Here is a 56033-nt window from a genome sequence, read left to right on the forward strand (position 1 = left end):
ACTGCCGGAGCAGGAAGATCGAGAACGCGTCGCCGAGCAGGTTCGGCAGGATCAGCGGCCAGAGCGTGCCGGTCAGGTTGAGCTGCGACCACATCACGTAGATCGGGATGGCCGTGACCTGCGGGGGGAGCAGCATCGCGATGATGATCACCGTGAACAGCGCACCCGAGCCGCGGAACTTGATCTTGGCGAGCGCGTACGCGGCCGGGACGCTCGACACGAGCATGAAGGCCGTGGCGAGGATCGCGTACAGCGCCGAGTTGCCGAACCACTGCAGCAGCGGCACGGTCGTGAACACCTTCACGTAGTTGTCCCACTGGAACGGCTGCGGCCAGAGCGACGCCGTCAGCGTCTGCTCGCTCGACATCAGCGACGTGAGGAACACGAACACGATCGGTGCGGCGAACAGGATGCCGAGCGCGACGAGCACGATGTGCTCGGCGATCCAGGCCAGCACGCGCCTGCTGCGGAGCGACCGCGGGGTCGGGATGCGTCCCTGCGGCTGGGCGGGGGGCGCCGGCGGCTTGGTCAGGGTTGCGGAGGTCATTGTGCGCCTTCCGGGGTGAACGCCTTGAAGCGGCGCAGCAGGAGGATGAGGATGACGGCGGCGACGACGAACAGCAGCACGGCGAGCGCGGACGCGTATCCGAGCTGGTATGTGCCGAAGCCGCGCACGTAGAGCCACTGCGTGTACGTCAGCAGCGAGCCGTCCGGATAGCCGAGGTTGTTGCTGATGCCCTCGCCGATCACCGCCTTGCCGGAGGCGACCCCGGAGGCGACGGCCGCCTCCGTGAAGTACTGGATGGCCGCGATCACACCGGTGACCACCGAGAACAGCAGCACGGGGGCGATGCTCGGCAGCGTGACGTATCGCACCTTCTGCACGCCGTTCGCGCCGTCGAGGGATGCTGCTTCGTACTGCTCCTTGGAGACGTCGAGCAGGGCGGCGAGGAAGATGATCATGATGTCGCCCATCACCCACACGCCGAGGAGCACGAGCGACGGCTTCGACCACGCAGGGTCGTTGAACCAGAGCGGTCCCTGGATGCCGAAGATCTTGAGCACCTGGTTCACCGGTCCCGTTCCCGGGTTGAACAGGAACACGAACGCCACGACGCTCGCGACCGGCGGCACGAGGGCCGGCAGGTAGAACAGCGTCCGCCAGAATCCGGATGCGCGCTTCGCCCGGGCGAGCAGCCCGGCGATCAGCAGCGCGAACGCCACCTTCACCGGCACCCAGATCACGACGAACCAGAGCGTGTTGAGGGTGGCCTGCCAGACGTTCGGGTCCTGGGTGAACAGGTACTGGTAGTTGCGCAGGCCTATCCACTGCGGAGACGACACGAGGTCGAACCGGGTGAACGAGTAGTAGACGGATGCGATCAGCGGGTACACGAAGAAGATCGCGAGACCGAGCAGGGCCGGCGCGAGCAGCGCCAGCGTGACGAGCTTCCGCTTGGTGCGGGCCCGCGAGGGGCGGACGCGTGCCGCCCGCCCCTCCCGGAGTGCCGTTGTCGTCATCGTCACGGACCGGTCGTCAGCGCGAGCGCGTCATTGATCTGCTTGTCGACGTTCTTGAGCCCTGCCTGCAGGTCTCCGCCCTGGCTCTGGTACTTGTTCCAGAAGTCCTGGAACGACTGCTGGTATCCGGCGCCGAGCGGGCTGGCCGGAGTGGTGGCGACATTCTTGTCCGACGCGATGTCGAGGAAGGTCTTGTACTGCTCGGAGACCTCGAGCTTCGGCGAGTTCAGCGCGTCCGTGGTGGTCGGCACGTTCTTAAGGCCGTTGGCGAGCTTGACGACGGCATCCGTGTCCGTGGTCAGGTACTTCAGCAGCGCCCAGGCGAGCTCCGGGTTCTTGGAGCCCTTCGAGATGCCGATGATGTTGCCCGTCATGTATCCGCCGCCGTACAGCTCGGTGTGGTCGTCCGCCGTCGGGAACGGCGCTGTGCCGTAGTCGAGGTTCTTCGCCTGGTCGGCGATGAAGGCGGTGCGGTACTCGCCGTCCATGTTCATGGCGACCTGGCCGGTCTGGAACGCGTTGTCGGCGGAGAACTCCTGGCCGAGGCCGGAGGTGTACGTGTTCAGCTTGTCCCAGCCGATCTTGTCGACGTAGGCCTTCTGCCACTCCATCAGCTCGGTCCAGCCCTGGCTGGAAGAGATCGCGCTCTTTCCGTCCGGCTTCAGCCACTCGGCTCCCGCCGCTGGGCCGTAGTGCGCTGCCGCGTTCTCGTACCAGCCCATCGTCGGGTTGAACCCGAGGGTCTTGATCGAGCCGTCCGGGTTGAACGTGGTCAGCTTCTCCGCCATCGACTCCAGCTCGGACAGCGTCTTGGGCGGTGCGGTGAACCCGGCCGCGGACAGCAGCGCCTTGTTGTAGTAGAGGCCGTAGACGTCGGCCAGCATGGGCATCGCGCAGCGGGTGCCCTTGAACTCGGTGTACGACTTCACGGTGGGCGAGAACTGGCTCATGTCCACCCCGTCGCGCTTGATCACCGTGTTGAGGCTGCGGAACGCGCCGTTCGAGCAGAAGTTGCCGACGATGTCGGTCGAGTACGAGAGTCCGACGTCCACCTTGCTCCCGGTGGCGATGGCCTTCTGCAGCTTCTCGTCGTCCTGGCCGGAGTGCACCTCGACCTTGACCTTCGGGTTCTTCTTCTCGAAGTCGTCGACCACCGACTGGATGACCTTCGCCTCTCTGTCGGAGAAGAAGTGCCAGAACGAGACGGTGCCGGACAGCTCCTTCGGGGTGCTCGCGTCGAAGGAGGCGCTGCTGCCGCCGCCGGAGCATCCGGCGAGGGTCAGAGCCGCCGCCGCGGCGACCGCGACGGTGGCGATGATGTGATGTTGACGGTGTTTCACGGGTGGTTCCTCACTGATTCCAGTTCGTGATGCGTGCAATGGACGGGTGGTGCTGTTTTACGCGGAGATCCTCGTTACGCGGAGATCCTCGAGACTTCGGCGAAGAGGGCGTTGCGCACCTCGGCGAGCAGGTGCTCTCGCGCGCCTCTGAGCACGGGATGGGCGGGGACGCCGGTCGCGACGACGGTGGACGACCCCCAGGATGCGCGGAGCTCTGCGCTCACGAGCTCGGCGAGCCTGTCGCCGCCCGCGCGTCCTGTCGGCCCGCCGAGCACGACCAGTTCCGGGTCGAGCAGGGCGAGGACGGGGACCACCCCGACGGCGATGCGCGGCGCGAGTTCGGCGAGCAGCGCATCCCGGGCCGGCGAGCCGGGGATGGCCTCGACGGCGGCGGTGTACTCGGCGGCGTGGATGCCGTGGCGCTCGGCCAGACGCGCGACGGTAGGGCCGCCGATCAGGTCTTGCAGGTCGTGGGCGTCCTGGTCGAGTTCGGCGGCGCTGCGGGGGATCGGCAGATAGCCGATCTCGCCTGCGCCTCCGGAAGCCCCCCGGTGCACAGAGCCGCCCTGGTCGACGGAGAGGCCGAGGCCGTCTCCCATCCAGAGCAGCGCGAAGCCGCCGGTGTCGCGCCCGACGCCGTCGGTGCGCTCGGCGATGGCGGCGAGGTTGACGTCGTTGTCGATGTGCACGGAGATGCCGAGCGCGTCTTCGAGGTGCGCGGTGATGCCCTGCATCGGCCAGCCGGGGAGCGTCTCGATGAACGTGAGCTCGTCGGTGCGGGGGTCGAGGGCGCCCTGCACGCCGACGCAGACGGCGCTGACCCTGTCGCTCGCGACGCCCGCCGCCTCGCACGCGCCGTCGATCGCGGCGCGCACGTCGGACTCCGGCGTGCGGTCAGGATCGGTCACCCGCAGGGGAGTGGCGGCGATGGGATGCTCCGTGCCGCTCGCGTCGACGACGGTGGAGCGGATCGTGGTCGCGTCGATGTCGACGGCGACGCCGAGCACCCGGTCGGTGCGCACGGCGTAGCTGGCCGCGTTCGGGCCGCGGCCACCTGACACCTCGCCCACCGCGTGGATGAGCCCGGCGGTTTCGAGCCGGGAGACCATCTGGGCCGCAGTCGGCTTGGAGAGGCCGGAGAGCTCGCCGATCCTGTTGCGGGTGAGCACCCCGTGCTCGAGCAGCAGGGACAGGGCTGTGCGGTCATTGGTCTCGCGGAGCCAGGAGGGGGTTCCCGGTACTGGTCTGGTGGCCATCGCGCACATCCCTTCGTTCGAACAATCGTGCGTGGTGAATGTATCAGGAAAGTTTCTTAATAGTAAAGAGGCTGTTTCGATGTCGGGGGATGCGGGCACAATCGGACGCACGTATCGCGACGAGGGGAGCACGCCATGACCGCACGACCGACGCCCGTCGACCCGCCGGGCCTGCACGCCAGTCCGGCCTTCGCCCAGGGGATGCTCGTGGAGCAGGGGCGCACGCTCTACGTCGGCGGGCAGAACGGCACGAACGCAGAGGGAGCACTGCTCGACGGCCTGCAGGCGCAGACCGAGCAGGCGCTACGGAACGTCCTCGCCGTGCTCGCCGAGGCAGGCAGCGGCCCCGAGTACGTGGCCAAGCTCACCATTTACCTCGCGGTGGGCGTCGATCCCGGCGAGGCGTACGCGGCCACCGGCGCCGTGTGGGGTACGCACCGCACAGCGGTGACAGTGCTCTCCGTCACCCCGGCACGCGCGGGCGCGCTCGTCGAGATCGAAGCGGTGGCCGCCGTCCCGGACTGATCCGGCTCTACCCGAAGGCGCGCGCGTGCTCCACCAGCCGGTCGAACGCGGTGTCGAGGTCCGGATCGAGACGTTGACGGGACGGATCGGCGAGGAACCATTCGACGATCTCGCCTGCACCCTTCGCAAACGGCACCCGTGCGTGGAACTCCGGCACGAGCGCCTTCACCTTGCTGTTGTCGAACACCATCGAGTTGGCCTTGTCGCCGATCAGACCGGGGCCGAGCTCCGGCACCACGGCCGCGATGGACTCGCTGGCGACGTGCACCAGCTCCGCCTCGACCCCCAGGCCCTCCGCGAGGTAGGCGTAGATCTCGTTCCAGGTCGGCGCCTCGTCCGAGGTGATGTGGAACGCCTCTCCGACCGCTTCCGGGCGGCCGAGCAGACCCACGTACGCGACGGCGAAGTCGGTGTTGTGCGTGATGGTCCAGAGGCTCGACCCGTCGCCGTGCACCACGACGGGGGCGCCGCGGCGCATCCTGGCCAGGTCGGTCCAGTGCCCGCTCGTCGGGATCATCGTGCGGTCGTAGGTGTGCGACGGGCGCACGATCGTGATCGGGAACGCCCGCTCGCGGTACGCCTCGACGAGCAGGTCCTCGCAGGCGATCTTGTCGCGGGAGTACTGCCAGAACGGGTTGCGCAGGGGCGTCGACTCCGTCACCGGCAGGCGGGACGGCGGCGTCTGGTACGCCGAGGCCGAGCTGATGAACACGTACTGCCCGACCCGGCCCTCGAACAGCCGGAAATCGGTCTGGATGTGCTCAGGCGTGAAGGCCAGGAACTCCGACACCACGTCGAAGCTGCGCTCGCCGAGCACCGCGTGCACGCTCTCCGGCTCCCGGATGTCCGCGTGCAGCACCTCCACCCCGTCCGGCAGCGGCCGGATACTCGAATTGCCGCGATTAATGACGGTCACCTCGTGTCCCGCCTCGAGAGCTCTGGCGACGCAGGCCGAGCTGATGACCCCCGTGCCGCCGATGAAAAGTGACCGTGTCGCTGCCATGCGTACTCCTTCGTCGTCGACTTCCCCCGATGCATCAGCGTAGCCCGCGCGTACACTCCGGGGCACACCCGATCCCCGATAAGGAGCCCCCGTGTTCGTCCTGCGTTCCTGGCCAGGTCTCGCTGTCGCCTGCGTGGTGGCCGTCCTGGCCGCCATCGTGATCACCGCCATCGTCGGCGCCGTCTTCCGCGCCATCGCGCGGCGCAGGGCGTGGGCGGCCCTGCTGATCACTCGGGCGCGCATCCCGTTCCGGATCCTGCTGATGGTGATCGTGCTCTGGATCGCCGTCGCGATCACCCTGCCACGGGATGTGCCGCTCGGATGGCGTGACGCCGTCCAGCACACCTTCCTCATCCTCACCATCGCCGCCGGCGTCTGGTTCGCCGCTGCCCTCGCCGTCTACGTGGAGGATCTCGGCCTCGCCCGCTACCGGCTGGATGTGCCGGACAACCGCTACGCGCGCAAGGTGCGCACGCAGGTGCTCATCGTGCGGCGGCTGACCATCGTCGCGGCGGTCGTGATCGGCCTCGGCGCGATCCTGCTGACCTTCCCGGCTCTGCAGGCCGCCGGTGCGAGCATCCTGGCCTCCGCCGGTGTCATCGGCATCATCGCCGGTGTCGCGGCCCAGTCGACGCTCGGCAATCTGTTCGCCGGGCTCCAGCTGGCGTTCAGCGACGCCATCCGGATCGACGACGTGGTGGTGGTGGAGCAGCAGTGGGGCACGATCGAGGAGATCACCCTCACCTACGTGGTCGTGCACATCTGGGACGACCGCCGCCTCGTGCTTCCGTCCAGCTACTTCACCACCAAGCCGTTCGAGAACTGGACGAGGCAGCACAGCGAACTGCTCGGCTCCGTCGAGTTCGACCTCGACTGGCGGGTCTCGCCGGGAGGGATGCGCTCGGAGCTCAACCGCGTGCTCGCCTCGACGGACCTCTGGGACGGCCGCACCGGCGTGCTGCAGGTGACGGATGCGGTCTCCGGCTGGGTGCGCGTGCGCGTGTTGGTGACGGCACGGGATGCCCCCACCCTGTTCGACCTGCGCTGCCTGGTGCGCGAACGCCTGATCGACTGGATGCAGCGGTACAGCACCGCATCCCTCCCGCGCACGCGGGTGGAGATGGTGGAGGCGCCCGACCAGCTGACGCCGCCTCCGCGCGCCAGAGCGCAGCAGGAGGCCGGACTGTTCAGCGGCACCCCGGAGGGCGAGCAGAGGGCCGCGCAGTTCACCGAGTCCATCCCGATCGTCCGTGACGACGAACCGGATGGGGTCGAAGAGCCCGACCCCCGGTGACGGCGCGGCCCCGCCGCGCGACTTCGCTGCTCAGCTCACCGCATCCACTGCCGCCAGGATCGCGTCGATCGCGGCCTGGGGATGCGACACCATCGAGACGTGCGACGCCGCGACCTCGGTGATCGTGGAGCCCGCCCGCTCCGCCATGCTGCGCTGCGTCGCAGGCGGGATCACCTTGTCCTCCGTGCCGATGACCGTCCAGGAGGGCAGGGTGCGCCAGGCGGGGGCGCCCATCGGCGTGGTGTTCGCCGCGAACGTGATCGGGCGCTGGCCGGCGGCGATGAGCAGCCGGTCGGCCTCCGGAAGGTCCTGTGCGAACGCCGTGTGCACGGTCGCCGGCTTCAGGAACGCCTCCGCGTCGCCCTCCGGCGCTCCCGGGTAGCCGGCGACGTCGAACACCGTCGACGGGTCCGGAACGTCGAACGCCGATCCGGAGCCGCCCAGGATCGAGAACACCGTCTCGCCCTCCTCCGGGATGAAGGCGTCCACGTAGACGAGCGCCTTGACGTCCCCGCCGCCGAGCCCGGCCCCGCTGATCACGGCGCCTCCGTACGAGTGGCCGACGAGCACGACGGGACCGCTGGTGCGCTGCGCCACGAACGAGGCGACGTACGCCGAATCGCTGATGGGGTTGCGGAGCAGGTTGGTGGGGGCGAGCACCTCGAAGCCCTGCTGCTGCAGGGCACTGGCGACGGCGTTCCAGCTGGAGGCGTCTGCCCAGGCTCCGTGGACGAGGACGATGGTGGGTTTCGCGGACATGGAGGTTCCTTCGTTCGTGCCGGTCCGCGGCCGCTCCCATCGGGGTACCGCGTGCTCAGCGGTGGGTGTGGTGGTGATGGAACGTGCACAGACTAGATCGGCCGGGTGAACGAGCGGAAGAGCGCGTCAGCGGGGGAGAGACTCCTGGTCAGGCTCTGGGTCAGGCTCCGCGTCTCCCTCGACGTCGCCGCCGCGCAGGGAGGCGATCATGCTCTGCAGGCTGCGGAACGCGTCAGCCTGCTCCGTCGCCGTCATGCCGCCCAGCATCCTGAGCTCGACGGAGCGGACGGCCGCCGTCGCCTTCTCCAGCTCGCGGCGCCCGAGCGCGGTGAGCCGCGCGGGGAGGGCCTTGCCGACGGGCGCCTCGGCGGGCCGGGTGACGACGCCGTCGCGTTCCAGGGACTGGAGCAGCACGTTCATCGTCTGCCTGGTGACGAACGCGCCACGGGCCAGCTCGGAGTTCGACAGCCCCGGCCGCTGCGCGAGCAGTTCCAGGCAGGAGTAGTGCGTCACGCTCATCCCGAGGGGACGAAGCACGTCCTCCATCGCGGATCGCAGCGCGCTCGACGCCTCTTTCAGCAGATAGCCCAGTGACGTCTCCAGGTCGACGCCGACACCGTCTTGACTCATGTCAGTAGTCTGACATAGAGTCAGCCATGTCAGAAAACTGACACGAAAAGAAGGAACACATCATGCCAGCCATCGGCCCAGACTTCATCTCCATCCAGGTGCGCGACCTCGACGCATCCCAGGCGTTCTACGAGCAGTACCTCGGGCTCGTCCGCTCCCCGGCCGGCCCTCCGCACGCCGTCGTCTTCGACACGAAGCCGATCGCGTTCGCGCTCAGGGACATCGTCGAAGGCACCGACCTGGCCTCCGTCTCGCAGCCGGGCATCGGCGTCGCGCTCTGGCTCCACGCCACCGACGTCCAGGATATCCACGACACCCTGGTCGCGGACGGCCGCACGATCGTCTCCGCGCCCATCGACGGCCCGTTCGGCCGCACCTTCACCTTCGCCGACCCGGACGGCTACCAGGTCACCCTGCACGACCGCGCCTGATCGGTCATTGCCAGGGAACACACAGTTTCAGCGGGACCAACCATCCGCCTCGCCGTGTTCTATCCACTGACGGCCCAGCAGCCAGCTGCGCCGGAACCCCGTCGAGGAGGATCACGTGTCACACGATTACCGCAAGACCCAGGATGCAGTCTCCCGCCTGACCCCCGAGCAGTACGCCGTCACGCAGCGCGAGGCCACGGAGCCGGCGTTCCGTAACGAGTTCTGGGACAACAAGGAGGCGGGTCTCTACGTCGACATCGTCTCCGGAGAGCCGCTGTTCGCCTCGGTGAACAAGTACGACAGCCGGTCGGGCTGGCCGAGCTTCACCGTGCCCGTCGACCCGGCCAACATCGTCGAGAAGCGCGACAGGACGTTCGGGATGGTGCGCACCGAGGCCCGTTCGGCCCACGGGGACAGCCACCTCGGCCACCTGTTCGACGACGGCCCCGCCGAGGCGGGAGGGATGCGATACTGCATCAACTCCGCCGCCCTCCGTTTCATCCCGCTCGCCGACCTCGACACCGAGGGCTACGGCGACTATCGTCACCTGTTCGAGAATGAGGAGGTCACCCGATGACCGACGCAACACCCACCACCCCCGCCACTCCTGCCACGGAGAAGGCCATCCTCGCCGGTGGCTGTTTCTGGGGCATGGAGGACCTGATCCGCAAGCGCCCCGGCGTGCTCGACACCCGTGTCGGCTACACGGGAGGCGACGTGCCGAACGCCACGTACCGCAACCACGGCAGCCACGCCGAGGCGATCGAGATCGTCTTCGACCCGTCGAAGGTCAGCTACCGCGACCTGCTGGAGTTCTTCTTCCAGATCCACGACCCGTCGACCAAGAACCGCCAGGGCAACGACGTGGGCACCAGCTACCGCTCGGCGATCTTCTACGAGACCGACGAGCAGCGCCGAGTGGCAGAGGACACCATCGCCGACGTCGACGCCTCCGGACTCTGGCCGGGCCCCGTCGTCACCGAGCTGTCGCCCGCCGGTCCGTTCTGGGAGGCGGAGCCCGAGCACCAGGATTACCTGGAGCGCATCCCGTGGGGCTACACCTGCCACTACGTGCGTCCAGGCTGGAAGCTCCCGCGCCGCGAGGAGGTCGCTTCCTAGCGGCACCCGTTCCTGAAACACACGAGAGGCCGTCCCGTTTGGGGCGGCCTCTCGTCGTATGTGCCCCCAGTAGGATTTGAACCTACGGCCTTCTGCTCCGGAGGCAGACGCTCTATCCCCTGAGCTATGGGGGCCAGGGTGCATCCAGGCTAGCATCCCGCGGGACGCACCTTTCGCACCTTCCGGTGGGCGCTACTTCGGCAGGTTGGCGAGCACCGATTCCATCAGGGGGGCTGCGTCGCCCGGCTCGAAGAAGGCGGCCGAGTCGGAGACGATCCAGTATGCGCCGCGGAAGACCTGCACCTGACCGGGGGTTCCCTGCTTGAAGTACCCCTCGACCTCCGGGGGAACGCCGTAGGTGGGTACGGGGGTCGCTGCGGTGACCGCCGCGTTCTTCAGGCCTTCGAGGGCGCTCGCCGGCGGCTGGGCGACCGCGATCTCGATCACGTCTCCGCTGGTCTGGTTGAGCCAGGCGCAGGTGACGCCTTTCCAGTCGGCGACCTGCTTCTCCAGGCTGCCGTCCTTGGGCTGGTATCCGGGGTCCGTGCCGAAGTTGGGGTTGTATGCGTAGGCCTGGTCCGGTGTGACGATCTGGTCGCAGGTGAGGGTGACGGGGGTGGGCGGGTCCGTCGGCGTCGGGGTGGGGGTCGGCGTCGGCGCCTTCGTGCCTCCCGCGTTCGCAGACGCGGAGGGGGACGATGAGCCTCCCGCGCTCTTCGAGGGGCCGGCGCACGCGGTCATGGCCAGGGTGCAGGCGAGGATCGCCGTGACGGCAGCCGCTGCTCGGGCGGCGGTTCTGGTGGGGTTGGCCATGCGTGTTCGTTCTCCGTCGGATGGTCGGGCTTCACTGCGAGAGGATGCGCGGCGGCGCACATCGCGATGACCCTATCAAGCCGGGCGGAGAGGACCGGCCGTCGCGGGCCGTTCGTTAGGCAATCGATGCAGCGCGTGCCCGGTAGAATCGTTGATCGTGACTCCTGCTGACCTCTCTGCTGCCCTGCTCGACATCGTGACCTCCGTTGTCGAGCGGCGACGCGGGGACGGCGCGGAGGAGGGTGCAGGGGATGCGGTCGTCGTCACGATCGACGACGTCCCCCTCGAGCGCCCCAAGAACCGCGAGCACGGCGACTGGGCGTCCAACGTCGCCATGCGCCTGGCGAAGAAGGTCGGCGCCAACCCGCGGGAGCTGGCCACCGAGATCGCCGAGGCCGCCGCATCCATCGACGGCGTCGCCTCCGCAGAGGTCGCCGGTCCTGGCTTCATCAACTTCCGGCTGGACGCTGCTGCGGCCGGCCAGCTGGCGAAGACCATCGTCGAGGCGGGCGACGACTACGGCAACGGCCACCTCTACGACGGCCTCACGGTCAACCTGGAGTTCGTCTCCGCCAACCCGACCGGCCCCATCCACATGGGCGGCGTGCGCTGGGCGGCCGTCGGCGACAGCCTCGCGCGCATCCTCAAGGCCGAGGGCGCCGACGTCACGCGCGAGTACTACTTCAACGATCACGGCTCGCAGATCGACCGCTTCGCCAGGAGCCTCCTCGCCGCATACCTGGGGGAGCCGACGCCGGAGGACGGCTACGGCGGAGCGTACATCTCCGACATCGCGGCCCAGGTGGTCGAGCGCTACGACGGCGACATCTCCTCCCTGTCGCGCGACGAGCAGCAGGAGGTGTTCCGTTCGGTCGGCACCGAGCTGATGTTCGCCGAGATCAAAGAGAAGCTGCACGGTTTCGGCGTCGACTTCGACGTGTACTTCCACGAGGACTCGCTGCACGAGTCCGGGGCCGTCGAGCGCGCCATCGAGCGACTGCGCGAGCAGGGCCACATCTTCGAGGAGGACGGAGCCGTCTGGCTCCGCACCACCACGTTCGGCGACGACCGCGACCGCGTCGTCATCCGCTCGAACGGAGAGCCGGCGTACATCTCCGGCGACCTCGGCTACTACCTGAACAAGCGCGAGCGCGGCTTCGAGCAGAACCTCATCATGCTCGGCGCCGACCACCACGGCTACGTCGCGCGGCTCCAGGCCGCCGTCGAGGCGTTCGGCGACGTCCCGAACGTCAACCTGCAGATCCTGATCGGCCAGATGGTCAACCTGGTCCGCGACGGTGAGCCCGTCAAGATGTCGAAGCGCGCCGGAACCATCGTCACGCTCGACGACCTGGTGGATGCGGTAGGCGTCGACGCGGGCCGCTACGCCCTGGTGCGCTCGTCCAGCGACTCGCAGCTCGACATCGACCTCGACCTGCTGAGCAAGCGCAGCAACGAGAACCCCGTCTTCTACGTGCAGTACGCCCACGCCCGCACCCGGTCCGTCGCCGCCAACGCAGCGGCCGCCGGTGTCGACCGCAGCGCGTTCGCGCCGGAACTGCTCACGCACGAGAGCGAGTCCGCTCTGCTCGGCGGGCTGCAGGAGTTCCCGCGGATCGTCGCGCAGGCGGCCGAACTGCGCGAGCCGCACAGGGTCGCCCGCTACATCGAGGAGCTCGCGGGTCTCTACCACACCTGGTACGCAGCGACCCGCGTCATCCCGCTCGGCGACGAGCCCGTCACCGACCTGCACCGCACCCGCCTGTGGCTGAACGACGCCACCGGCCAGGTCATCCGGAACGGTCTCGGGCTCCTCGGGGTCTCCGCTCCGGACAGAATGTGAGCATCCGCCGATGACTGACACGCAGGCGACAGAGGTGATCGTGGAGACGGCCAGGCCGCCGAAGCGGAGGCGTACGCTGCGGCTGGTGCTGTGGATCGTCATCCCGATCGTCGTGCTCGTCGGGCTGTTCTTCGTCGCGGACGCCATCGTGCGCCAGGTGGCGCAGCAGCGCATCTCGGCCGAGGTGGAGAAGAGCCTCCCCGCCGAGGTGAAGGGCGACGTGTCGACCAGCATCGGCGGCGTCTCCGTGCTGCAGCAGTATCTGAGCGGCCGGTTCGAGAAGGTTGTCCTGGACGCGCCGGCGCTGAGTGTCAACGGCTCGCCCATCCACGCCAAGGTCACGGCCACCGGCGTGCCCGCCGACTTCTCCAAGCCGGTGCAGAGCATCGACGGTGCGCTGACCATCTCGCAGTCGTCGCTGAACAAGCTGGTCACGGTCCCCGGCGTCGACGGCGATCTCGCCCTCGGAAAGGGCACCATCAGCTACGACGGCACCGCGTCCCTCCTCGGCCTGCCGATCGGCTACCAGGTCACCGTCTCCCCGGAGGCGGCAGGCAAGACGGTCAACCTGCTCCCGGTGGATGCGAAGGTCACCACGGGCGCGGCCGACACGGCCCTCGACCTCTCCACCCTCGTCAAAGCGCTGACCAACCGCGGCCCCATCCCCGTCTGCGTCGCCCAGTACCTCCCGGACGGCGTGCTGGTGAACGACATCGCGATCAGCAAGGGCATGGCCACGGTCACCCTGAACGCGCAGGACTTCGTGGTGAACGAGAAGTCGCTGAAGAGCAAGGGCAGTTGCTGACGGGCAACGCACCCCGGTCCGTAACACGGGCGAATCCCCAGCCCGGCCCCCGATAGACTTCCGGTACTTCTCCACCGGCTTCAGGGACCAATCCGGGTCCGCTCGCCTCCGAGAGATCCCCACTCGATTCATTCCGTGAGGTTTTCCCAGTGGCCTTTGACACGCACGCGGCAGCCAATCCGCTCGCCCCCGAATGGCTCGCCGTTCCTGGCGACGCCAACGCCCTCCATCCCGGCCTCTGGTCGCGCACGGTGGAACGACGGGACGGCGAGCTCGTCGTCGGCGGTGTGAGCGCCGCCGAACTCGCCGCCCGCTACGGCACCCCCGTCTACATCGTCGACGAAGTGGATGCGCGGGAGCGCGCCACCGAGGTGCGCTCCGCCCTGGTCGGCGCTTTCGAGCGCGTCGGGGCCTCCGCGAAGGTCTACTACGCGGGCAAGGCGTTCCTGAGCATCGAGGTCGCGCGCTGGATGAGCGAGGCCGGCCTCAACATCGACGTCTGCAGCGGTGGGGAGCTCGCCGTCGCCGTCGCTGCGGGCGTCGCCCCGGAGCGTCTGGGCTTCCACGGGAACAACAAGTCCCTCGCCGAGATCGACAGGGCCGTCTCGCTCGGCATCGGCGCCATCATCATCGACAGCGTGCAGGAGCTCGAGCGCGTCGCAGAGGCCGCCGTCAGGCACGGTCGCGTCCAGTCGGTGCGGCTGCGCGTCAACAGCGGGGTGCACGCGCACACGCACGCGTTCCTCGCGACCGCCCACGAGGATCAGAAGTTCGGGATCGGGCTGGCGGCCGCCGCGGACGCCGTCGCGCGCATCCGGAGCCACGCGTCGCTGAACTTCCTCGGCCTGCACTGTCACATCGGCTCGCAGATCTTCGGGGCGGACGGCTTCGCGGAGTCCGCCGCCCGGCTGCTCGCCGTGCACACCGAGCTTCTGGCCGATGGCCCGGTTCCCGAGCTGAACCTCGGCGGCGGTTTCGGCATCGCGTACACGTCCGCCGACGACCCGACGCCGATCGAGGAGCTGGCGGAGACCATCGCGCAGACGGTCGCCGCCGGCTGCGCCGAGCTGGGCATCCCTCTTCCCGTGGTAGCGTTCGAGCCCGGCCGGGCGATCATCGGACGGGCGGGGCTCACGCTCTACACCGCCGGCACGACCAAGGATGTGCCCGTGGCGTTCCAGGACGACGGGGAGACCGCGATCCGCCGGTACGTGAGCGTCGACGGCGGCATGAGCGACAACGCGCGGCTCGCGCTCTACGGGGCCGAATACTCCGTGCGCATCGCCGGACGGCAGTCCGTCGCGCCCCCCGAGCTGGTGCGCATCGCCGGCAAGCACTGCGAGAGCGGAGACATCGTCGTCGACGCCGACTACCTTCCCGGTGATGTCGCCCCCGGCGACCTGCTCGCCGTCCCTGCGACCGGCGCATACTGCTGGTCGCTCGCGAGCAACTACAACCACGTGGGCAGGCCGGCCGTGATCGCCGTCCGCGACGGCGCATCCCGCGTCATCGTGCGCGGAGAGACCGAGCACGACCTGCTGATGCGCGACGCTGCGTACGAAGGAGCCGACGCATGATCGAGTACCGCAACCTCCGGGTCGCCCTCCTGGGCGCAGGCTCCGTCGGATCGCAGGTGGCACGGCTGCTACTGGAACAGGGAGACGAGTTCGCCTCCCGGGTCGGCGCGAAGCTCGAACTGGTCGGCATCGCCGTCCGCGACCTGGATGCGCAGCGCGACGTCGACCTGCCGCGCGAGCTGTTCACCACCGACGCTGCCTCGCTGATCCTCGGCGCGGACATCGTGGTCGAACTGATGGGCGGCGTCGAGCCCGCCCGTGGCTACGTGCTGCAGGCCATCAACTCCGGCGCGGACGTGATCACCGCCAACAAGGCGCTGCTGGCCACGCACGGTCCCGAGCTGTTCGAGGCGGCGGAGCAGGTCGGCGCCCAGCTCTACTACGAGGCGGCCGTCGCCGGAGCCATCCCGATCATCCGGCCGCTGCGCGACAGCCTCGCCGGCGACAGGGTCAACCGCATCCTCGGCATCGTGAACGGCACGACCAACTTCATCCTCGACCGCATGGATGTGAACGGCGAGTCCCTGCAGGACGCCCTCGCCACCGCCACCGACCGGGGTTACGCCGAGGCGGACCCGACGGCCGACATCGGCGGATACGATGCGGCGCAGAAGGCCGCGATCCTCGCGAGCCTCGCCTTCCACACCACGGTGCCGCTCGAATCCGTCTACCGCGAGGGCATCACCTCGGTCACCACGGCGCAGGTCGACGCGGCCAGGGAGGCGGGGTCCGTCATCAAGCTGCTCGCGATCTGCGAGCGCCTCACCGACCCGGAGACCGGCCAGGAGGGCGTGTCCGCGCGGGTGTATCCCGCGCTGATCAGCCGCGACCATCCGCTGGCCGCCGTGCACGGTGCACACAACGCGGTGTTCGTGCAGTCCGCCGCCGCCGGCGACCTCATGTTCTACGGTGCGGGCGCCGGGGGAGTGGAGACGGCGTCCGCCGTGCTCGGCGACCTCGTCTCTGCGGCCAGGCGGCACGTCGTCGGCGGCCCGGGCGTCGCGGAGTCGACGCACGCGCAGCTCCCTGTGCTCGACATCGGCCGCGTCGTCACCCGCTACCAGATCACTCTGGATGTGGCGGACCAGCCCGGCGTGCTGGCCGCGGTCGCGCGCATCCTGAGCGATGGCGGTGTGAGTGTGGAGACGGTGCAGCAGTCCGTGCCGAGCACCACGGGGCCGGTCACCATCCCCGGCGCCGTCATCGCGGGTAACGCTGCGGTTCACGGCAACGGCGCGCCCACCGCTACCCTGGTTATCGGCACCCACGAGGCCGAGGAGGCCGCACTCGCGGCCACCGTTGAGGCTCTCGCGGCGAGCGACGCCGTGACAGCCATCTCATCCGTACTCCGAGTCGAAGGATCGTAATGCCCGAGAAAGCGAATAGTCGTCAGTGGCGGGGCGTCCTGCGTGAATACGCGGACCGCCTGAACATCAGCGATGCCACTCCGATCGTGACGCTCGGCGAAGGCGGCACGCCGCTGCTGCCCGCTCCTGCGCTCTCCGCGCGCACGGGTGCGAACGTGTTCGTCAAGTTCGAGGGCATGAACCCCACCGGTTCCTTCAAGGACCGCGGCATGACGATGGCCATCTCGAAGGCCGTCGAGCACGGCGCGAAGGCCGTCATCTGCGCATCCACCGGCAACACCTCCGCGTCGGCCGCGGCGTACGCGACGCACGCGGGCATCCAGGCCGTCGTGCTGGTGCCGGAGGGCAAGATCGCGATGGGCAAGCTCAGCCAGGCCATCGCGCACAACGCGCAGCTGCTGCAGGTGCAGGGCAACTTCGACGACTGTCTCGACATCGCCCGCGAACTCGCGACCAACTACCCGGTCCACCTCGTCAACTCGGTCAACCCCGACCGCATCGAGGGCCAGAAGACGGCAGCGTTCGAGGTCGTCGAGGTGCTCGGCGACGCCCCGGACTTCCACATCGTCCCCGTCGGCAACGCGGGCAACTACACGGCGTACCACCGCGGATACACCGAGGAGCTGCAGCGCGGAGAGGCCACCAAGCTGCCCAGGATGTTCGGCTTCCAGGCAGCAGGCAGCGCCCCGATCGTGCTCGGCCAGCCCGTCAAGGACCCGGACACCATCGCCACGGCCATCCGCATCGGCAACCCGGCGTCGTGGGAGCTCGCGCTCAACGCGCGCGACGACAGCGACGGCTACTTCGGCGCGATCTCGGACGAGCACATCCTCGAAGCGCAGCGCATCCTGTCCGCCGAGGTCGGCATCTTCGTCGAGCCGGCCTCCGCGATCAGCGTCGCCGGCCTGCTGGAGCGCTCGGCCGCCGGGGTCATCCCCGCCGGCGCGACCGTCGTCCTCACCGTCACCGGCCACGGCCTGAAGGACCCGCAGTGGGCCCTCCGCACCGCTGACGGCTCCGACGTCCAGCCCACCGTCGTCCCCGTCGACACCACCGCCATCGCCGACGTGCTCGGTCTGGTGGCGAGCGAAAAGGCCACCGCGTGACCTCGCAGGCCGCCGACCTGAGCGGCCGCGCCGTCACCGTCAAGGTTCCGGCGACGAGCGCCAACCTCGGCCCGGGCTTCGACACCCTCGGTCTCGCCCTCGCGCTCTACGACGAACTGCAGGTGTCGGTCCGCGACGAGCCCGGCGCGACCGTCGAGGTCATCGGCGTCGGAGCCGGCGAGGTGCCCACCGACGAGACCAACCTCGTGGTCCGGGCCATCGCGCACACCTTCGAGTCCGTCGGCATCCCGATGCCCGGGCTGCAGCTCGTCGCCCGCAACAACATCCCGCACGGCAGGGGACTCGGTTCCTCCGGTGCCGCCATCGTCTCCGGCATCATGGCGGCGAAGGGGCTGCTCGACGGCATCGTCGACATCGACGCCCAGGGCCTCCTCGCGCTCGCCAACGACATGGAGGGCCACCCGGACAACGTGGCCCCCGCGCTCTTCGGAGGACTCACCATCGCGTGGGTCACCCCCGAGGGCCCGCGGTTCAAGAAGCTGATCGTGCACCGCGGCGTCTCTCCGCTCGTGCTCGTGCCGCAGCACGTCATGTCGACGGCGCTCGCCCGCAGTCTGCAGCCGCAGTCCGTGCCCCACGAGGATGCGGTCTTCAACGTCTCGCGGTCCGCGCTGCTCGTCGCGGCCCTCATCCAGAGTCCAGAGCTGCTGCACGCGGCAACGGAGGACAAGCTCCACCAGAGCTATCGCGCCTCCGCCATGCCGGAGACCGACCGGCTGATCACGCTGCTGCGGGAGAACGGCTTCGCCGCTGTCGTCTCGGGAGCAGGCCCGTCGATCCTGGTGCTCTGCAGCGACCCGAGCCAGCGGCTCGCCGCCGCCGAGCTGGTGGCCGCGCAGTCGGAGACGCCTTGGCAGGCGCTCATGCTCGCGGTCGACTTCAAGGGCGCAACGGTCTCGCAGCTCGCCGCGAAAGCGCTGGACACGCCGGTCGCGTAGCGTCAAGAGCAGTCCCGCATCAGTGGTAAACTGTGCGTGCACCCGCAGAAACCTCTCCATGAGCGAATCTGATCTTCGGGTGATTTCTAGCAATCATGCCGTCACTCCTACCTGTGCACCCGAGTACCTTTCGGTGACACCCCAGAACCGGTAGTTCATGTGACGAGTGCTCCAGAACGACGGCGAGAATCGCGCGTCGGGGGAAAGGAATCCTCTTCAGTGACTGATGTCGAACTCCACGCCGGGGGCGTGGACACCAGCGACCTGACCTCCCTCAAGGTGGCAGAGCTTCAGGCTCTCGCCGCCCAGTTGGGACTTCAGGGAGCAACCAAGCTTCGCAAGGGCGAACTCGTGACGGCCATCGCCGCCGCGCGTGCGGAGGCCGCGGGTTCCGCGACCCCCGCAGCCGAAGCACCCGCTGCCGCACCGGCAGCGGAGAACGCCCGTGCAGCATCCCAGGTCCTCATCGAGCCGCTCATCGCAGAGCCGGCATCGGAGGAGCCGCACGTCGGAGAGCCCGTGCTGCCTGACGCAGCCACCGCTCCTGCCGAGCAGGCGCCCCGCCGCCGCGGCTCGCGCCGCGTGTCGAGCGCAGACGGCACCGGGATTGCAGCAGCGACCCACGTGAACACCGGCGCGACCGGCGTCGACTCGCTCATCCCGGATGTGGATGCGCTGCTCGACTCCGCGCTCGCCAACCGCGAGTCCGCCGCCCAGCAGGCCGGCGCCGACGGCGACAAGCAGTCGGAGCAGGGCCAGGGTCAGGGCCGAAACCGCCGCCGCGGTCGCGGACGGGACGCCGACCAGAACGCCCAGCAGGACCAGGGCGAGAAGGCCGACAACGGCGCAGAATCGCAGGATGCGGGCGACGCGCAGGCTCAGGGCGACGCCCAGGGCGACGGCGACCAGCAGCCCCGTCAGGGCCGCAACCGCAACAGGAACCGCAACAAGAACGGCCAGGGCCAGAACGGCCAGCAGGGCGGAGACGCCCAGCAGGCGCAGAACCAGCAGGGCGGCCAGCAGGCCGACCGCGACAGGGACCGCGACGACCAGAAGCAGGGCGGCCAGAACGGCCAGCAGAACCGCAACGGTCAGCAGAACCGCAACGGCGGCCAGGACACCCAGGCGGACGGCGACCGCGCAGGCCGCAGCCGCTACCGCGACCGCAAGCGCCGTGGAAGCACCGGAGCAGACGAGCTCGAGCCCGAGATCAGCGATGACGACGTGCTCATCCCCGTCGCGGGCATCCTGGATGTGCTCGACAACTACGCGTTCGTCCGCACCTCCGGCTACCTGCCGGGTGCCAGCGACGTCTACGTCTCCCTCGGCCAGGTCAAGAAGTACAACCTGCGCAAGGGCGACGCCGTTGTCGGAGCGATCCGCCAGCCGCGCGAGGGTGAGAACAACACCCGCCAGAAGTACAACGCCATCGTCAAGGTCGACTCGATCAACGGCCAGACCATCGACGAGGCGGCAGGCCGCGTCGAGTTCGGCAAGCTGACCCCGCTCTACCCGCAGGAGCGCCTGCGCCTCGAGACGGAGCCCGGCAAGCTGACGCAGCGCATCATCGACCTGGTCGCCCCGATCGGCAAGGGCCAGCGCGGCCTCATCGTCGCGCCTCCGAAGGCCGGCAAGACGATCGTCATGCAGCAGATCGCCAACGCCATCACCACGAACAACCCTGAGGTGCACCTCATGGTCGTCCTGGTCGACGAGCGTCCGGAAGAGGTCACCGACATGCAGCGCACGGTGAAGGGTGAGGTCATCGCCTCCACCTTCGACCGTCCGGCAGAAGACCACACCACGGTCGCCGAGCTCGCCATCGAGCGTGCGAAGCGTCTGGTGGAGCTCGGCCACGACGTCGTCGTGCTGCTCGACTCGATCACCCGCCTGGGCCGCGCGTACAACCTGGCTGCCCCCGCATCCGGTCGCATCCTCTCCGGTGGTGTCGACGCCTCCGCGCTGTACCCGCCGAAGCGCTTCTTCGGCGCCGCCCGCAACATCGAGCACGGCGGATCGCTCACGATCCTCGCCTCTGCGCTCGTCGAGACCGGTTCCAAGATGGACGAGGTCATCTTCGAGGAGTTCAAGGGCACCGGCAACATGGAGCTCCGCCTGTCCCGCCAGCTGGCGGACAAGCGCATCTTCCCCGCTGTCGATGTCAACGCATCCGGCACCCGCCGCGAAGAGATGCTGATGGGCGCGGACGAGGTCAAGATCACCTGGAAGCTGCGTCGTGCCCTCGCCGGCCTCGACCAGCAGCAGGCGCTCGAGATCGTGCTCGGCCGTCTCAAGGAGACCTCGAGCAACGTCGAGTTCCTGATGCAGGTCCAGAAGTCGATGCCCGCGCCGGCCAACGGCCACGGCACCGCGCACTCGCACGGCCACGAGAACGACCACCGCTAGCTGAGAAGTGCCCGCCGACCCCGCAGAACCGCGGAGTCGACGGGCACTTTTCCGTTCCCGGACACGCTCGTACCCACTCAGAAAGAAGACGCAATGTTCGAATCGGTGAACAGCCTGATCGCCGAGCACGACGACCTGCAGGAGCAGCTCGCCGACCCGGAGCTGCACAGCGATCCCGTGCGGTCCAAGAAGGTCAACCGGCGCTATGCGGAACTCAGCCGCATCGTCGCCGCGTACCACCAGTGGAAGCAGCTGGAGGACGACCTCGCGGCGGCGAAGGAGCTGGCAGCGGAGGACGAGGCGTTCGCCGAGGAGGTGCCTGGGCTCGAAGCGAGCCTGGAGGAGTCCGGCGAGAAGCTGCGCAGGCTGCTGATCCCGCGCGACCCCAACGACAGCCGTGACGTCATCATGGAGATCAAGATGGGCGAGGGCGGGGCGGAGTCCGCGCTGTTCGCCGCCGACCTGCTCCGGATGTACCTGCACTACGCGGAGTCGAAGAAGTGGAAGACCGAGATCCTGGAGCAGACCTCGAGCGACCTCGGCGGCATCAAAGACGTCCAGCTCGCGATCAAGGGCTCGTCCAGCGACCCGGCGGAGGGCGTCTGGGCGCACCTGAAGTACGAGGGCGGGGTGCACCGCGTGCAGCGGGTCCCGGCGACCGAGTCGCAGGGACGCATCCACACGTCGGCGGCGGGCGTGCTCGTCTTCCCCGAGGTGGATGAGCCGGAAGAGGTCGAGATCAACCAGAACGACCTGAAGATCGACGTCTACCGGTCGAGCGGCCCCGGCGGCCAGTCGGTCAACACGACGGACTCCGCCGTGCGCATCACGCACCTCCCGACCGGCATCGTCGTGGCGATGCAGAACGAGAAGAGCCAGCTGCAGAACCGCGAGGCCGGGATGCGCGTGCTGCGCGCCCGTGTGCTCGCGCGTCAGCAGGAGGAACTGGATGCGGAGGCCGCCGCCGTGCGCAAGAGCCAGATCCGCACGATGGACCGTTCAGAGCGCATCCGCACGTACAACTTCCCGGAGAACCGGATCGCCGACCACCGCACCGGCTACAAGGCGTACAACCTCGACGCCGTCATGAACGGTGCCCTGGAGCCGGTCATCGACTCCTGCATCCAGGCCGACGAGGAGTCCCGCCTGGCCGACCTCGCCACCGACTAACCCTCTCCCGACCCGGCCGTCAGATGTAGATGGCCGGGTCGAGGAAGTCGTCGCCGGGGATCTGCTCGTGGCCGGTGCGCGGGCGAGCGCGGGCCGGGACGCCGGTGAGGACGGACCCCGAGGGGGAGTCGTGGATGACGACGGCGTTCGCGCCGATCACGGTGTGCGACCCGATCGAGATCGCGCCGAGCACTTTCGCCCCTGCGCCGACGATCACGCCGTCGCCGATCGTCGGGTGCCGCTTGCCGTGACCGCTGCCCTTCCCGCCCAGGGTGACGCCGTGGTACAGCATCACGTCGTCGCCGACGAAGGTGGTCTCGCCGATCACCACGCCCATCCCGTGGTCGATGAAGAAGCGCCGTCCGATCGTGGCGCCCGGGTGGATCTCGATGCCGGTCAGGAACCGGGTGAACTGCGACAGGAACCGCGCAGGCATCTTCAGCCCTGACCGCCACAGCCGGTGGGCGAGGCGGTAGGACCAGATCGCGTGCAGGCCGGAGTACGCCGTGAAGACCTCGAAACCGCTGCGCGCTGCAGGATCGTGTGTGCGCGCGTTCGCGATGTCCTCACGGATGCGGGAGATGAACGCCAATGGATCAGTCCAGCAGGTCGGCCCAGAGCGGGGTCGAGATGTAGCGCTCACCGGTGTCGCACACCACGGCGACGATGGTCTTGCCCGCGTTCTCCGGCCGCTTCGCGAGCTGCAGGGCAGCCCAGACGATCGCTCCGGACGAGATCCCGGCGAGGATGCCCTCCTCGCTGGCGAGCTTCTTCGCGATGTCGAGAGCGTCGTCGAACGACACGTCGACGACCTCGTCGTAGATCGTGGTGTCCAGGATCTCCGGCACGAAGTTCGCGCCGATGCCCTGGATCTTGTGCGGCCCTGGCTTGCCGCCGTTCAGGATGGGGGAGTCGATCGGCTCAACGGCGACCACCTGCACGCCGGGCTTCCGCTCCTTCAGCACCTGGCCGACACCGGTGATGGTGCCTCCGGTGCCGACGCCGGCGACGAAGATGTCGACACCGCCGTCGGTGTCCTCCCAGATCTCCTCCGCGGTCGTCGCGCGGTGGATGGCGGGGTTGGCCTCGTTCGCGAACTGCTGCGCCCAGATGGCGTTCTCGGTGTTCGCGACGATCTCCTTGGCCTTCTCGACCGCTCCGCGCATCCCGTCCGGTCCCGGCGTGAGCACGATCTCCGCGCCGAACGCGCGCAGCAGCACGCGGCGTTCCTTGCTCATCGTCTCCGGCATGGTCAGGATCACCTTGTATCCGCGGGCGGCGCCGACCATCGCGAGCGCGATGCCGGTGTTGCCGCTCGTGCCCTCGACGACGGTGCCGCCCGGACGCAGCGCTCCCGCTTTCTCCGCCGCGTCGATGATCGCGACGCCGATGCGGTCTTTGACACTGCCGGCCGGGTTGTAGAACTCCAGCTTGCCGAGCACCGTCGCGCCGACGCCTTCGGCGATGCGATTGAGCTTGACGAGCGGGGTCCTTCCGACCGCCTCGGTGATGTTCTCGTAGACGTGACCAGTCATGGCTCTTCCTCGTTGACGCGGGTGGACGGTGTGAAAGCCTTACAACTCTATTCCCGTCGCGGCGGGTAACCGTCTGTGTGACTCCTGGGGTGTGCCGTAGGCTCGACGGGCGATGTCATCCGAAGCCAGCTCCCCTCCGTCCGTCCGCTCCGTCAGAGACGAGGTCGCAGCGCTCCTCGCGCGCGCGGGCGTCCCCGACCCGGAGGTCGACGCAGACCTGCTCGTCGGCCATGTGCTCGGCGAGGGGCGCGGGCGCGTGCAGGCGCTCATCCACCTGGATGCGACAGTCCAGGATGCGGACGTGTCGCGCATCAGAGAACTCGCAGAACGCCGCGCCACCCGCGAGCCGTTGCAGCACATCACCGGCACCGCCCCGTTCCGCTCTCTGGAGCTGGCCGTCGGGCCCGGCGTGTTCGTCCCGCGGCCGGAGACCGAGCAGGTGGTGCAGTTCGCGATCGACGCGCTGCGCTCCGTGCCGAGCGCAGAGCCGATCGGCGTCGACCTCGGCACAGGGAGCGGGGCGATCGCGCTGGCGATGGCGACGGAGGTGCCGCACGCGCGCATCCATGCTGTCGAGAACTCGCCGGAGGCGTTCATCTGGGCCAGGCGCAACGTGGAGGAGTCCGGCGTCACGAACGCCAGGGTCGTGTTCGTGGACCTGGCCGACGCGCTGCCCGAACTCGACGGCACGGTCGACGTCGTCATCTCGAACCCGCCGTACATCCCGGCCGAGGCGATCCCGCGCGACCCGGAGGTGCGGCTCTACGACCCGCCCGCTGCCCTCTACGGCGGTCAGGACGGCCTCGACGTCGTCCGGACGATCTCGCGCGTCGCCCAGCGGCTGCTGCACGAGGGCGGAACGCTCGTCCTGGAGCACGGCGAGCTGCAGGGAGCCGAGATCCGGGAGCTGCTCACCGCGGACGGGTGGCGTGCCGCCGCGACGCACCGCGATCTGACGACGCGCGACCGCACGACGACCGCGATTCGCTAGCCCTTCTGCCGCGCGCGGCGCTCCTCCTCCTTCGCCAGCCGCTCGCGCACCTTCGCGATCACCTCGCGCTCCCGCTTCCGCGCCTCCCGCAGCTGCGACTCCGCCTCCCTGCGGGCCTTCGCCGCCTCGCGGATCGCCTTGTCGTTCGGCACGGGCTCCGGCCGGGGCTCGTAGGCCGTGACCGGCTCGCCGCTGCGCCGGGACGACACGTAGTGCTCGATGCCGTCCAGGATGCGTTCCAGCCCGAACGCGAAGTCGTCCTGGTCGTCGTCGCCTTCTGCGTCCGAGTACGTGCCGGAGAGCACAAGCGGCGACAGGTATGGGAAGCGCTCAGGGGTGACGAGCTCGGCCAGCGCCGCGGTGAACGCCTCGCCGCGCTGCGGAGGGCCGTCCAGCTGCCGGGAGCGGGTCACATCCCGTTCGACCACCGCGGTCGCGCGCGCGTACGAGCTGAGCAGCAGGGCCGTCGACATCTTCTCCGGCTCGGTGAGCGGCAGGTCTTTCATCACCCGCAGTCCCCAGTCGAGCACCGCGAGGTTGTTCGGCATCAGCGGCATCCCCGCGATCGGGATGTCGGGGAACCAGGGGTGCGCCTGAATCACCTGGATGCTGGCCATCGCCCAGAGGCGCAGCCCGCTCCGCCAGTCGGTGTCCTCCTCCTCGGAGGGGATCGGCACGGCGCAGACCGCATCCTGCATCAGGGCGAGCACGTCGTCCTTGCTGGTGACGTAGCGATAGAGGGACATCGTGGTGAAGCCGAGCGCCGTCGCGATCTTGCTCATCGAGACCGCAGCGAGGCCTTCGTCGTCGGCGAGCTGGATCGCCGCGTCGACGATCCGCTCGATGCTGAGCTCGCGTTTCGGCCCGCGCTGCGGGCGCTCTGCGACTCCCCAGCTGAGCGCTACGGCTCGGGGGAGTGCTTCTTCGACGGCATCGGCCATGTCGCGCCCTTTCGGTTGTTGACACCCATCCTAGAACTGTGTATACCTTAAACAAAACAGCGTGCACCATAAACAGTTTGCGTCGTACTCAGAAGAGTGGATGCAGAAAGGAACCGATCATGACAGCTCAAGCGATCCAGATCGCCGGCCTCCGGAAGTCCTTCGGCGACCAGCGTGTGCTGGCCGGCATCGACCTCAGCGTCGCGGCGGGAAGCGTGTTCGCGCTGCTCGGGCCGAACGGCGCAGGCAAGACGACGCTGATCAACATCCTGTCCACCCTGGTGGCTCCGGATGCGGGCAAGGCCACCGTCTGCGGCCACGACGTCGTGCACGACAGGGAGGGCGTCAAGCGCTCGATCAGCCTCACCGGCCAGTCCGCCGCCGTCGACGACGTGCTCACCGGCGAGGAGAACCTGCGCATGATGGCGAGACTCTCCGGATACACCGCAGCAGGAGCGCGGACGCGGACGGCGGAGCTCATCGAGCGCTTCGACCTCGGCGACGCGGCCCGCAAGCGCGTCAAGGCGTACTCCGGCGGGATGCGCAGGCGTCTCGACCTCGCCATCAGCCTGGTCGCGACCCCGCCGGTCATCTTCCTCGACGAGCCGACCACCGGACTTGACACCCGCAGCAGGCAGACGCTGTGGGCGATGATCCTCGACCTCGCGGCGCAGGGCATCACCATCCTCCTCACCACGCAGTACCTGGAGGAGGCCGACCAGCTCGCCGACCGCATCGCCGTGATCGACCACGGCGTCGTCGTCGCGGAGGGCACGGCCGCCGAGCTCAAGGCGCGCGTCGGGGGAGAGGTCGTCGAGCTGAGGGACGCCGACGACGAGATCGTCCGCGAGCTCCCCACCGACGGCACCGTCCACGGACTCCGCGCCGCCATCGATCAGCTGGATGCGCACCTCCTGCCCGGCGGCAGCGTCAGCATCCGCAAGCCCAGCATGGACGACGTGTTCCTCGCGCTCACGTCGAGCCCCGCGTCACCAGCATCCACCGCATCCCGTGCAGCAGAAGAAATGGAGGTCACCCGATGACCGTCGCACTGGACACCCGCCAGACCGCAGCCCCCGCCGCCGTCGACCGTACCGTCTCCCGCCTCACGAGCACCGTCGTGTTCGTCGGCCGCAGCCTCCGCCACACCGTGCGCAACGTCGAAGCGCTCACGATGGCGATCCTGCTCCCGATCATGCTCATGCTGCTCTTCACCTACGTGTTCGGCGGCGCGATCGACGGAGGAGGGGACTACGTGAACTACGTCGTCCCCGGCATCATCCTGCTCTGCGCGGGCTTCGGCTCGTCGAGCACCGCGGTCGACGTGGCCGACGACATGACGAACGGCATCGTCGACCGGTTCCGCACCATGCCGCTGCACGCCAACGGGGTCATCACCGGCCACGTGGTGGCGAGCCTCGTGCGCAACCTGCTGGCCACCGGCGTCGTGATCGGCGTGGCCCTCGCGGTCGGTTTCCGGCCGACGGCGAACGCGGCGCAGTGGCTCGGCGCCATCGCGGTGATCGCCCTGTTCATCCTCGCGATCACCTGGCTGTACGCAGCGATCGGGCTGGCGGCGAAGAACCCGACGGCCGCGAACGGCTACGGCTTCGCCCTGCTGTTCCTGCCGTACCTGTCGAGCGCGTTCGTGCCGACGGACACGATGCCGACCTGGCTGCAGTGGATCGCCGAGAACCAGCCGATCACACCCATCATCGAGACGATCCGCAGCCTCCTCTTCGGCACGGACGCCGGCACCCGCCCGCTCTGGGCGATCGGCTGGTGCCTCGCGATCATCGTCGGCGCCTACCTCTGGGCGGCCATCCAGTTCCGTCGCAAGGCCGGCCGCCGCTGACCCCGCTGTCGCCCACCCCGCCCGTGGCCGGAAGGCTACGGGCGGGGACGGGTGGAGAAGGAGTGGATGGCGGCGCGGAGGCCGTCGGTGTCGAAGGTGCCGTCGGCCAGCTTGGTGAAGTGGAAGGCGTGCATCCCGGCCTCGCGGGCGCCCTCGACGTTGGCGAGGGAGTCGTCGAACAGGATCGCGTCTGCCGGGTCGACGCCGAACCGGCCGAGAGCCCTGGTGAAGATGCGCCGCTCCGGTTTGCGGGCGCCAAGCACGGCGGAGACGAGGTCGTTGCCCTGCAGCACGTCGACGATCTCGGGGGTCAGCACCGGCAGCGAGTCCTTGAACGGGATCGGGTTGTTGGACAGCAGCGAGACCGTGCCGAGCGTCGCCGCCTCGTGCAGGGCGTCGATCGAGCCCTGGATCGGTGTCATGGCCGCCTTCCTGGCCTGCTGCCACTGCTCCAGCGTGAGGCGGGCGCCCGTCACGTCGGCGAACGCATCCAGGTATTCGGCGCTCGTGGAATACTCGCCGATCTCCGCCGCGCGCTCGAACCCTCCCGCCCACCAGCTGGAGGCCAGGCGGTACTGGCTCACACCGCCGAGCTGCGCCAGCGCGGGCAGGCGCTTGTGGAAGTCGTAGTCGTAGAGGGTCTTGTCGCAATCGAAGAAGTAGACATCCATCAGGACAAGTATCGACCTTCCAGCAGGGAACGCCCTGATCGCTCATCTATCATGGTGGGCGACATGTCTCCCATCTACGACTGCTCCGTCGACTCCGAACTCCTCACCGGCATGCGGCTCGCACGCGCCGCCATCGGGCGGGGCGAACTCGTCGTGATACCGACGGACACGGTCTACGGGGTCGCGGCGGACGCCTTCAACCCCGCCGCCGTGCAGCGCCTCCTGGATGCGAAGGGTCGCGGCCGTCAGTCGCCTCCCCCCGTGCTCATCCCCGGCATCCCGACCCTCGCCGCCCTGGCAGAAGAGGTCCCGCAGGCCGTGACCGACCTCGTCCAGGAGTTCTGGCCGGGCGGGCTGACCGTCGTGCTTCCCGCGCAGCCGTCGCTGGTCTGGGACCTGGGGGAGACCCGCGGAACGGTCGCCCTGCGCATGCCGAGCGACACCATCGCCCTCGAACTCCTCTCCGAGACCGGCCCGCTCGCGGTCTCCTCCGCCAACCTCACCGGCCGCCCCGCCGCCCGCACCGCCGCGGAAGCAGAGGCCATGCTCACCGACTCCGTCTCCGTGTACCTCGACGGGGGAGAGGCGGGCGCCGGGTACGACCGCGTCGACGGCAAGGACAGCTCGTCCACCATCGTCGACGCGACCGCGCTGGCCGCAGGAACGGGAAAGCTCCGCATCCTGCGTCACGGGGTGATCTCGGCGGAGCAGATCCGTGCCGTCGTCGGCGACCAGCTCGCGGACGACAGCGTGGTGGAGCCCACCGATTCCTCCCCGGGCGCCTGAGCCGTGACCCTCCTCCTCGCCCTCGCGCTGATCTCGGCCGTCATCACCTTCGGGATGTCGCTCGTCGTCTACAAGCTGAGCCTCAAGTACCGGCTGTACCCGAAGATCCGGGAACGGGATGTGCACACCAGGCCGACTCCGCGGCTCGGCGGCATCGCGATGTTCCTCGGCATCCTGGTCGCGTTCGGCGTCGCCTGGCTGCTGTCCAGCCAGTTCGGCGTGCTGACGCTGATCTTCTCCGACTCCGGGCCGATCATCGCCATCCTGGGCGCCTCGCTGCTGATCGTGGTCATCGGCGTCGCCGACGACATCTGGGACCTCGACTGGATGACCAAGCTGGCCGGGCAGTTCGTGGCGGCCGGGCTCGTGGCCTGGCTGGGCGTGCAGATCTACTCGCTGCCGATTGGCGGCCTGACCGTCGGATCGCCGGTGATGAGCATCATCATCACGCTGTTCGCCATCGTGCTCGTGATGAACGCCATCAACTTCATCGACGGCCTGGACGGTCTCGTGGCGGGCGTGGCGCTCATCGCCAACGGCTCGTTCCTCGTCTACACCTATCTGCTGCAGCGCGAGATCAGCCCGCAGAACTACTTCAGCCTCGCCGGCGTCATCGCGGCCATCCTGGTCGGAGCGTGCGCCGGGTTCCTGCCGCTCAACTGGCATCCGGCCAAGATGTTCATGGGAGACGCGGGAGCGCTCCTGATCGGGCTGCTCATGGCCACCTCGGCCATCTCGGTCACCGGCACGATCAACCCGGAGGCGCTGCAGACCCTCGGCAAGTCGTCTCTGGTCCCCGCCTTCATCCCGATCATTCTGCCGTTCGCCGTGCTGATCGTGCCGCTCCTCGACTTCGGACTCGCCGTCATCCGGCGGCTGCGGGCGGGGAAGTCGCCGTTCAGCGCCGACCGCAAGCACCTGCACCACCGGCTCCTCGACATGGGGCACACCCACCTGCACGCCGTGCTGATCTTCTACGGCTGGACCGCCGTGTTGTCGATCGGCTGCCTGCTGTTCTTCTTCGACCCGTACTGGATGGCGATCGTGTTCATCGCCGTCGGCCTGGTGGTGTGCGCGGCGTTCACGCTCGCCCCGCTGAGCCGCAGGAAGGCCAACGAGGCCGCGGCGGAGCTCGCCCCTGCTGGAACGGACGAGGCGGACGCGACCGCCCGCTACGACCAGCTGGACGCTGCGAGCGAGAACGCCCCCACCACCGCGCCCACCCCGGCGACCACCCCCCTCAGCAAGGAGAGACAATGACCGACCACGACGGCGGAACCCCCGCCGACGGCCGGCCCGACGAACCCGCCGCACCGCAGCAGGCGGCGCCCGCCCAGCCATCGTCGACCCCCATCCTCAAGGACGTGCTGAAGTACGGCCTCATCCTCGCGCTGGTCATCGCCGTCGTCGGCGCGATCCTCGGCGGCGTCTTCGCCGGATGGATCGGCGTGACCAGCGCTCTCATCGGCACCCTGATGGCCGTGGTGTTCCTCAGCATCACCGCTCTGAGCATCCTGATCGCCAACAAATTCGTCGGCACCGATCTGTTCGTCGGCCTGTTCTTCGGCATCGTACTCGGCGGCTGGCTGCTGAAATTCGTGCTGTTCCTCGTGCTCGCCTTCGTGCTCAGGGACCAGCCGTGGATCAACCCGATCGTGCTCTTCCTGAGCCTGATCGCGGGGGTCATCGGGTCGCTCGTCGTCGACATGATCGTCGTCTTCCGGTCCCGCGTGCCATACGCCAGCGACGTCACGCTGCCCGGTGAGAAGCGCTGACCCGTGTCCGATTCGTTACCCTGCGAAAACTCTTGTAGAGTTGTGGTGATTCCCCACCCGCATAGCGCCTCAGGCTTCAATCGGCGCATGATCCCGGGTGTCCAAATGTTCGTCGCTGCGAGAGCTTTGGCTCGACGCCCCGAAACAGGAGATAGCGCTGTTAGCTAACGCTGTGAACCTGCTGGTCCAGACCGCAAGCTCCGATGATGGTAGCTTCCACGGTCCGTCGATCGATGAGTTCTTCCCGCCCGCAATCTTTTCCATCGGTGGCTTCGAGGTCAACCGGATCATGGTCATCCGCTTCATCGCGGTCCTGGCCATCGTCCTGATCTTCTGGCTCGGCACCCGTCGCATGAAGGTCGTCCCCGGACGCTTCCAGTCGATCGTGGAGATGGGGCTCGACTTCGTTCGGGTCAACATCGCAGAGGACCTCCTCGGCAAGAAGGACGGTCGTCGCTTCCTGCCGATCCTCACCACGATCTTCTTCATGGTGCTGTTCATGAACCTGACGGGCATCATCCCCGGCCTGAACATCGCAGGCACCTCGGTGATCGGTGTCCCGCTGGTGCTCGCCATCGTCGCGTACATCTCGTTCATCTACGCAGGCATCAAGGCGAGCCCGGGCAACTTCTTCAAGAACTCGCTGTTCCCGCCCGGTGTGCCGAAGGCGCTCTACATCATCGTGACGCCGATCGAGTTCATCTCGACCTTCATCCTTCGCCCGATCACGCTGACGCTCCGACTTCTGATGAACATGGTCGTCGGCCACCTGCTGCTGGTGCTGTTCTTCAGCGCGACGGCGTTCTTCCTCTTCACCGCCGGAAGCTGGTGGTCGCTCTTCGGAATCGGCACCTTCGCGTTCGGCTTCGCATTCACCCTGTTCGAAATCCTGGTCGCAGTCCTCCAGGCCTACGTCTTCGCGCTGCTCACGGCTGTCTACATTCAGCTCGCAGTCGCCGAGGAACACTAATAACGTTCCGCGCACTCGCACGGAACGCCATCACGGAAGGAAACACATAACGTGGACATCGCTGCTATCTCCGGCAACATTGCCACCGTTGGATACGGTCTCGCGGCCATCGGCCCGGCCATCGGCGTCGGCATCGTCGTCGGCAAGACCATCGAGGGCGTCGCTCGCCAGCCCGAGCTCGCCGGCCGTCTCCAGGTTCTGATGTACATCGGTATCGCGTTCACCGAGGCGCTCGCGTTCATCGGTATCGCCACCTACTTCATCTTCACCTCCTAGGCAGCCCTCTTTATCTCTCTTCAGTAAGGAGGAACGATGCTCTACGGTTTGGTTCACGCCGCCGCGGAGGCCGAGCAGCGCAATCCGCTCATCCCCGAGTGGTATGACATCGTCGGTTCATTCATCTGCTTCGTCATCATCCTGTTCTTCTTCTGGAAGCTCGTGCTTCCGCGGATGAAGAAGCTCCTGGATGAGCGCGCAGAGGCGATCGAAGGCAACATCGCGAAGGCCGACGAGGCTCAGCACAAGGCGGAGGCACTCCTCGAGGAGTACACCGCCCAGCTCGCCGACGCCCGCGCAGAAGCGGCCAAGATCCGTGAGCAGGCTCGCACCGACGGACAGAAGATCGTCGCAGAGGCGAAGGACAACGCGACGGTCGAGGCCGCCCGCGTCACCTCCAACGCCCAGGCGCAGATCGAGGCAGAGCGCCAGTCCGCCGTCGTCGCTCTCCGCAGCGAAGTCGGCTCGCTCGCCATCGACCTGGCATCGGGTGTCATCGGTGAGGCTCTCAACGACGACAAGAAGTCGCAGGCGATCGTCGACCGCTTCCTGGCCGACCTCGACGCCAGCGAAAAGGCAGGGTCGAACAAGTAATGGGAAGCGCCTCCAGAGAAGCACTGGCCAGGTCCGTGTCGGCTCTCGCCGCTCAGGGCTCCAAGGCCGATCTGGCGACGGCCGAAGACCTGTTCGCCGCAGGACGGGTCGTCGCAGACTCCGCCCAGCTCCGAGCGGTCGTCAGCGATCCCTCGGCCGACTCGGCGGGCAAGACCGCGCTCGTGCAGCGCGTCTTCGGCTCGCTCTCGGCGCCGGCCGTCGAGCTGCTGGGTGTCGTTGCGTCCGAGCGCTGGTCGAGCCAGGACGACGTCCTGGCCGCGATCGAAGAGCTCGGTGTCCGGTCGATCGCCCAGTCGGCGCCGAAAGACGTCGACATCGCCGCAGAGCTGTTCGCCTTCGGAGGCGCCGTGACCTCCAACGCGCAGCTCGAACTCGCACTGCGCAGCAAGCTCGCAGACCCGGCATCCAAGAGCGCGCTCGTCGAGCGCCTGCTCGACGGAAAGGCCTCCGTGCAGACGGTCGCCATCGTGCGCCAGCTGGTGCTGCAGCCTCGCGGCCGCAGCATCCGCGAGGGTCTGCGCGAAGCAGCCCGCGTCGTCGCGGCCCAATCGGGACTCACCGTTGCGACGGTGTTCACCGCGAAGCCGCTCCCCGCCGCGCAGGCCGAGCGCCTGCAGGCGGGCCTCGCAGCGAAGTACGGACAGAAACTCAAGATCAACCAGGTCGTCGACCCCACCGTCCTCGGTGGACTGCGTGTGCAGATCGGCGACGACGTGATCGACGGCAGCATCGCCTCGCGCATCACCGATTTACGACTTCAGCTGGCGGGCTGACCGCCCCAAGATAGGGAACAACGATGGCAGAACTAACGATCAGCCCCGACGAGATCCGGGACGCGCTCAAGGACTTCGTCACCAAGTACGAGCCCACCAAGGCAGCGACCACCGAGGTCGGACACGTCATCGACGCGTCCGACGGCATCGCGCACGTCGAGGGTCTCCCCGGCGTGATGGCGAACGAGCTCATCCGCTTCGCAGACGGAACCCTGGGCCTCGCCCAGAACCTCGACGAGAACGAGATCGGCGTCGTCGTCCTCGGCGAGTTCGACGGCATCGTCGAAGGCATGGAGGTGACCCGCACCGGCGAGGTCCTCTCCGTCCCCGTCGGCGACGGCTACCTCGGTCGCGTCGTCGACCCGCTGGGCAAGCCGATCGACGGCCTGGGCGACATCGCCTCCGAGGGTCGCCGCGCACTCGAACTGCAGGCGCCCGGCGTCATGCAGCGCAAGAGCGTGCACGAGCCCCTCCAGACCGGCATCAAGGCCATCGACGCGATGATCCCGGTCGGCCGCGGCCAGCGCCAGCTCATCATCGGTGACCGCCAGACCGGCAAGACGGCCATCGCGATCGACACGATCATCAACCAGAAGGCCAACTGGGACTCGGGCGACGTCAACAAGCAGGTTCGCTGCATCTACGTCGCCATCGGCCAGAAGGGCTCGACCATCGCCTCGGTGAAGGGCGCGCTCGAGGATGCAGGCGCGATGGAGTACACCACCATCGTCGCGGCTCCCGCCTCCGACCCCGCCGGCTTCAAGTACCTGGCTCCGTACACCGGCTCGGCCATCGGCCAGCACTGGATGTACGGCGGCAAGCACGTCCTGATCATCTTCGACGACCTGTCGAAGCAGGCAGAGGCCTACCGCGCCGTGTCGCTCCTCCTCCGTCGTCCGCCGGGACGCGAGGCATACCCGGGTGACGTGTTCTACCTGCACTCCCGTCTGCTGGAGCGTTGCGCCAAGCTGTCCGACGAGCTGGGCGCCGGCTCGATGACCGGTCTCCCGATCATCGAGACCAAGGCGAACGACGTCTCCGCGTACATCCCGACCAACGTGATCTCGATCACCGACGGCCAGATCTTCCTGCAGTCCGACCTCTTCAACGCCAACCAGCGTCCGGCGGTCGACGTGGGTATCTCGGTCTCGCGCGTCGGTGGCGACGCGCAGGTCAAGTCGATCAAGAAGGTGTCGGGCACGCTCAAGCTCGAGCTGGCCCAGTACCGCTCACTCGAAGCCTTCGCGATGTTCGCGTCCGACCTGGATGCGGCCAGCCGTCGTCAGCTCGCCCGTGGCGCACGCCTCACCGAGCTCCTCAAGCAGCCGCAGTACTCGCCGTTCCCCGTCGAGGAGCAGGTCGTCTCGATCTGGGCCGGCACCAACGGCAAGCTCGACGAGGTCGCTGTGGAAGACATCCTGCGCTTCGAGGCAGAGCTGCTCGACCACCTCCGCCGCAACACGGACGTCCTGAACGTGCTGCGCGAGACCAACCAGCTGTCCGACGAGACCGTCGCGACGCTCGAGGCAGAGGTCGACAAGTTCAAGCTCGAGTTCCAGACCGGAGAGGGCAAGCCGCTCGCCTCCGTCGGGCGCGAAGAGTTCGAAGCGATCGCCGAAGAGGATGTCAACCAGGAGCGCATCGTCAAGGCGAAGCGCTGAGCCGCGGCATCGCCCGGCGACAGCAGATAGTTACGTAGGAGAGACATGGGAGCGCAACTTCGGGTCTACCGGCAGAAGATCAAGTCTGCCCAGACGACCAAGAAGATCACTCGGGCCATGGAGCTGATCTCCGCCTCACGCATCCAGAAGGCGCAGGCGAGGGTCGCCGCTTCAACGCCGTACGCCCGCGCCATCACGCGCGCGGTGTCGGCCGTGGCGACGTACTCGAACGTCGAGCACGTGCTCACGACGGAGCCGGAGAAGATCGAGCGCGCAGCGATCGTCATCTTCTCCTCCGACCGTGGACTCGCAGGCGCGTTCAACTCGAACGTGCTGAAGGAGTCCGAGCAGCTCGCAGAGCTGCTCCGGAGCCAGGGCAAGGATGTCGTCTACTTCCTGATCGGGCGCAAGGCGAGCGGATACTTCAGCTTCCGCCGCCGCGCGTTCGAGCGGGTGTGGACGGGCGGCACGGACGCTCCGGAGTTCGAGCAGGCCAAGGAGATCAGCGACGCGATCCTCGAGTCCTTCCTCCGCGACTCCGCGGACGGCGGGGTCGACGAGATCCACATCATCTACAACCGCTTCGTGAGCATGCTCACGCAGGAGCCGGAGGTCGTCCGACTGCTTCCGCTCGAGGTCGTGGAAGGTGTGGAGGAGCCGGGCGACAAGCAGATCCTCCCGCTCTACGAGTTCGAGCCGGATGTCGGCACCGTTCTCGACTCGCTCCTCCCGGTGTACATCGAGAGCCGCATCTTCAACGCCATGTTGCAGTCGGCTGCGTCGAAGCACGCTGCGACGCAGAAGGCGATGAAGTCCGCGAGCGACAACGCGGACAAGCTCATCACCGACTACACCCGCCTGGCCAACAACGCGCGCCAGTCCGAGATCACCCAGCAGATTTCCGAGATCGTCGGCGGTGCGGACGCACTGAGCTCCGCCAAGTAACTCGGACGACACACGTTTAGCAAACGAGAAGAGAAGACACCATGACTACCGCAACCGCCGAAGCTCAGGCTTCGACCGCGCAGCCGGCCGGCGTCGGGCGCATCGCCCGCGTCACCGGCCCTGTCGTCGACATCGAGTTCCCCCACGACTCGATCCCTGGCATCTACAACGCGCTCAAGACCACGATCACGATCGGCGAGGAGTCGACCGAGATCACCCTCGAGGTCGCACAGCACCTCGGAGACGACCTGGTCCGCGCCATCGCGCTCAAGCCGACCGACGGCCTGGTCCGTGGCGGAGAGGTCCGCGACACCGGAGCACCCATCTCGGTGCCCGTCGGTGACGTGACCAAGGGCAAGGTGTTCAACGTCACGGGCGACGTTCTCAACGCAGAGCCCGGCGAGACCATCGAGATCACCGAGCGCTGGCCCATCCACCGCCAGCCGCCGGCGTTCGACCAGCTGGAGTCGAAGACGCAGCTCTTCGAGACCGGCATCAAGGTCATCGACCTCCTCACCCCGTACGTGCAGGGTGGAAAGATCGGCCTCTTCGGTGGTGCGGGCGTCGGCAAGACCGTCCTCATCCAGGAGATGATCCAGCGCGTCGCGCAGGACCACGGTGGTGTGTCGGTGTTCGCCGGTGTCGGCGAGCGCACCCGTGAGGGCAACGACCTCATCCACGAGATGGAGGAGGCGGGCGTCTTCGACAAGACCGCCCTCGTCTTCGGCCAGATGGACGAGCCGCCGGGAACGCGTCTGCGCGTCGCCCTGTCCGCCCTGACCATGGCGGAGTACTTCCGCGATGTGCAGAAGCAGGACGTGCTGCTCTTCATCGACAACATCTTCCGCTTCACGCAGGCCGGTTCCGAGGTCTCCACGCTGCTCGGCCGCATGCCGTCCGCGGTGGGCTACCAGCCGAACCTCGCCGACGAGATGGGCCTCCTCCAGGAGCGCATCACCTCGACCCGCGGTCACTCGATCACCTCGCTGCAGGCGATCTACGTCCCCGCGGACGACTACACCGACCCGGCTCCGGCGACCACGTTCGCCCACCTCGACGCCACCACCGAGCTTTCGCGCGAGATCGCGTCGAAGGGTCTGTACCCGGCCGTCGACCCGCTGACCTCGACGTCGCGCATCCTCGACCCCCGTTACTTGGGCGAGGACCACTACCGCGTCGCCACCACGGTCAAGCAGATCCTCCAGAAGAACAAGGAACTGCAGGAGATCATCGCCATCCTCGGTGTCGACGAGCTCTCCGAGGAAGACAAGATCACGGTGTCGCGTGCGCGCCGCATCCAGCAGTTCCTCTCGCAGAACACCTACATGGCGAAGAAGTTCACCGGTGTCGAGGGTTCGACGGTTCCGCTCAAGGACACCATCGAGTCGTTCGACGCCATCGCCAAGGGCGAGTTCGACCACGTCGCGGAGCAGGCGTTCTTCAACGTCGGCCCGATCAGCGACGTGGAAGAGAAGTGGGCTCAGATCCAGAAGGAGAACGGCTAACAATGGCTGTCCTCAACGTCAGCGTCGTCGCCGCCGACCACGAAGTGTGGTCGGGCGAGGCGAGCATGGTCGTCGCGAAGACGGTCGAGGGTGAGATCGGTATCCTCCCCGGCCACGAACCGCTGCTGGCCATCCTCGCCTCCGGCGAGGTGCGCGTGACCCTGAACGGCGGGGAGTCGATCAAGGCCCAGGCCGACGACGGCTTCCTGTCCGTGGAGAACAACACGGTCACGGTGGTGGCACGCCAGGCGGAGCTCGTCTGACATGGCCGAGCAGCCCGTCAGCGTCGAGCGTCAGTTCGGCGACGTGCGCGTCCCCATCCTGATCGCGATGGCGGGCCTGCCCGGCTCAGGCAAGTCGACGCTCGCCGAGATCATCGGCGCCAGGCTCGGCGCCACGACGGTGTCCGTGGACCCGATCGAGGCGTCGATCCTGCGCGCCGGTATCGACTCCGATCAGCCGACGGGCCTCGCGGCCTACCTGGTCGCCGAGACGATGGCGGAGCAGGTGCTGCAGTCCGGTCACTCGGTGATCGTGGATGCCGTCAACGCCGTCGAGCCCGCCCGGCTGCAGTGGCGCGATCTCGCTGAGCGTTCCGGAGTGAAGCTGCGCGTGATCGAGGTGGTCTGCTCCGACGACGAGCTGCACCAGTCGCGGCTGGCGAAGCGCACCGGTCTCACGGCCGCGTACGCGGTGGAGCAGAGCGTCGACGAGTACGACGAGTGGAGGGGCGCCTGCGCCACCCTCCCGCGCGTCACGATCGACACCGCAGCTCCGCTCGGCCAGAACGTCGAGATCGCTCTCGACTTCCTGGTGGCCTAGTTTGCTCATCCTCCTCCCGCCCTCCGAGACCAAGCGCGACGGGGGAGCGGGAGACCCGCTCGACCTCGACGGCCTCCGCTTCGGCGAACTGAAGCCGGTGCGCAGGAACGTGCTCGCCGCGGTGGCCGCGCTGTCCAGGAACCGCGAGCACAGCATCCGCGCCCTGAAGCTCGGACCCAAGCAGGCGGCGGAGGTCGACCGCAACCGCGCGATCCGTTCGTCGCCCACGATGCCGGCGCTCAGCCGGTACACCGGAGTGCTCTACGACGCTCTGGATGCGCAGACCCTCATCGACGACCAGTGGGCGTTCGCGGGTTCGACCGTCGTGGTGCAGTCGGCCCTGCTCGGCCCGGTGGCCGCCACCGACCTCATCCCGGCCTACCGGCTGTCGTTCGACTCCCGATTGTCGCTCGAGAGGGGCGTCGCGACGCTCAAGAAGCGGTGGGCGCCGGCTGCGAGCGCGGTGTTCCACGCGCATCCCGGGCTCATCGTGGACCTGCGGTCGGAGGGCTATGCGGCGCTCGGGCCGCTCCCCGGGCGGCCGGATGCTCACTATGTGCGCGTGCTCGCCCGCGACGGCGACGGCCACGTGCGCGCGCTCAACCACTTCAACAAGCAGGCGAAAGGCCTGTTCACGCGCGCGCTCATCGAGGCGGGGACGGACTTCGCCACCACGGACGAGCTGCTCGCCTGGGCGGCCGCCGAGGGCTACGAGCTGCGCGCGGCCGGGGACGGGTCGGCGGAGCTGGAGCTGATCGTGCCCGAGGTGGCGGGGGAGCCCGGCGCGTTGATGGCTGTGCTGCGCTGAGGCGGTGCCGGGGCACATCCGGAGCTGGACGGATGTCGAGATTGTGCGTGAATCAGTGGTGGACTTCCAAAAACTGAGATATGCTCAACCCTAGGTGAAGCGTCTCGGATAGCTTCGCATCGGGCAATGCGAGCAATGAGGAGGAGCCAGCCAGCCAGCCGGGGTCAGTGGGTGCGTTCGAAGTCGAACGGCCACCTCACCTCGTCTATCAGTCGGGCCGACGCAACGGAAACCCGGCGTGATCCCCTCACGCCGATCTCCTGGCCGGATGCGCGATGACACAACAGATTCCGCCTGCGGTCGGGCACGTGCGGACGTGACATCGCCAGCGAGAATCCGGTGCTACTAACGAGTACCGTCGTCGGCCCGACCCTCTCCTGGGTGGTGAGCTTCACGCGTGGGCGCGGAAGCAGCCGGTGAAGTGGTCGTCGACCATCCCGGTGGCCTGCATCAGGGCATACATGGTTGTCGGGCCGACGAAGCGGAAGCCGCGGCGACGCAGCTCTTTGCTGAGAGCGGTGGACTCGGGCGTGACGGCGGGGACCTCGGACCATGCGTTGGGGCGCTGGCGGCCCGTGGCAGGCGGGGCGAAGCTCCACATGAGTTCGTCGAGCGGCGTGTCGAGGGCGAGCACGGCGTGCGCGTTGGAGATGGTGGCCTGGATCTTGCCGCGGTGGCGGATGATGCGCGCATCCTGGAGCAGGCGCTCGATGTCGGACTCGGTCATGGCGGCGACGGCGACGGGGTCGAAGCCGTGGAAGACCTCGCGGAAGGCGGGGCGGCGGCGCAGGATGGTGATCCAGGAGAGGCCGGCCTGGAATCCTTCGAGGCAGAGCTTCTCGTAGAGGGCGCGCGGGTCGTGCTGCTCGCGGCCCCACTCCTCGTCGTGGTAGCGGCGGTACTCCGGGTCGCTCGCCGACCAGGAGCAGCGGGCCAGGCCGTCGTCGCCGACGATCACGGCCGCGCGCGGGGGGAAGGGTGGCTCGGCAGCAGCGGCAGGAGTGGCGGGGGCGGTGGTGTCGGTGCTCATGCGGCCAGCATGATCCCTTCGTGGGTGAGGAGCCAGAGTTTGGTGGGGATGCCGTCGCCTCCGCTGTATCCGGTGATCTTGCCGGAGGAGGAGAGCACGCGGTGGCAGCCGACGATGATGGGGATGGGGTTGGCGCCGACAGCGCCGCCGATCGCGCGGCCGGAGCCGGGGCGGCCGATGCCGAGGCCCAACTCCCCGTATGACGTGTATGTGCCGAACTCGAGGCCGGCCAGTTGTTCCCAGACCGCGAGCTGGAAGGCTGTGCCGTCGAGCTTCACGGGGAGGTCGAAGTCTTTGCGGTCTCCCGAGAAGTACTCCTGCAGCTGCAGTTCGGCACGCTCCAGGACCTCGGTGGTGCGCTCCTCGTGCTCTTCGAGCGGGAGGTGGCCGGAGCGTTCGATGGAGAGGGAGGTGATGGCGTGACCGTCGCTGGTCAGCTCGATGCGGCCGATCGGACTCGGCATCCGTGTGAGGTAAGCGAAAGAAGTGGTCATGGGAAGACTCTACGGGGGGCCACCGACGTGTTCTCGCGGAAAACGGACATGGGGGATAAGTCGGGAGGGGGACGTGGCTGTGGAGGGATCCGTGGCCTGCATAGACTCGGAGCATGGCAGAAATCGACTATCGTCCTCTCGGGAATTCGGGGCTCATCGTCTCGACCATCGGCCTCGGCTGCAACAACTTCGGGCGCGAGGGAACCGCATCCGAGACCCAGGAGGGGACGGACGCGGTGATCGGCGCCGCGATCGACGCCGGGGTCACCCTCTTCGACACCGCCGATATCTACGGCAAAGAGCGCGGCCTCTCCGAGACGCTGATGGGTAAGTCGCTCGCCGGCAAGCGCGACCAGATCGTCCTCGCCACCAAGTTCGGGATGGACATGGCCGGCACGAACGGACCCGACTGGGGTGTGCGGGGGTCGCGCCGCTACATCCGGCTCGCGGTCGAGGCGTCGCTCAGGCGGCTCCGCACCGACTGGATCGACCTCTACCAGCTGCACCAGCCCGACCCGATCACGCCCATCGAGGAGACCCTCGAAACGCTCGACGACCTCATCGCCGAGGGCAAGATCCGGTACATCGGGCACTCGAACCTGGCCGGCTGGCAGATCGCGGAGGCGGAGTTCACCGCCCAGCTGAACGGGCATCCGAAGTTCATCTCGTCGCAGAACGAGTACAGCCTGCTCGTGCGGGATGCGGAGCGGGAGGTGCTCCCGGCCGTCAACCAATACGGGCTCGGCTTCCTGCCGTACTTCCCGCTCTACAACGGCCTCTTCACCGGCAAGTTCTCGCGGGACGGCGGCCCGTCAGACAGTCGCATCATGATGATCAGGCGGCACCTGGTCGACAACGCGCCGTGGGATGTCATCGAGCGCTACCAGGCGTTCTGCGACGAGCGCGGCGTGACGATGCTGGCCGCGACGTTCGCCTGGCTGCTCGCCCAGCCCGGGCTGACGAGCGTGATCGCCGGCGCCACCAAGCCGGAGCAGATCACCGCGAACGCCGAAGCGGCCACCGCCTGGCGCGCGACTCCGGAGGAGATCGCGGCCATCACGGCCATCTTCACCCCCGCCGCCTGACCGGCGCCTGGCGCCCGCCAGGACTCGCCCGTTTTCCTGCGGGGGAGTCCTGGCGATTGTTCGCTCAGGGCGAACACACCGAGCGTTGTGAGTGAGCACTCACTCCGCGTAGGATCGCTGCCGTGGATACGGCGGAGGACGAACTCGAGGACGCGGCGGAGCGAGACGCCAAGCGTCCGCCGCGCGCGCAGCCGCTCAGCCCGGATGACCGGAGGGCGATGATCGTCGACGCCGTCATCCCGTTGCTCGTCGAGCACGGACGCGGGGTCACCTCCAAGCAGATCGCGGAGGCCGCCGGGATCGCGGAGGGCACGATCTTCCGCGCGTTCGGCGACAAGGAGACGCTGGTCCAGGCCGCGATCGAGAAGTACCTGGATCCCGAACCGCTCAGGAACGCGCTCAGAGCCATCGACCCGTCGCTGCCGTTCGAGCACAAAATCCGCGCCATCCTGTACCTGCTGCGCGAGCGGTTCGAGAGCGTCATGCGGATCATGGCCGTCGTCGGCCCGCAGCGCCCGCCCGTGCCGCAGGAGCGCGGCGAGTTCGCGAGGATCATCGCGCAGGTGCTCGAACCGGAAGCGGAGCAGCTCAACTGGCCCCCGGAGCGGGTGGCGCACCTGCTGAGGCTGATCAGCTTCTCGTCGGCGTTCCCCATGCTCAACGAGGGCATCGAGTTCAGCATCGACGACCTCGCCCGCTTCACGATGGTCGGCGTCGCCGGGCGCCCGATCGACTTCGACGCGCAGAGCGCCGATCTGGGACCGGCGACGGCAAGCGCGTCCCCATCCGCACGATAACCCGCACCCAAGGAGACCCCATGTTGCTCAAACTCCTCGGCCGGTTCCTCCGACCGCATTGGCCGCTCCTCGTCGGGGTGGTGTTCTTCCAGCTCGCCCAATCGCTGCTGTCGCTGTGGCTGCCGACGCTCAACGCCGACATCACCGACAACGGCATCGCGAAGGGCGACACCAACTACATCGTCTGGGTGGGCGCCGGGATGCTCGGGGTCACCCTCGTGCAGGTCGCCTGCTCGATCACGGCCGTCTACTTCGGCGCGAAGGTCGCCATGCGCGTCGGCCGCGATCTGCGTGGCGCGATCTTCCAGAAGGTGGGCGAGTTCTCCGAGCGGGAGGTGTCGAAGTTCGGCGCTCCATCGCTGATCACCCGCAACACGAACGACGTGCAGCAGGTGCAGATGCTCGTGCTGATGACCTGCACCCTGCTGGTGTCCGCGCCGATCCTGGCGATCGGCGGCATCATCCTGGCCATGCAGCAGGACATCCAGTTGTCCTGGCTGATCGCCGTGAGCGTGCCCATCCTGCTGGTGGCCGTCGGCCTCATCATCACCAGGATGGTGCCGCTGTTCCGCACGATGCAGGAGCGGATCGACCGGGTCAACCGGGTGCTGCGCGAACAGCTGACGGGCATCAGGGTGGTGCGCGCGTTCGTGCGGGAGGATATCGAGACCGGGCGGTTCAGGAAGGCGAACGCCGACGTCACGGACACCGCGCTCCGCGCCGGCCGTCTGTTCGCGCTGATGTTCCCGATCGTGATGCTGGTGCTGAACGTGTCGAGCGTCGCCGTGATCTGGTTCGGCGCGTTCCGCGTGCAGGACGGCTCGATGCAGATCGGCACGCTGACCGCGTTCCTGCAGTACCTCATGCAGATCCTGATGGCGGTGATGATGGCGACGTTCATGGCCGTGCTCGTGCCGCGCGCCGCCGTCTGCGCCGACCGGATCGGCGAGGTGCTCGGCACGGAGTCGTCCGTGCGCATCCCGAGCTCGCCGGTCACCGAGCTGGAGGCGAACGGGACGCTGGAGTTCGTGGATGTCGGGTTCTCGTATCCGGGAGCGGAGCAGCCGGTGCTCAGCGACGTGACCTTCCTCGCCAAGACCGGGCAGACCACGGCGATCATCGGCAGCACGGGAGCGGGCAAGACCACGCTGGTCAACCTCATCCCGAGACTGTTCGACGCCACCAGCGGACTGGTGCTGGTGGACGGAGTGGATGTGGCGGAGCTCGACCCCGATCTGCTCTGGTCGCGCATCGGGCTCGTGCCGCAGAAGCCGTACCTGTTCTCCGGCACGATCGCGTCGAACCTGCGCTACGGCAAGCCGGACGCCACCGACGACGAACTCTGGCAGGCGCTCGAGATCGCGCAGGCGCGCGACTTCGTCGAAGCGATGGCCGACCGACTGGATGCGCCGATCGCCCAGGGAGGCACGAACGTCTCCGGCGGCCAGCGTCAGAGGCTCGCCATCGCGCGCGCCCTGGTCAAACGCCCCGAGATCTACGTGTTCGACGACTCGTTCTCCGCCCTGGACACGGCGACGGATGCGCGGCTCAGGCAGGCGCTGTCGCGTCAGGTCGCCGGCGCCACCATGATCGTCGTGGCCCAGCGGGTGTCGACCATCGTCGACGCCGACCAGATCATCGTGCTCGACGACGGCCGCGTGGTCGGCCGCGGAACGCACGACGAACTCTTGCAGACCAATGAGACGTACGCGGAGATCGTGTCGTCGCAGCTCACCGCGGAGGAAGCAGCATGAGCGACAACACCGAGACGGAAGAACGCGTCCCCGAGCGCCCGCCGGTCCGCCGCGGCCCGGGTGGCGGCGGCCCGTTCGGCGGGATGCAGGGACCGGTCGAGAAGTCGATGAACTTCGGCCCGTCCGCCAAGCGCCTCGTCGGGAGATTGCGGCCGGAAGCCATCGGGATCGCGTTCGTCACCCTGCTCGCCGTGGTGAGCGTCGTGTTCGCGGTGCTCGGGCCGAAACTGCTCGGCAACGCGATCAACCTCGTGTTCGCCGGAGCGCTGTCGCTGCAGTTCCCGAAGGGGGCGACGCAGGAGCAGGTGATCGCCGGACTCCGGGCCAGCCACCAGACGCAGCTGGCCGACCTGCTCTCCGGCACCACCTTCACGCCGGGTGCGGGGATCGACTTCACCGCTGTCGGCGGTGTGCTGATGTGGGTGCTCGCGCTCTACGTCCTGTCGTCGGTGTTCAGCTACCTGCAGGCGTACGTGCTCAACGGGATCACCCAGCGCACCGTCTACCGCCTCCGCGAAGAGGTCGAGGCGAAGATCCACCGCCTGCCGCTGCGCTACTTCGACGGGATGCAGCGCGGCGAGCTGCTGAGCCGGGTCACCAACGACATCGACAACATCTCGCAGACGCTGCAGCAGTCGATGAGCCAGCTGCTCACCTCGCTGCTGACCGTGATCGGCGTCGTCGTGATGATGTTCGTGGTGTCCCCGCTGCTCGCGGTGATCGCGCTCATCACGATCCCGCTGACGCTCATCATCACCACCGTGATCGCCAAGCGGTCGCAGAAGCTGTTCGTCGCGCAGTGGAAGAACACCGGCGAGCTGAACGGCCAGATCGAGGAGGCCTTCACCGGCCACGCCCTGGTGAAGGTGTTCGGCCGTCACCGCGAGGTGGAGGAGCAGTTCCGGCTGAAGAACCAGGAGATGTACGAGGCGAGCTTCGGCGCCCAGTTCATCTCGGGCATCATCATGCCGGCGATGATGTTCGTCGGGAACCTGATGTACGTGGTGATCGCGGTCGTCGGTGGTCTGCAGGTGGCGAGCGGCGCGATGCAGCTCGGTGACGTGACGGCGTTCATCCAGTACTCGCGTCAGTTCACGCAGCCGCTCACGCAGCTGGGCTCGATGGCCAACCTGCTGCAGTCCGGCGTCGCGTCGTCCGAGAGGGTGTTCGAGCTGTTGGATGCGGACGAGCAGTCCGCAGACCCCGCCGACCCGGAGAGCCCCCAGGGCACGAAGGGACGCCTCGCGTTCGAGGACGTGTCGTTCCGGTACACGGAGGACAAGCCGCTCATCGAGGACCTGTCTCTCGTCGCGGAGCCCGGCCAGACCGTCGCCATCGTCGGCCCGACCGGTGCAGGCAAGACCACCTTGGTCAACCTGATGATGCGCTTCTACGAGCTCGACTCGGGCCGGATCACCCTCGACGGCGTCGACATCGCATCGATGACCAGGCTCGACCTGCGCAGCAGGATGGGCATGGTGCTGCAGGACACCTGGCTGTTCAACGGGACGATCCGCGAGAACATCGCGTACGGGCGTCCGGATGCGACGGAGGAGGAGATCCTGGATGCGGCCCGCGCCACATACGTGGACCGCTTCGTGCACTCTCTCCCCGACGGCTACGACACGGTGCTCGACGACGAGGGCGGCAACGTCTCCGCGGGCGAGAAGCAGCTGCTGACCATCGCGCGGGCCTTCCTCGCCCGGCCGAGCGTGCTCATCCTGGACGAGGCGACCTCCTCGGTCGACACCCGCACGGAGGTGCTGGTGCAGAAGGCGATGGCGGCGCTCCGCAGCGACCGCACGTCGTTCGTGATCGCGCACCGGCTGTCGACGATCCGGGATGCCGACCTCATCCTGGTGATGGAGGCCGGCCGCATCGTGGAGCAGGGCACCCACAATGAGCTGCTGGCCGCCGGCGGCGCGTACTACACGCTGTACAACGCCCAGTTCGCCGCCCCGGTTTCCGACGAGGCCTGACCGCCGCTCCGCCGCCTCAGCAATCGAGTCCGAAGTTGTTCACGCCCCGCACGGCGTGTCGCGTGAACAACTTCGGACTCGATGGTTTCGGGGCGGGTCAGTGTCCGGTGAGGGGAGCCATCAGGCGGGCGGCGATGGAGGGGCGGTCGGTGACGCGCTCTTCGAGGTCGGCCAGCTCGGTGCCGACGAGGCCGGCGTTCGCACCGGCGAAACGGAGCGGCTCCGGCTCCCACTGCGGGGAGCGGTGGCCGACCCAGGGGAGTGCCGTGAGCGCGGTGCGGCGGCCGCCGAGGAGGTCGGCGACCGTGCGCCCCGCGAGGTTGGTGGTGCTGAGGCCGTCGCCGACGTAGCCGCCCGCCCAGGCTTCCCGCGCATCCGGATCGTGGCCGACGCTCGCGTGCCAGTCGCGGGGGACGCCGAGCGGGCCGCCCCAGTGGTGCGTGATGCGCGCGCCGGCCGCATCCGGGAACAGGTCGAACAGCGCGCGGGTGAGGTGCTCGCGCACGCGGGGTGCGCGGTCGTACTCGGGCAGGATCGTGCTGCCGAGGTGGTAGCGGGCGCCGCGTCCGCCGAACGCGAAGCGGTTGTCGGCCGTGCGCTGGCCGTAGATGATGAGGTGCCGGAAGTCGGCGAAGGTCTGGCCGTGCTGGATGCCGATCCTGTCCCAGACCTCGTCGGGCAGCGGCTCGGTGGCGATCATCAGCGAGTACAGCGGCAGGATGCGCCTGCCCACCTGGGGCAGCTGCGAGCCGTAGCCCTCCGTGGCGTTCACCACGGTCCCTGCGCGGACGGTGCGGACCAGGCCGCCGGACACCGCGGTGACCACGCCGTCCGACCAGGACAGCACCTCCGTCTGCTCCGCGATGGTCGCCCCGCGCGCCTCGACGACCCGCGCCAGGGCGCGCACCAGCTTGGCCGGGTGGATGCGCGCGCAGTCCGGCGTGAACGTCGCCGCCACGGCATCCCTCGCCCCGAACCGGTCGGTCACGGTGTCCGTGCCGAGGATGGAGACCGTGTCGACGCCGAACTCCTTCGCCTCCGCGTATTCGGCGCGGGCGGCGGCGAGCTGCACGCGCGAGCGGGCGAACGTGACGGTGCCGCCGCGCACGTAGTCGCAGTCGATGCCCTCGGCGGAGACGACGCGGCCGACCTCGCCGACGGTGTCGATCATCGCGCGGCGCTGGGCGACGGCCGCGGCCAGGCCGTAGCGCGCACGCAGCGCGGACGCCGACCACGGGAACAGGGCGGAGCACCAGCCGCCGTTGCGACCGGAGGCGCCGAAGCCGGCGACCTCCTTCTCGAGCAGCACGATGCGCAGTGAGGGGTCGGCCTCCTGCAGGTAGTACGCGGTCCACAGTCCGGTGAGCCCGGCGCCGACGATCGCGACATCCGCATCCACGTCGTCGCCGAGACCGGGACGGGGACGGAAGCCGTCCTCCGCCTCACTGATCGACTCGAACCAGAATCCGACCCGTTCGTAGCTCACGCGCATCCCTCTCGTCTCGCCAAAAGATCGAGTCCGGACCTATGCACGCGACACGCCGTGAAACGCGTGCACAAGTCCGGACTCGATTGTGTGTGTGGTGGGTGGTTACAGGTGGTTCTCGGCCTCGGTGAGGACGGACTCGAGGATCTGGCGGATCTCGGTGAACTCGGCAGGGCCGATGGTCAGCGGCGGTGCGAGCTGGACGACGGGGTCGCCACGGTCGTCCGCGCGGCAGTACAGCCCGGCCTCGAACAGCGCCTTCGACAGGAAGCCGCGCAGCAGGCGCTCGGACTCGTCGTCGTCGAACGTCTCCTTCGTGGTCTTGTCCTTGACCAGCTCGATGCCGAAGAAGTAGCCGTCGCCGCGCACGTCGCCGACGATCGGCAGCGCGAGCAGCTTCTCCAGCTCTGCGCGGAACAGCGGCGAGTTCTCGCGGACGCGCTCGTTGAGCCCCTCCTCCTCGAAGATGTCCAGGTTCTCCATCGCGACAGCGGCGGAGACCGGGTGACCGCCGAATGTGTAGCCGTGGTAGAACGACGTGTTCCCGTGCTTGAACGGCTCGTACAGCTTGTCGCTGATGATCGTCGCGCCGATGGGGGAGTACCCGCTGGTCATCGCTTTGGCGCAGGTGATCATGTCCGGGACGTAGCCGTACTCGTCGCACGCGAACATGTGGCCGATGCGGCCGAAGGCGCAGATGACCTCGTCGCTGACCATGAGCACGTCGTACTTGTCGCAGATCTCGCGCACGCGCTGGAAGTATCCAGGAGGCGGCGGGAAGCATCCACCGGAGTTCTGCACCGGCTCGAGGAAGATCGCCGCGACGGTCTCCGGACCCTCGAACTGGATCATCTCCTCGATGCGGTTCGCCGCCCACACGCCGAACTGCTCGATGTCGTCCGTCGGGGCACCCATCTCGCCCGCGCGGTAGAAGTTCGTGTTCGGGACGCGGAAACCACCCGGCGTCAGCGGCTCGAACATCTCCTTCATGGCCGGGATGCCTGTGATGGCGAGCGCACCCTGCGGCGTGCCGTGGTACGCGACGGCGCGGGACAGCACCTTGTGCTTGGTGGGGCGGCCCTGCAGCTTCCAGTAGTACTTGGCGAGCTTGAACGCGGTCTCCACCGCCTCGCCTCCACCGGTCGAGAAGAACACCCGGTTGAGGTCACCCGGCGCGTAGTGCGCGAGCCGGTCCGCCAGCTCGATGGCGTTCGGATGCGCGTACGACCAGATCGGGAAGAACGCGAGCTCCTCCGCCTGCTTGGCGGCAGCGGCGGCGAGGCGCTTGCGGCCGTGACCGGCGTTGACCACGAACAGCCCGGAGAGGCCGTCGATGTACTTCCTGCCGCGGGAGTCGAAGATGTGGTGGCCCTCGCCGCGGGTGATGATGGGGACGCCGTGGCCGTCCTCCATCACCGACTGGCGTGCGAAGTGCATCCAGAGGTGGTCCTTCGCCTTGGCCTGGAGGGCGTCCTCGTCTGCCGTCGAGATGGCGGGGTCTTCTGTGGTGATTGTCATCGTGTTCCCCAGTTGTAGAACTGTTTGTGGAGTTTGAGATAGACGAACGTCTCCGTCGATAGCACGCCTTCGATCGTCCGGATCTCGGAATTGAGCATGGTGATGAGGTCGAGGTCGTTCTCGCAGACCACTTCGGCCAGGATGTCGAACGTCCCGGCCGTGAGGACCACGTAGTCGACGGACGGCATGGCGGCCAGCTTGTCCGCCACCGCCCTGGTGTCCCCGGTCACCCGCACGCCGATCATCGCCTGCCGGTAGAACCCGAGCTGCATCGGGTCGGTGACGGCGACGATCTGCATGACCCCCGACTCGGTCAGTTTCTGCACGCGCTGGCGCACCGCCGCCTCGCTGAGACCGACGGCTTTGCCGATCTCCGCGTATGAGCGACGGCCGTCCACCTGCAGCTGCTCGATGATCGCCTTGGAGACGTCGTCGATCTGGACAGGCTTGGCGGCAGTGACTGCCCGAGGGGAACTCATGGAGCGATTCTGTCAGTGAGATGGTCGTCGGGCAAGCGAATCCGCACGAATCTGTGTCGTTTTCTATCGAAATCAGTAGACTTCCGGCATGACAACGCGAGAACTCCGCAATTTCGTCAACGGCGCTTTCTCTGAATCCCGGGCGACGGAGCGCATCCCGCTGATCGACCCCGCGACCGAAGAGGTCTACGCGACGGCACCGGTGTCAACAGCGGATGACGTCGCCGACGCGTACGCCGCCGCACGGGATGCGTTCGAGGTCTGGGGAGAGACGACGCCGGCCGAACGCCAGCTCGCGCTGTTCAGGATCGCCGACGCGATGGAGCAGAGGGCGGAGGAGTTCGCCGACGCCGAGTCCCAGGACACCGGCAAACCCCGCGCCACGCTGGTCGACGACGAGATCCTGCTGTCCGTCGACCAGATCCGCTTCTTCGCGGGGGCGGCCCGCAACCTCGAAGGCCGGTCGGCGGGGGAGTACCTGAAGGACCACACCTCGTTCATCCGGCGCGAACCGATCGGCGTCGTCGGCCAGGTGACGCCGTGGAACTACCCGCTCAACATGGCGGTCTGGAAGTTCGCCCCGGCGCTCGCCGCGGGGAACACGACGGTGCTGAAGCCGTCGGACACGACGCCGCTCTCCACGCTGGTGCTCGCCGAGGTGGCCGCCGAGTTCCTGCCGGCCGGGGTGCTCAACGTGGTGACGGGGGACAGGACGACGGGCGCCGCGATGACGGCAGACCCCATCCCACAACTGATCTCGATCACCGGCTCGGTGCGGGCCGGGATGGAGGTGGCACGCGCCGCATCGTTCGACCTCAAGCGGGTGCACCTGGAGCTCGGCGGGAAGGCGCCGGTGATCGTGTTCGACGACGCGGACATCGCGCAGGCGGTGGAGGGCATCGTGGCCGCCGGCTACTTCAACGCCGGCCAGGACTGCACGGCGGCGACCCGTATCCTCGTGCAGGAGGGCATCCACGACGAGTTCGTCGCAGCGCTCACCGCGTACGCGCGCGAGAACGCCCGGACGGGGGCTCCTCGTGAGGACGGCATCCTGTTCGGGCCGGTGAACAACGCCAACCAGCTCGCCCAGGTGAGCGGATTCGTCGACCGGCTTCCCGACCACGCCACGGTCGAGCTCGGCGGCCACCGCCAGGGCGACAAAGGCTACTTCTACGAGGCGACGATCGTCTCCGGCCTCCGCCAGGACGACGAGGCGGTGCAGAACGAGATCTTCGGGCCGGTGCAGACGGTCCAGAAGTTCACCGACGAGGCGGAGGCGCTGCGCTGGGCGAACGGCGTGCAATACGGTCTGGCCTCCTCGGTCTGGACGAAAGACCACGGCCGCGCGATGCGCTTCGCGAAGAACCTCGACTTCGGCTGCGTGTGGATCAACACCCACATCCCGATCGTGGCGGAGATGCCACACGGCGGGTTCAAGCACTCCGGGTACGGGAAAGACCTCTCGATGTACGGGTTCGAGGACTACACGCGGGTGAAGCACGTGATGTCGTTCATCGGGTGAGTGGATACCAGTATTAGTGAAATGTAAACAATAGGAATGTAAAGTGAATTGGCTTAGCTTCGTCGTAGTGAATCGATTACTCGTAGCGACGGAGGTATGTACATGAAGCGGCTAATTACAGGGATGGTGGGCGCAGGTCTTGTGCTCGCATCGGTATTCGGCACAACGACGGCAGCGAGCGCGACGGTCGCATACCCCGAGGGTGGCACGTGGGACTACGGTGTCCGCTGGCTTGGCGGAAGCAACGAGCAGGCCTACTCCGACTATCACCACAACAAGCGGGTTCACAAGTCCACGGCCTGTTCGACGGCTGCCTGCACGGTCTCAGCATGGATGCAGGTCAACAGGTGGGCGCTCTCCACGCGACCTGCCAGCCTGTGGGGCAATTCGTTCTACTACGACGTCCGCTGAGTCGCGGCGATGAGTCGCGTGTGGGTGCGAAGCCGTCTCTCAGCAGCCGTCGGCGTTGTCGCCGCAGTGGTGGCACTGGCGGGATGCGCGGCGGACGCACGGCCGGCGAAGCAGGACTTCGACGGGCCGTGGGCCGCAGAGTTCAAGCTGAAATACAACGAGTCGACGTCCGGCTTCGTTCGCTCGGTGTTAGAGGACGGAACGATCTCGTACCAGGAGTACCAGGAGATGCGGGATCGGTACCGGTCCTGCCTGGCGGCGTCCGGCATCGAGTTGTCTGATCGGGCTGGATCCTCGGAGTTCACGTTTCCTCCGTCTTTGGGCGCCGCTCGGGCGAACAAAGTAGAGAACGAGTGCTCGACGAGCTCGGGGGAGTTTTCCATCGGTGCTTTGTACACGTGGATCCAGCGCAATCCAGAGAATCTCGACGAGGACGCGATCATGGCGGAGTGCCTCGTGCGGACGGGGGCCGTCGAGCCCGGCTACACCGCGAAGGACCACATGGCCGACACGCCGACGCGCGAGTGGCCGTTCATCGACGCCACGCGTGGACGAGACATGTACGAAGCGTGCGACGACGACCCGCTCGGGCTGCTCGACGGGCTCTGAGCGGGAAAGGGGTCTCGGCGGGCGGGTTCGGAGATTACACTCGGATAACGCACGCCCACGATCACCACTCACCCCACCACGACGACAGCCACGGGAGGAAACCTCGGTGTCTCCCGGATACGTGAGGTACGCCCCGGTCGCAGGGCCGTCGCGGTGGCTGCTGATCGCCGGGCGGCGGTTCGTCGCCGCCGTGGAGAGCTCTGTCGCCGACTCGATCGTCGACACGGTGTGGTGGCTGGCCGACTCCGACCTGGCGACCATCGAGTCGGTCGTCGGCGCGTTTCCGCTGGTGGGCCAGGATGCCGTGCGCTCGTTCGCCGTCGCCGAGCTGAGTGAGCCGAACGCCGCAGGCGAGGTGCTCGTGACGGCCGTCGTGCGCGGGACGGCCGCCATCGACGTCTTCTCCGTCGGCGGATCCCGGCGGTTCTCCGCCGCCGGGGTGCAGCCGTGGGTGCTCGCCGAGTTCCGTTCGGTGACCGGGCTGGTGATCGGCGGGGACGACCTGCCGACCGGTCCCGTCGCCCGGCTGAGCGTCGGGTCGCTCCCGGTGGGGCTCGGCGTCGTGGACGGCGAGCTGCTGACCTGGACGCTGTCGCCGATCGAGCGCGTCGAGCGCACGGCGCCCGGGCGATACGCGGGCGGAGCGGGCGGCGGAGCCAATGCCACCGACAGTGCACCCAGCGCCGACACCGACGACGACGCCCTCTCCGACGAGACCATCATCCGGGCCAGGCGCGGCGCCAGCATCTTCGCGCGCGAGGCCGAGCCGGAGGCCGCCCCCGCGGCCTCCGTCCCTGCCGGGCACGAGCTGCCGGGTGCCGTGGACATCGAGCCACCCTCCGACACGCCCGGACCGTTCGCGACGCCCATCACCGGCGATGCCGACGTTCAGACCCAGCCCGTCATCCTCCCTCCCGCGCCGGCGCAGTACGCGATCCGTCTCGCATCCGGTGAGGTGTTCGACCTCGATCTGCCCGTCCTGATCGGCAGGCGGCCGTCCGCTCCACGCATCGAGCAGGGGGCTCCTCCCCGCCTGGTCGCTGTCGCGTCGCCGGAGCACGAGGTGTCGTCGACCCACGTCAGGATCGAGCAGGAGGGGGACGCCGTGGTCGTCACCGACCTGCGTTCCACCAACGGCACCGTCGTCACCGCAGCTGCGGGAACAGAGTCCCGGCTGCGGCCTGGACAGTCCGTCGTCGTGCTCGCGGGGGCCACCGTGGAGATCGGCGACGGTAATATCATCGAGATCACTGCCGTGGGCCAGCGCGCCGACGGCGACGCATCGGCCGAACCGACCAGAAGAGGACGCGAGTGACCCAGATCGGTCGCAGCAACAGACGCCACACCGTGGTCGTCCCCGGCGATTCCGACGCGCGGATCAGCCTCGCCTGGGCGGCGCTGAGCGACAAAGGCTACCGGCGCTCCGTCAACGAGGACAGCCTGCTCGCCCGCTCGCCGATCTTCTCCGTCGCCGACGGGATGGGCGGCCACACCGCGGGGGACTTCGCCAGCACCGCCGTTGTCACCCGGCTGGCCGAGCAGGTCTCCGTCGACTTCGTCGGCCAGGATGCGCTGACCAGCGCGCTCCGCTCCGCCGTCGACGACATGGGCCGCGGCGTCGGCCACACCGACCTCGGCACAGGGACGACGGTGACCGGCATCGCCCTTACGCTGGTCGACGGCTCGCCGTACTGGCTGGTCTTCAACATCGGCGACTCCCGCGTGTACAGCTATCACGACGGCACGCTCGAACAGGTCACCGTCGACCACTCGATCGTGCAGGAACTGCTCGACTCCGGCGCGATCACCCCGGCAGAGGCCGAGGTGCACCCGCACAGCAACGTGATCACCAGGGCCGTCGGCTTCAACGAAGACCCCGTTCCCGACTTCTTCTTCATCCCGATCGTCGCCGGTTCCCGGCTGCTGGTCTGCTCCGACGGGCTCACCAAGGAGCTCACCGAGCACGGCATCCGGTATTTCCTCGGGGAGGGCGCCTCCCCGCTCGACGCGGCGCAGCAGCTGATGGATGCGGCACTCGGCAACGGCGGACGGGACAACGTCACCGTCGTGGTCGTCGACGTGCTCGCCACCCCGGAGAGCGGACCGCACGGCGACGGCGTGCCCCGGCGGGCAGCGCGCCGCCACTGACCGGCTCGCCGCATCCGGATGCTGGCCCCCGAGTTGGGGGTAGGTATCCTGTCCCCAGTCCGGGACCTGGCCCGATCCGCCCAGCAGGCCCTGCCTACAATTGGGGGACCGTTTTGTGCTTCAACCGACCCGGGAGGCGATATGGCCCGGCGATTGCCGTCACAGCCGCCTAATCTTCCCGGGTTCTCGTACGTTCGTGTGCTCGGCTCCGGCGGCTTCGCCGACGTGTTCTTGTACGAGCAGAACATGCCGCGCCGCCAGGTGGCGGTGAAGGTCATGCTCGCCGAAGTGGTCACCAGCCAGGTCAAGCAGATGTTCCAGGCGGAGGCCAATCTGATGGCCCAGCTGAGCACGCACCCGTCGATCCTCACCGTCTACCAGGCGAGTGTCTCCGCCGACGGCCGCCCGTATCTGGTGATGGAGCTGTGTTCGTCGGCGATCGGCCAGCGCTACCGGATGGACCCCCTCCCCGTCGCCGAGGCGCTGAGCATCGGCGTGCGGATCGCCAGCGCGGTCGAGACGGCGCACAGGGCCGGCGTGCTGCACCGGGACATCAAGCCGTCGAACATCCTGACCACCGCATACGGGCATCCGGTGCTGAGCGACTTCGGGATCGCCGCCACCCTGGGGGAGGCCGAGGTGACGGAGGCGATCGGGCTGTCCATCCCGTGGTCGGCGCCCGAAGTGCTGCTCGACGAGACCAGCGGCACGATCGCGAGCGAGATCTGGGCGCTCGGCGCGACCATATACTCGCTGCTCGCCGGCCGTTCGCCGTTCGAGGTGATCGGCAAGGAGAACACCTCCTCCGAGCTCATCTCGCGCATCACCAAGGGGCGCCCGCAGCCGATCGGCCGCGTCGACGTTCCTCCGCGGCTGGAGCAGGTGCTGCAGAAGGCGATGTCGAAGAAGCCGTCGGCCAGGCAGCGCAGCGTGATCGAGTTCATCCGGGAGCTGCAGGCGGTGGAGACCGAGCTCGGCCTGCCGCAGACTCCGATCGAGGTCGCGATGGACGACTGGGCGCTCGCCACGGCGGAGGACCCGGAGGACAGGACCCGCGTGAAGGGCCTGGTCTCCGTCGACCCGTCCGCCGCCCGCCGGCGGCGCAGGAACGCGTCGGCGGCGACCGTCATGCGCGCCCCGACGAGGACCGTGGTGCGCGAGAGCGCAGGAAGCATGCCGAGCAGCACGGCGCCTCCGCCCGCCCGGTGGTCGCGCGCACTCGTGCTCTCGCTGGTCGCGTGCGCGATCCTGGTGGTCGCGCTGGCCGTGACGGCGACGTTCGTGCTGGTGAAGGTGTCGTCGAGCGGGGAGATCCCGACGGTGCGCGACCTCTCCGGCCGGGTGTCGTCCGGGACCATCGTGTTCAGCTGGACCGACCCCGGCCTGCAGCCGGACGACACCTATCAGGTGGCGGTCGGGGACGAGCCGCCGAGCAGCCAGCACGCCACCGAGTTCCGGGTGGATGCGAAACCCGGCGAGACCGTGTGCGTCACCGTCACCGTCAACAGGGACGGCAAGACCGGCGCCCCCAGCGGCCAGAAGTGCGTTCAGAGAGCCGACAGCCCGTGATCGGTGCCTGGATCGCGGCGCACAAGTCGCTCGTGGCGACCGTGACGAGCAGCACGGCTGTCGTCGCGCTCGTGACGACGCTCGCCGTCGTCTCCGGCGGATACAGCGCCCAGCACCTGCAGCTCGGCGACGCGGCCGTCTGGGTGGCGAGCGGAGCGAAGAAGTCGCTCGGCAGGGCCAACACCGAGATCGACAAGCTGAACTCCGTGGTCACCGGCACGGGGGAGGCCATCGACGTCGTCCAGGACGGCTCGAACGTGCTGCTGCTCGACAAAGAGACGAACACCCTCGCCGTCGTC

The 56033-nt window shown here is 68.1% G+C and carries 57 protein-coding genes and 1 tRNA gene (2 of these 58 cut by a window edge); 40 read left to right on the forward strand and 18 right to left on the reverse strand.

Going from position 1 to position 56033, the window contains the following annotated elements; translation table 11 throughout:
- The 4 genes from ACN6M5_RS00520 to ACN6M5_RS00535 form a co-directional block, all read right to left on the reverse strand.
- On the reverse strand, window positions 1-547 hold the 5' portion of the coding sequence (locus ACN6M5_RS00520; RefSeq protein ID WP_434948135.1) for a carbohydrate ABC transporter permease. 356 nt of this gene lie to the left of the window's left edge; the window shows 547 of its 903 coding nt (coding positions 1-547); the start codon lies at window positions 545-547; its stop codon lies off the left edge, out of view.
- Complete coding sequence (locus tag ACN6M5_RS00525; RefSeq protein WP_434952276.1) at window positions 544-1521, reverse strand: carbohydrate ABC transporter permease; 978 nt, start codon at window positions 1519-1521, stop codon at window positions 544-546. Before ACN6M5_RS00525 ends, ACN6M5_RS00520 begins: the two co-directional genes overlap by 4 nt.
- A gap of 2 nt (window positions 1522-1523) precedes the next feature.
- Complete coding sequence (locus ACN6M5_RS00530) at window positions 1524-2861, reverse strand: ABC transporter substrate-binding protein (RefSeq protein WP_434948136.1); 1338 nt, start codon at window positions 2859-2861, stop codon at window positions 1524-1526.
- Between the two features lie 74 nt (window positions 2862-2935).
- Window positions 2936-4117: an ROK family transcriptional regulator gene (locus ACN6M5_RS00535; protein WP_434948137.1), complete on the reverse strand. Its 1182-nt coding sequence runs from the start codon at window positions 4115-4117 to the stop codon at window positions 2936-2938.
- Between the two features lie 135 nt (window positions 4118-4252).
- On the opposite strand from ACN6M5_RS00535, the gene ACN6M5_RS00540 reads away from it, so the two are divergent.
- Window positions 4253-4642, forward strand: coding sequence for a RidA family protein (locus ACN6M5_RS00540; protein WP_434948138.1), 390 nt, complete (start codon window positions 4253-4255; stop codon window positions 4640-4642).
- A 7-nt stretch (window positions 4643-4649) separates the two neighbouring features.
- Here the strand turns inward: ACN6M5_RS00540 and ACN6M5_RS00545 are convergent, their stop codons facing one another.
- Window positions 4650-5645 carry an SDR family oxidoreductase gene (locus ACN6M5_RS00545; protein ID WP_434948139.1) on the reverse strand — a complete coding sequence of 332 codons (996 nt, stop codon included), beginning with the start codon at window positions 5643-5645 and terminating at the stop codon, window positions 4650-4652.
- A gap of 91 nt (window positions 5646-5736) precedes the next feature.
- Here ACN6M5_RS00545 and ACN6M5_RS00550 point away from each other — a divergent pair, with 91 nt between their 5' ends.
- Complete coding sequence (locus ACN6M5_RS00550) at window positions 5737-6939, forward strand: mechanosensitive ion channel family protein (protein ID WP_434948140.1); 1203 nt, start codon at window positions 5737-5739, stop codon at window positions 6937-6939.
- Window positions 6940-6969: 30 nt separating this feature from the next.
- Here the strand turns inward: ACN6M5_RS00550 and ACN6M5_RS00555 are convergent, their stop codons facing one another.
- Together ACN6M5_RS00555 and ACN6M5_RS00560 are read right to left on the reverse strand one after the other, a co-directional pair.
- Window positions 6970-7698, reverse strand: coding sequence for an alpha/beta fold hydrolase (locus ACN6M5_RS00555; RefSeq protein ID WP_434948141.1), 729 nt, complete (start codon window positions 7696-7698; stop codon window positions 6970-6972).
- 126 nt (window positions 7699-7824) lie between these two features.
- Entirely contained in the window at window positions 7825-8328 is a 504-nt protein-coding gene (locus ACN6M5_RS00560) for a MarR family winged helix-turn-helix transcriptional regulator (RefSeq protein ID WP_434948142.1), read from the reverse strand.
- Window positions 8329-8390: 62 nt separating this feature from the next.
- On the opposite strand from ACN6M5_RS00560, the gene ACN6M5_RS00565 reads away from it, so the two are divergent.
- From ACN6M5_RS00565 to msrA, 3 genes are all read left to right on the forward strand, one after another.
- Window positions 8391-8759 (forward strand): VOC family protein, encoded by a 369-nt coding sequence (locus tag ACN6M5_RS00565; protein WP_434948143.1) that lies wholly within the window; start codon window positions 8391-8393, stop codon window positions 8757-8759.
- A 115-nt stretch (window positions 8760-8874) separates the two neighbouring features.
- A complete protein-coding gene (gene msrB, locus ACN6M5_RS00570; RefSeq protein ID WP_434948144.1) occupies window positions 8875-9336 on the forward strand; it encodes a peptide-methionine (R)-S-oxide reductase MsrB in 462 nt (153 codons plus the stop codon).
- Window positions 9333-9878 (forward strand): peptide-methionine (S)-S-oxide reductase MsrA, encoded by a 546-nt coding sequence (msrA, locus tag ACN6M5_RS00575; RefSeq protein WP_085370919.1) that lies wholly within the window; start codon window positions 9333-9335, stop codon window positions 9876-9878. Before msrB ends, msrA begins: the two co-directional genes overlap by 4 nt.
- A 61-nt stretch (window positions 9879-9939) precedes the next feature.
- Here the strand turns inward: msrA and ACN6M5_RS00580 are convergent.
- Window positions 9940-10012, reverse strand: a tRNA-Arg gene (locus tag ACN6M5_RS00580).
- A 58-nt stretch (window positions 10013-10070) separates the two neighbouring features.
- On the reverse strand, window positions 10071-10691 hold the full coding sequence (locus ACN6M5_RS00585; protein WP_434948145.1) for an iron ABC transporter ATP-binding protein: 621 nt from the start codon (window positions 10689-10691) through the stop codon (window positions 10071-10073).
- A 157-nt stretch (window positions 10692-10848) separates the two neighbouring features.
- Here ACN6M5_RS00585 and argS point away from each other — a divergent pair, with 157 nt between their 5' ends.
- From argS to prfA, 8 genes are all read left to right on the forward strand, one after another.
- Window positions 10849-12534: an arginine--tRNA ligase gene (gene argS / locus ACN6M5_RS00590; RefSeq protein WP_168689034.1), complete on the forward strand. Its 1686-nt coding sequence runs from the start codon at window positions 10849-10851 to the stop codon at window positions 12532-12534.
- A gap of 10 nt (window positions 12535-12544) precedes the next feature.
- Window positions 12545-13339, forward strand: coding sequence for an LmeA family phospholipid-binding protein (locus tag ACN6M5_RS00595; protein ID WP_085369395.1), 795 nt, complete (start codon window positions 12545-12547; stop codon window positions 13337-13339).
- Between the two features lie 149 nt (window positions 13340-13488).
- Window positions 13489-14916: a diaminopimelate decarboxylase gene (gene lysA, locus ACN6M5_RS00600; protein ID WP_434948146.1), complete on the forward strand. Its 1428-nt coding sequence runs from the start codon at window positions 13489-13491 to the stop codon at window positions 14914-14916.
- Window positions 14913-16283 carry a homoserine dehydrogenase gene (locus ACN6M5_RS00605; RefSeq protein WP_434948147.1) on the forward strand — a complete coding sequence of 457 codons (1371 nt, stop codon included), beginning with the start codon at window positions 14913-14915 and terminating at the stop codon, window positions 16281-16283. Before lysA ends, ACN6M5_RS00605 begins: the two co-directional genes overlap by 4 nt.
- Window positions 16283-17389 (forward strand): threonine synthase, encoded by a 1107-nt coding sequence (gene thrC / locus ACN6M5_RS00610; RefSeq protein WP_085369392.1) that lies wholly within the window; start codon window positions 16283-16285, stop codon window positions 17387-17389. The genes ACN6M5_RS00605 and thrC overlap by 1 nt, the downstream gene beginning before the upstream one ends.
- Window positions 17386-18348, forward strand: a complete 963-nt coding sequence (thrB, locus tag ACN6M5_RS00615) for a homoserine kinase (RefSeq protein WP_168689038.1) — start codon at window positions 17386-17388, stop codon at window positions 18346-18348. The genes thrC and thrB overlap by 4 nt, the downstream gene beginning before the upstream one ends.
- 219 nt (window positions 18349-18567) lie before the next feature.
- A complete protein-coding gene (gene rho / locus ACN6M5_RS00620; RefSeq protein ID WP_434948148.1) occupies window positions 18568-20754 on the forward strand; it encodes a transcription termination factor Rho in 2187 nt (728 codons plus the stop codon).
- A 93-nt stretch (window positions 20755-20847) separates the two neighbouring features.
- The gene (gene prfA / locus ACN6M5_RS00625; protein ID WP_085369389.1) at window positions 20848-21924 is read left to right on the forward strand and encodes a peptide chain release factor 1; all 1077 of its coding nucleotides are present in this window, start codon (window positions 20848-20850) and stop codon (window positions 21922-21924) included.
- A 19-nt stretch (window positions 21925-21943) separates the two neighbouring features.
- Here prfA and epsC read toward each other — a convergent pair whose 3' ends face one another.
- Together epsC and cysK are read right to left on the reverse strand one after the other, a co-directional pair.
- Window positions 21944-22516 carry a serine O-acetyltransferase EpsC gene (epsC, locus tag ACN6M5_RS00630; protein ID WP_434948149.1) on the reverse strand — a complete coding sequence of 191 codons (573 nt, stop codon included), beginning with the start codon at window positions 22514-22516 and terminating at the stop codon, window positions 21944-21946.
- Window positions 22517-22520: 4 nt separating this feature from the next.
- Window positions 22521-23459 (reverse strand): cysteine synthase A, encoded by a 939-nt coding sequence (gene cysK, locus ACN6M5_RS00635; RefSeq protein ID WP_168689041.1) that lies wholly within the window; start codon window positions 23457-23459, stop codon window positions 22521-22523.
- Window positions 23460-23571: 112 nt separating this feature from the next.
- Between cysK and prmC the strand changes: the two genes are divergently transcribed.
- The gene (gene prmC, locus ACN6M5_RS00640; RefSeq protein WP_434948150.1) at window positions 23572-24450 is read left to right on the forward strand and encodes a peptide chain release factor N(5)-glutamine methyltransferase; all 879 of its coding nucleotides are present in this window, start codon (window positions 23572-23574) and stop codon (window positions 24448-24450) included.
- On the opposite strand, the gene ACN6M5_RS00645 is transcribed toward prmC, so the two are convergent.
- Window positions 24447-25391, reverse strand: coding sequence for a TetR/AcrR family transcriptional regulator (locus ACN6M5_RS00645; protein WP_168689043.1), 945 nt, complete (start codon window positions 25389-25391; stop codon window positions 24447-24449). The two genes, prmC and ACN6M5_RS00645, sit on opposite strands and share 4 nt — an antisense overlap.
- A gap of 119 nt (window positions 25392-25510) precedes the next feature.
- Here ACN6M5_RS00645 and ACN6M5_RS00650 point away from each other — a divergent pair, with 119 nt between their 5' ends.
- Window positions 25511-26434, forward strand: coding sequence for an efflux ABC transporter ATPase subunit, DrrA-related (locus ACN6M5_RS00650; protein WP_434948151.1), 924 nt, complete (start codon window positions 25511-25513; stop codon window positions 26432-26434).
- Window positions 26431-27246, forward strand: coding sequence for an ABC transporter permease (locus ACN6M5_RS00655; RefSeq protein ID WP_434948152.1), 816 nt, complete (start codon window positions 26431-26433; stop codon window positions 27244-27246). The genes ACN6M5_RS00650 and ACN6M5_RS00655 overlap by 4 nt, the downstream gene beginning before the upstream one ends.
- Window positions 27247-27281: 35 nt before the next feature.
- On the opposite strand, the gene ACN6M5_RS00660 is transcribed toward ACN6M5_RS00655, so the two are convergent.
- Entirely contained in the window at window positions 27282-27917 is a 636-nt protein-coding gene (locus ACN6M5_RS00660) for an HAD family hydrolase (RefSeq protein WP_434948153.1), read from the reverse strand.
- A gap of 63 nt (window positions 27918-27980) precedes the next feature.
- Between ACN6M5_RS00660 and ACN6M5_RS00665 the strand changes: the two genes are divergently transcribed.
- From ACN6M5_RS00665 to ACN6M5_RS00725, 13 genes are all read left to right on the forward strand, one after another.
- Window positions 27981-28703: an L-threonylcarbamoyladenylate synthase gene (locus ACN6M5_RS00665; protein ID WP_085369410.1), complete on the forward strand. Its 723-nt coding sequence runs from the start codon at window positions 27981-27983 to the stop codon at window positions 28701-28703.
- 3 nt (window positions 28704-28706) lie between these two features.
- On the forward strand, window positions 28707-29963 hold the full coding sequence (locus ACN6M5_RS00670; RefSeq protein ID WP_434948154.1) for an MraY family glycosyltransferase: 1257 nt from the start codon (window positions 28707-28709) through the stop codon (window positions 29961-29963).
- Window positions 29960-30478, forward strand: a complete 519-nt coding sequence (locus ACN6M5_RS00675) for a Cg1360 family ATP-synthase-associated protein (protein WP_085369380.1) — start codon at window positions 29960-29962, stop codon at window positions 30476-30478. Before ACN6M5_RS00670 ends, ACN6M5_RS00675 begins: the two co-directional genes overlap by 4 nt.
- A 172-nt stretch (window positions 30479-30650) precedes the next feature.
- Window positions 30651-31448, forward strand: coding sequence for a F0F1 ATP synthase subunit A (atpB, locus tag ACN6M5_RS00680; protein ID WP_085369379.1), 798 nt, complete (start codon window positions 30651-30653; stop codon window positions 31446-31448).
- A 51-nt stretch (window positions 31449-31499) separates the two neighbouring features.
- Complete coding sequence (atpE, locus tag ACN6M5_RS00685) at window positions 31500-31724, forward strand: ATP synthase F0 subunit C (protein WP_055892042.1); 225 nt, start codon at window positions 31500-31502, stop codon at window positions 31722-31724.
- A gap of 36 nt (window positions 31725-31760) precedes the next feature.
- The gene (locus ACN6M5_RS00690) at window positions 31761-32318 is read left to right on the forward strand and encodes a F0F1 ATP synthase subunit B (protein WP_434948155.1); all 558 of its coding nucleotides are present in this window, start codon (window positions 31761-31763) and stop codon (window positions 32316-32318) included.
- The gene (locus tag ACN6M5_RS00695) at window positions 32318-33112 is read left to right on the forward strand and encodes a F0F1 ATP synthase subunit delta (protein WP_085369376.1); all 795 of its coding nucleotides are present in this window, start codon (window positions 32318-32320) and stop codon (window positions 33110-33112) included. The genes ACN6M5_RS00690 and ACN6M5_RS00695 overlap by 1 nt, the downstream gene beginning before the upstream one ends.
- 23 nt (window positions 33113-33135) lie before the next feature.
- The gene (gene atpA, locus ACN6M5_RS00700) at window positions 33136-34773 is read left to right on the forward strand and encodes a F0F1 ATP synthase subunit alpha (RefSeq protein WP_434948156.1); all 1638 of its coding nucleotides are present in this window, start codon (window positions 33136-33138) and stop codon (window positions 34771-34773) included.
- Between the two features lie 45 nt (window positions 34774-34818).
- A complete protein-coding gene (locus ACN6M5_RS00705) occupies window positions 34819-35718 on the forward strand; it encodes a F0F1 ATP synthase subunit gamma (RefSeq protein WP_085369374.1) in 900 nt (299 codons plus the stop codon).
- Between the two features lie 41 nt (window positions 35719-35759).
- Complete coding sequence (gene atpD / locus ACN6M5_RS00710) at window positions 35760-37223, forward strand: F0F1 ATP synthase subunit beta (protein WP_085369373.1); 1464 nt, start codon at window positions 35760-35762, stop codon at window positions 37221-37223.
- 2 nt (window positions 37224-37225) lie between these two features.
- Window positions 37226-37486: a F0F1 ATP synthase subunit epsilon gene (locus tag ACN6M5_RS00715; RefSeq protein ID WP_055892062.1), complete on the forward strand. Its 261-nt coding sequence runs from the start codon at window positions 37226-37228 to the stop codon at window positions 37484-37486.
- A gap of 1 nt (window position 37487) precedes the next feature.
- On the forward strand, window positions 37488-38045 hold the full coding sequence (locus ACN6M5_RS00720; protein WP_085369372.1) for a P-loop nucleotide/nucleoside kinase family protein: 558 nt from the start codon (window positions 37488-37490) through the stop codon (window positions 38043-38045).
- Window position 38046: 1 nt separating this feature from the next.
- Entirely contained in the window at window positions 38047-38853 is an 807-nt protein-coding gene (locus ACN6M5_RS00725; protein WP_434948157.1) for a YaaA family protein, read from the forward strand.
- A gap of 391 nt (window positions 38854-39244) precedes the next feature.
- On the opposite strand, the gene ACN6M5_RS00730 is transcribed toward ACN6M5_RS00725, so the two are convergent.
- Both ACN6M5_RS00730 and ACN6M5_RS00735 read right to left on the reverse strand, forming a co-directional pair.
- Complete coding sequence (locus ACN6M5_RS00730; RefSeq protein WP_434948158.1) at window positions 39245-39883, reverse strand: DNA-3-methyladenine glycosylase I; 639 nt, start codon at window positions 39881-39883, stop codon at window positions 39245-39247.
- The gene (locus tag ACN6M5_RS00735; protein WP_434948159.1) at window positions 39880-40377 is read right to left on the reverse strand and encodes a methylated-DNA--[protein]-cysteine S-methyltransferase; all 498 of its coding nucleotides are present in this window, start codon (window positions 40375-40377) and stop codon (window positions 39880-39882) included. Before ACN6M5_RS00735 ends, ACN6M5_RS00730 begins: the two co-directional genes overlap by 4 nt.
- Before the next feature lie 113 nt (window positions 40378-40490).
- On the opposite strand from ACN6M5_RS00735, the gene ACN6M5_RS00740 reads away from it, so the two are divergent.
- The 4 genes from ACN6M5_RS00740 to ACN6M5_RS00755 all read left to right on the forward strand — a co-directional run bounded on the left by ACN6M5_RS00740 (window position 40491) and on the right by ACN6M5_RS00755 (window position 45992).
- A complete protein-coding gene (locus ACN6M5_RS00740; protein ID WP_434948160.1) occupies window positions 40491-41462 on the forward strand; it encodes an aldo/keto reductase in 972 nt (323 codons plus the stop codon).
- Between the two features lie 122 nt (window positions 41463-41584).
- Window positions 41585-42259, forward strand: a complete 675-nt coding sequence (locus tag ACN6M5_RS00745) for a TetR/AcrR family transcriptional regulator (RefSeq protein WP_434948161.1) — start codon at window positions 41585-41587, stop codon at window positions 42257-42259.
- A gap of 20 nt (window positions 42260-42279) precedes the next feature.
- Window positions 42280-44013, forward strand: a complete 1734-nt coding sequence (locus ACN6M5_RS00750; RefSeq protein WP_434948162.1) for an ABC transporter ATP-binding protein — start codon at window positions 42280-42282, stop codon at window positions 44011-44013.
- Window positions 44010-45992, forward strand: a complete 1983-nt coding sequence (locus tag ACN6M5_RS00755; RefSeq protein WP_434948163.1) for an ABC transporter ATP-binding protein — start codon at window positions 44010-44012, stop codon at window positions 45990-45992. The genes ACN6M5_RS00750 and ACN6M5_RS00755 overlap by 4 nt, the downstream gene beginning before the upstream one ends.
- A 97-nt stretch (window positions 45993-46089) precedes the next feature.
- On the opposite strand, the gene ACN6M5_RS00760 is transcribed toward ACN6M5_RS00755, so the two are convergent.
- The 3 genes from ACN6M5_RS00760 to ACN6M5_RS00770 all read right to left on the reverse strand — a co-directional run bounded on the left by ACN6M5_RS00760 (window position 46090) and on the right by ACN6M5_RS00770 (window position 49475).
- Window positions 46090-47484: an NAD(P)/FAD-dependent oxidoreductase gene (locus tag ACN6M5_RS00760; RefSeq protein WP_434948164.1), complete on the reverse strand. Its 1395-nt coding sequence runs from the start codon at window positions 47482-47484 to the stop codon at window positions 46090-46092.
- A 99-nt stretch (window positions 47485-47583) separates the two neighbouring features.
- Window positions 47584-48996 carry an aspartate aminotransferase family protein gene (locus ACN6M5_RS00765; protein ID WP_434948165.1) on the reverse strand — a complete coding sequence of 471 codons (1413 nt, stop codon included), beginning with the start codon at window positions 48994-48996 and terminating at the stop codon, window positions 47584-47586.
- The gene (locus ACN6M5_RS00770; protein ID WP_055892090.1) at window positions 48993-49475 is read right to left on the reverse strand and encodes an Lrp/AsnC family transcriptional regulator; all 483 of its coding nucleotides are present in this window, start codon (window positions 49473-49475) and stop codon (window positions 48993-48995) included. Before ACN6M5_RS00770 ends, ACN6M5_RS00765 begins: the two co-directional genes overlap by 4 nt.
- Window positions 49476-49563: 88 nt before the next feature.
- Here ACN6M5_RS00770 and ACN6M5_RS00775 point away from each other — a divergent pair, with 88 nt between their 5' ends.
- The 7 genes from ACN6M5_RS00775 to ACN6M5_RS00805 form a co-directional block, all read left to right on the forward strand.
- The gene (locus tag ACN6M5_RS00775; protein WP_434948166.1) at window positions 49564-50997 is read left to right on the forward strand and encodes a gamma-aminobutyraldehyde dehydrogenase; all 1434 of its coding nucleotides are present in this window, start codon (window positions 49564-49566) and stop codon (window positions 50995-50997) included.
- Window positions 50998-51093: 96 nt separating this feature from the next.
- The gene (locus tag ACN6M5_RS00780) at window positions 51094-51408 is read left to right on the forward strand and encodes a lactococcin 972 family bacteriocin (RefSeq protein WP_434948167.1); all 315 of its coding nucleotides are present in this window, start codon (window positions 51094-51096) and stop codon (window positions 51406-51408) included.
- A gap of 18 nt (window positions 51409-51426) precedes the next feature.
- Window positions 51427-52017, forward strand: coding sequence for a hypothetical protein (locus ACN6M5_RS00785; RefSeq protein ID WP_434948168.1), 591 nt, complete (start codon window positions 51427-51429; stop codon window positions 52015-52017).
- Window positions 52018-52123: 106 nt separating this feature from the next.
- Window positions 52124-53332: an FHA domain-containing protein gene (locus ACN6M5_RS00790; protein WP_434948169.1), complete on the forward strand. Its 1209-nt coding sequence runs from the start codon at window positions 52124-52126 to the stop codon at window positions 53330-53332.
- Entirely contained in the window at window positions 53329-54165 is an 837-nt protein-coding gene (locus ACN6M5_RS00795) for a protein phosphatase 2C domain-containing protein (RefSeq protein ID WP_085369362.1), read from the forward strand. The genes ACN6M5_RS00790 and ACN6M5_RS00795 overlap by 4 nt, the downstream gene beginning before the upstream one ends.
- 153 nt (window positions 54166-54318) lie before the next feature.
- Window positions 54319-55734: a serine/threonine-protein kinase gene (locus ACN6M5_RS00800; protein ID WP_434948170.1), complete on the forward strand. Its 1416-nt coding sequence runs from the start codon at window positions 54319-54321 to the stop codon at window positions 55732-55734.
- A protein-coding gene (locus tag ACN6M5_RS00805; protein ID WP_434948171.1) for an Ig-like domain-containing protein crosses the window boundary here: on the forward strand, window positions 55731-56033 show its 5' portion. Its footprint extends 5652 nt past the window's final position; only the first 303 of its 5955 coding nucleotides appear in the window; the start codon lies at window positions 55731-55733; its stop codon lies off the right edge, out of view. The genes ACN6M5_RS00800 and ACN6M5_RS00805 overlap by 4 nt, the downstream gene beginning before the upstream one ends.

Source organism: Leifsonia araucanica (genome assembly GCF_051161895.1).
Lineage (GTDB): Bacteria > Actinomycetota > Actinomycetes > Actinomycetales > Microbacteriaceae > Leifsonia.

Excerpts from the sequence above, each read along its gene's own strand:
- ACN6M5_RS00545 (WP_434948139.1), bottom strand. The coding sequence starts at position 5,645 with ATGGCAGCGACACGGTCACTTTTCATCGGCGGCACGGGGGTCATCAGC.
- ACN6M5_RS00695 (WP_085369376.1), top strand. The coding sequence starts at position 32,318 with ATGGGAAGCGCCTCCAGAGAAGCACTGGCCAGGTCCGTGTCGGCTCTC.
- ACN6M5_RS00770 (WP_055892090.1), bottom strand. The coding sequence starts at position 49,475 with ATGAGTTCCCCTCGGGCAGTCACTGCCGCCAAGCCTGTCCAGATCGAC.
- ACN6M5_RS00555 (WP_434948141.1), bottom strand. The coding sequence starts at position 7,698 with ATGTCCGCGAAACCCACCATCGTCCTCGTCCACGGAGCCTGGGCAGAC.
- ACN6M5_RS00780 (WP_434948167.1), top strand. The coding sequence starts at position 51,094 with ATGTACATGAAGCGGCTAATTACAGGGATGGTGGGCGCAGGTCTTGTG.
- ACN6M5_RS00645 (WP_168689043.1), bottom strand. The coding sequence starts at position 25,391 with ATGGCCGATGCCGTCGAAGAAGCACTCCCCCGAGCCGTAGCGCTCAGC.
- ACN6M5_RS00730 (WP_434948158.1), bottom strand. The coding sequence starts at position 39,883 with ATGAGCACCGACACCACCGCCCCCGCCACTCCTGCCGCTGCTGCCGAG.
- ACN6M5_RS00735 (WP_434948159.1), bottom strand. The coding sequence starts at position 40,377 with ATGACCACTTCTTTCGCTTACCTCACACGGATGCCGAGTCCGATCGGC.
- ACN6M5_RS00650 (WP_434948151.1), top strand. The coding sequence starts at position 25,511 with ATGACAGCTCAAGCGATCCAGATCGCCGGCCTCCGGAAGTCCTTCGGC.
- ACN6M5_RS00660 (WP_434948153.1), bottom strand. The coding sequence starts at position 27,917 with ATGGATGTCTACTTCTTCGATTGCGACAAGACCCTCTACGACTACGAC.
- ACN6M5_RS00560 (WP_434948142.1), bottom strand. The coding sequence starts at position 8,328 with ATGAGTCAAGACGGTGTCGGCGTCGACCTGGAGACGTCACTGGGCTAT.
- ACN6M5_RS00715 (WP_055892062.1), top strand. The coding sequence starts at position 37,226 with ATGGCTGTCCTCAACGTCAGCGTCGTCGCCGCCGACCACGAAGTGTGG.
- ACN6M5_RS00525 (WP_434952276.1), bottom strand. The coding sequence starts at position 1,521 with ATGACGACAACGGCACTCCGGGAGGGGCGGGCGGCACGCGTCCGCCCC.
- ACN6M5_RS00565 (WP_434948143.1), top strand. The coding sequence starts at position 8,391 with ATGCCAGCCATCGGCCCAGACTTCATCTCCATCCAGGTGCGCGACCTC.
- cysK (WP_168689041.1), bottom strand. The coding sequence starts at position 23,459 with ATGACTGGTCACGTCTACGAGAACATCACCGAGGCGGTCGGAAGGACC.
- msrA (WP_085370919.1), top strand. The coding sequence starts at position 9,333 with ATGACCGACGCAACACCCACCACCCCCGCCACTCCTGCCACGGAGAAG.
- ACN6M5_RS00535 (WP_434948137.1), bottom strand. The coding sequence starts at position 4,117 with ATGGCCACCAGACCAGTACCGGGAACCCCCTCCTGGCTCCGCGAGACC.
- ACN6M5_RS00765 (WP_434948165.1), bottom strand. The coding sequence starts at position 48,996 with ATGACAATCACCACAGAAGACCCCGCCATCTCGACGGCAGACGAGGAC.
- ACN6M5_RS00760 (WP_434948164.1), bottom strand. The coding sequence starts at position 47,484 with ATGCGCGTGAGCTACGAACGGGTCGGATTCTGGTTCGAGTCGATCAGT.
- ACN6M5_RS00750 (WP_434948162.1), top strand. The coding sequence starts at position 42,280 with ATGTTGCTCAAACTCCTCGGCCGGTTCCTCCGACCGCATTGGCCGCTC.
- ACN6M5_RS00605 (WP_434948147.1), top strand. The coding sequence starts at position 14,913 with ATGATCGAGTACCGCAACCTCCGGGTCGCCCTCCTGGGCGCAGGCTCC.
- prfA (WP_085369389.1), top strand. The coding sequence starts at position 20,848 with ATGTTCGAATCGGTGAACAGCCTGATCGCCGAGCACGACGACCTGCAG.
- ACN6M5_RS00655 (WP_434948152.1), top strand. The coding sequence starts at position 26,431 with ATGACCGTCGCACTGGACACCCGCCAGACCGCAGCCCCCGCCGCCGTC.
- atpD (WP_085369373.1), top strand. The coding sequence starts at position 35,760 with ATGACTACCGCAACCGCCGAAGCTCAGGCTTCGACCGCGCAGCCGGCC.
- atpA (WP_434948156.1), top strand. The coding sequence starts at position 33,136 with ATGGCAGAACTAACGATCAGCCCCGACGAGATCCGGGACGCGCTCAAG.
- ACN6M5_RS00585 (WP_434948145.1), bottom strand. The coding sequence starts at position 10,691 with ATGGCCAACCCCACCAGAACCGCCGCCCGAGCAGCGGCTGCCGTCACG.
- ACN6M5_RS00540 (WP_434948138.1), top strand. The coding sequence starts at position 4,253 with ATGACCGCACGACCGACGCCCGTCGACCCGCCGGGCCTGCACGCCAGT.
- ACN6M5_RS00690 (WP_434948155.1), top strand. The coding sequence starts at position 31,761 with ATGCTCTACGGTTTGGTTCACGCCGCCGCGGAGGCCGAGCAGCGCAAT.
- ACN6M5_RS00675 (WP_085369380.1), top strand. The coding sequence starts at position 29,960 with ATGACCGACCACGACGGCGGAACCCCCGCCGACGGCCGGCCCGACGAA.
- ACN6M5_RS00720 (WP_085369372.1), top strand. The coding sequence starts at position 37,488 with ATGGCCGAGCAGCCCGTCAGCGTCGAGCGTCAGTTCGGCGACGTGCGC.
- ACN6M5_RS00775 (WP_434948166.1), top strand. The coding sequence starts at position 49,564 with ATGACAACGCGAGAACTCCGCAATTTCGTCAACGGCGCTTTCTCTGAA.
- ACN6M5_RS00740 (WP_434948160.1), top strand. The coding sequence starts at position 40,491 with ATGGCAGAAATCGACTATCGTCCTCTCGGGAATTCGGGGCTCATCGTC.
- ACN6M5_RS00755 (WP_434948163.1), top strand. The coding sequence starts at position 44,010 with ATGAGCGACAACACCGAGACGGAAGAACGCGTCCCCGAGCGCCCGCCG.
- thrC (WP_085369392.1), top strand. The coding sequence starts at position 16,283 with ATGCCCGAGAAAGCGAATAGTCGTCAGTGGCGGGGCGTCCTGCGTGAA.
- ACN6M5_RS00705 (WP_085369374.1), top strand. The coding sequence starts at position 34,819 with ATGGGAGCGCAACTTCGGGTCTACCGGCAGAAGATCAAGTCTGCCCAG.
- ACN6M5_RS00665 (WP_085369410.1), top strand. The coding sequence starts at position 27,981 with ATGTCTCCCATCTACGACTGCTCCGTCGACTCCGAACTCCTCACCGGC.
- ACN6M5_RS00595 (WP_085369395.1), top strand. The coding sequence starts at position 12,545 with ATGACTGACACGCAGGCGACAGAGGTGATCGTGGAGACGGCCAGGCCG.
- prmC (WP_434948150.1), top strand. The coding sequence starts at position 23,572 with ATGTCATCCGAAGCCAGCTCCCCTCCGTCCGTCCGCTCCGTCAGAGAC.